This window comes from Symbiobacterium terraclitae (genome assembly GCF_017874315.1).
Classification (GTDB): Bacteria; Bacillota; Sulfobacillia; order Symbiobacteriales; family Symbiobacteriaceae; genus Symbiobacterium; species Symbiobacterium terraclitae.
In genome coordinates this window covers 1-57,671 of record NZ_JAGGLG010000005.1, presented here as the reverse complement: position 1 = coordinate 57,671, position 57,671 = coordinate 1, and the positions used below count along the sequence as shown (strand labels likewise).

At 69.7% G+C, this 57,671-nt stretch carries 47 protein-coding genes (1 of these 47 running past the window's edge); 24 read left to right on the top strand and 23 right to left on the bottom strand.

Features of this window, described 5'->3' with window-relative positions:
• Positions 1–976, bottom strand: partial view of a sigma-54 interaction domain-containing protein gene (locus J2Z79_RS04295; RefSeq protein ID WP_245302110.1) — the 5' portion only. Its footprint begins 815 nt before the window's first position; the window shows 976 of its 1,791 coding nt (coding positions 1–976); the start codon lies at positions 974–976; the stop codon falls past the left edge of the window.
• A 303-nt stretch (positions 977–1,279) separates the two neighbouring features.
• On the opposite strand from J2Z79_RS04295, the gene J2Z79_RS04290 reads away from it, so the two are divergent.
• From J2Z79_RS04290 to J2Z79_RS04265, 6 genes are all read left to right on the top strand, one after another.
• On the top strand, positions 1,280–2,512 hold the full coding sequence (locus J2Z79_RS04290; RefSeq protein WP_209465632.1) for a branched-chain amino acid ABC transporter substrate-binding protein: 1,233 nt from the start codon (positions 1,280–1,282) through the stop codon (positions 2,510–2,512).
• Positions 2,513–2,585: 73 nt separating this feature from the next.
• Positions 2,586–3,494: a branched-chain amino acid ABC transporter permease gene (locus J2Z79_RS04285; RefSeq protein WP_209465631.1), complete on the top strand. Its 909-nt coding sequence runs from the start codon at positions 2,586–2,588 to the stop codon at positions 3,492–3,494.
• Positions 3,495–3,496: 2 nt separating this feature from the next.
• Entirely contained in the window at positions 3,497–4,465 is a 969-nt protein-coding gene (locus tag J2Z79_RS04280) for a branched-chain amino acid ABC transporter permease (RefSeq protein WP_209465630.1), read from the top strand.
• A gap of 3 nt (positions 4,466–4,468) precedes the next feature.
• Positions 4,469–5,242: an ABC transporter ATP-binding protein gene (locus tag J2Z79_RS04275; protein ID WP_209465629.1), complete on the top strand. Its 774-nt coding sequence runs from the start codon at positions 4,469–4,471 to the stop codon at positions 5,240–5,242.
• Between the two features lie 8 nt (positions 5,243–5,250).
• The gene (locus J2Z79_RS04270; RefSeq protein ID WP_425353531.1) at positions 5,251–5,964 is read left to right on the top strand and encodes an ABC transporter ATP-binding protein; all 714 of its coding nucleotides are present in this window, start codon (positions 5,251–5,253) and stop codon (positions 5,962–5,964) included.
• A gap of 143 nt (positions 5,965–6,107) precedes the next feature.
• Positions 6,108–7,109, top strand: coding sequence for an ornithine cyclodeaminase family protein (locus tag J2Z79_RS04265; RefSeq protein WP_209465627.1), 1,002 nt, complete (start codon positions 6,108–6,110; stop codon positions 7,107–7,109).
• Here the strand turns inward: J2Z79_RS04265 and J2Z79_RS04260 are convergent.
• Positions 7,069–8,490 carry a sigma-54 interaction domain-containing protein gene (locus J2Z79_RS04260; protein WP_209465626.1) on the bottom strand — a complete coding sequence of 474 codons (1,422 nt, stop codon included), beginning with the start codon at positions 8,488–8,490 and terminating at the stop codon, positions 7,069–7,071. The two genes, J2Z79_RS04265 and J2Z79_RS04260, sit on opposite strands and share 41 nt — an antisense overlap.
• A gap of 258 nt (positions 8,491–8,748) precedes the next feature.
• On the opposite strand from J2Z79_RS04260, the gene J2Z79_RS04255 reads away from it, so the two are divergent.
• Together J2Z79_RS04255 and pruA are read left to right on the top strand one after the other, a co-directional pair.
• On the top strand, positions 8,749–9,666 hold the full coding sequence (locus J2Z79_RS04255) for a proline dehydrogenase family protein (protein ID WP_209465625.1): 918 nt from the start codon (positions 8,749–8,751) through the stop codon (positions 9,664–9,666).
• A gap of 11 nt (positions 9,667–9,677) precedes the next feature.
• Complete coding sequence (gene pruA, locus J2Z79_RS04250) at positions 9,678–11,219, top strand: L-glutamate gamma-semialdehyde dehydrogenase (RefSeq protein WP_209465624.1); 1,542 nt, start codon at positions 9,678–9,680, stop codon at positions 11,217–11,219.
• A gap of 95 nt (positions 11,220–11,314) precedes the next feature.
• Here pruA and J2Z79_RS04245 read toward each other — a convergent pair whose 3' ends face one another.
• The 4 genes from J2Z79_RS04245 to J2Z79_RS04230 all read right to left on the bottom strand — a co-directional run bounded on the left by J2Z79_RS04245 (position 11,315) and on the right by J2Z79_RS04230 (position 16,227).
• Positions 11,315–12,430, bottom strand: coding sequence for an ABC transporter permease (locus J2Z79_RS04245; RefSeq protein WP_209465623.1), 1,116 nt, complete (start codon positions 12,428–12,430; stop codon positions 11,315–11,317).
• Positions 12,430–13,353, bottom strand: a complete 924-nt coding sequence (locus J2Z79_RS04240) for an ABC transporter ATP-binding protein (protein WP_209465622.1) — start codon at positions 13,351–13,353, stop codon at positions 12,430–12,432. Before J2Z79_RS04240 ends, J2Z79_RS04245 begins: the two co-directional genes overlap by 1 nt.
• Positions 13,354–14,060: 707 nt before the next feature.
• Entirely contained in the window at positions 14,061–14,708 is a 648-nt protein-coding gene (locus J2Z79_RS04235; protein ID WP_209465621.1) for a response regulator, read from the bottom strand.
• 1 nt (position 14,709) lies between these two features.
• A complete protein-coding gene (locus J2Z79_RS04230; protein ID WP_209465620.1) occupies positions 14,710–16,227 on the bottom strand; it encodes a GAF domain-containing sensor histidine kinase in 1,518 nt (505 codons plus the stop codon).
• 143 nt (positions 16,228–16,370) lie between these two features.
• Here J2Z79_RS04230 and J2Z79_RS04225 point away from each other — a divergent pair, with 143 nt between their 5' ends.
• The 6 genes from J2Z79_RS04225 to J2Z79_RS04200 are packed head-to-tail and all read left to right on the top strand — an operon-like array spanning position 16,371 to position 21,461.
• Positions 16,371–17,606: an ABC transporter substrate-binding protein gene (locus J2Z79_RS04225; RefSeq protein ID WP_209465619.1), complete on the top strand. Its 1,236-nt coding sequence runs from the start codon at positions 16,371–16,373 to the stop codon at positions 17,604–17,606.
• Positions 17,599–18,630: a FecCD family ABC transporter permease gene (locus J2Z79_RS04220; RefSeq protein ID WP_209465618.1), complete on the top strand. Its 1,032-nt coding sequence runs from the start codon at positions 17,599–17,601 to the stop codon at positions 18,628–18,630. Before J2Z79_RS04225 ends, J2Z79_RS04220 begins: the two co-directional genes overlap by 8 nt.
• Positions 18,631–18,633: 3 nt before the next feature.
• Positions 18,634–19,407: an ABC transporter ATP-binding protein gene (locus J2Z79_RS04215; protein ID WP_209465617.1), complete on the top strand. Its 774-nt coding sequence runs from the start codon at positions 18,634–18,636 to the stop codon at positions 19,405–19,407.
• 5 nt (positions 19,408–19,412) lie between these two features.
• Positions 19,413–20,204 (top strand): Rossmann-like domain-containing protein, encoded by a 792-nt coding sequence (locus J2Z79_RS04210; protein WP_342589410.1) that lies wholly within the window; start codon positions 19,413–19,415, stop codon positions 20,202–20,204.
• 6 nt (positions 20,205–20,210) lie between these two features.
• Positions 20,211–20,966, top strand: coding sequence for a DUF364 domain-containing protein (locus tag J2Z79_RS04205; protein WP_209465616.1), 756 nt, complete (start codon positions 20,211–20,213; stop codon positions 20,964–20,966).
• A gap of 36 nt (positions 20,967–21,002) precedes the next feature.
• Complete coding sequence (locus tag J2Z79_RS04200) at positions 21,003–21,461, top strand: NUDIX hydrolase (RefSeq protein WP_209465615.1); 459 nt, start codon at positions 21,003–21,005, stop codon at positions 21,459–21,461.
• A 75-nt stretch (positions 21,462–21,536) separates the two neighbouring features.
• Here J2Z79_RS04200 and J2Z79_RS04195 read toward each other — a convergent pair whose 3' ends face one another.
• The 4 genes from J2Z79_RS04195 to J2Z79_RS04180 all read right to left on the bottom strand — a co-directional run bounded on the left by J2Z79_RS04195 (position 21,537) and on the right by J2Z79_RS04180 (position 28,367).
• On the bottom strand, positions 21,537–21,956 hold the full coding sequence (locus J2Z79_RS04195) for a PaaI family thioesterase (RefSeq protein WP_209465614.1): 420 nt from the start codon (positions 21,954–21,956) through the stop codon (positions 21,537–21,539).
• A 93-nt stretch (positions 21,957–22,049) separates the two neighbouring features.
• Entirely contained in the window at positions 22,050–23,045 is a 996-nt protein-coding gene (locus J2Z79_RS04190; protein ID WP_209465613.1) for a class I SAM-dependent methyltransferase, read from the bottom strand.
• A gap of 125 nt (positions 23,046–23,170) precedes the next feature.
• Positions 23,171–25,318, bottom strand: a complete 2,148-nt coding sequence (locus J2Z79_RS04185; protein ID WP_209465612.1) for an SWIM zinc finger family protein — start codon at positions 25,316–25,318, stop codon at positions 23,171–23,173.
• Between the two features lie 88 nt (positions 25,319–25,406).
• A complete protein-coding gene (locus tag J2Z79_RS04180) occupies positions 25,407–28,367 on the bottom strand; it encodes a DEAD/DEAH box helicase (protein ID WP_209465611.1) in 2,961 nt (986 codons plus the stop codon).
• A gap of 298 nt (positions 28,368–28,665) precedes the next feature.
• Between J2Z79_RS04180 and J2Z79_RS04175 the strand changes: the two genes are divergently transcribed.
• Positions 28,666–29,526 (top strand): aldo/keto reductase, encoded by an 861-nt coding sequence (locus J2Z79_RS04175; protein ID WP_209465610.1) that lies wholly within the window; start codon positions 28,666–28,668, stop codon positions 29,524–29,526.
• On the opposite strand, the gene J2Z79_RS04170 is transcribed toward J2Z79_RS04175, so the two are convergent.
• Complete coding sequence (locus tag J2Z79_RS04170) at positions 29,527–30,741, bottom strand: MFS transporter (protein WP_209465609.1); 1,215 nt, start codon at positions 30,739–30,741, stop codon at positions 29,527–29,529.
• A 725-nt stretch (positions 30,742–31,466) separates the two neighbouring features.
• On the opposite strand from J2Z79_RS04170, the gene J2Z79_RS04165 reads away from it, so the two are divergent.
• From J2Z79_RS04165 to tcmP, 3 genes are all read left to right on the top strand, one after another.
• Positions 31,467–35,141, top strand: coding sequence for a DNA polymerase III subunit alpha (locus tag J2Z79_RS04165; protein WP_209465608.1), 3,675 nt, complete (start codon positions 31,467–31,469; stop codon positions 35,139–35,141).
• A gap of 313 nt (positions 35,142–35,454) precedes the next feature.
• Positions 35,455–36,228: a DUF5131 family protein gene (locus J2Z79_RS04160; RefSeq protein WP_209465607.1), complete on the top strand. Its 774-nt coding sequence runs from the start codon at positions 35,455–35,457 to the stop codon at positions 36,226–36,228.
• 5 nt (positions 36,229–36,233) lie between these two features.
• Complete coding sequence (gene tcmP / locus J2Z79_RS04155) at positions 36,234–37,082, top strand: three-Cys-motif partner protein TcmP (protein WP_209465606.1); 849 nt, start codon at positions 36,234–36,236, stop codon at positions 37,080–37,082.
• 248 nt (positions 37,083–37,330) lie between these two features.
• On the opposite strand, the gene lpdD is transcribed toward tcmP, so the two are convergent.
• The 5 genes from lpdD to J2Z79_RS04130 form a co-directional block, all read right to left on the bottom strand.
• Positions 37,331–38,215 (bottom strand): prenylated flavin chaperone LpdD, encoded by an 885-nt coding sequence (gene lpdD / locus J2Z79_RS04150; protein ID WP_209465605.1) that lies wholly within the window; start codon positions 38,213–38,215, stop codon positions 37,331–37,333.
• A gap of 1 nt (position 38,216) precedes the next feature.
• On the bottom strand, positions 38,217–38,777 hold the full coding sequence (locus J2Z79_RS04145; RefSeq protein WP_209465604.1) for an ECF transporter S component: 561 nt from the start codon (positions 38,775–38,777) through the stop codon (positions 38,217–38,219).
• 139 nt (positions 38,778–38,916) lie between these two features.
• The gene (locus J2Z79_RS04140; protein WP_209465603.1) at positions 38,917–39,309 is read right to left on the bottom strand and encodes a response regulator; all 393 of its coding nucleotides are present in this window, start codon (positions 39,307–39,309) and stop codon (positions 38,917–38,919) included.
• A 13-nt stretch (positions 39,310–39,322) separates the two neighbouring features.
• Entirely contained in the window at positions 39,323–41,356 is a 2,034-nt protein-coding gene (locus J2Z79_RS04135; RefSeq protein WP_209465602.1) for an ATP-binding protein, read from the bottom strand.
• Positions 41,349–41,990, bottom strand: a complete 642-nt coding sequence (locus J2Z79_RS04130) for a response regulator transcription factor (RefSeq protein ID WP_209465601.1) — start codon at positions 41,988–41,990, stop codon at positions 41,349–41,351. The genes J2Z79_RS04135 and J2Z79_RS04130 overlap by 8 nt, the downstream gene beginning before the upstream one ends.
• 249 nt (positions 41,991–42,239) lie before the next feature.
• Between J2Z79_RS04130 and J2Z79_RS04125 the strand changes: the two genes are divergently transcribed.
• From J2Z79_RS04125 to J2Z79_RS04110, 4 genes are all read left to right on the top strand, one after another.
• Entirely contained in the window at positions 42,240–43,667 is a 1,428-nt protein-coding gene (locus J2Z79_RS04125; protein WP_209465600.1) for an SLC13 family permease, read from the top strand.
• Positions 43,668–43,697: 30 nt separating this feature from the next.
• Positions 43,698–45,116: a non-oxidative hydroxyarylic acid decarboxylases subunit C gene (locus J2Z79_RS04120; RefSeq protein WP_209465599.1), complete on the top strand. Its 1,419-nt coding sequence runs from the start codon at positions 43,698–43,700 to the stop codon at positions 45,114–45,116.
• Between the two features lie 17 nt (positions 45,117–45,133).
• Complete coding sequence (locus J2Z79_RS04115) at positions 45,134–45,358, top strand: non-oxidative hydroxyarylic acid decarboxylases subunit D (protein ID WP_245302107.1); 225 nt, start codon at positions 45,134–45,136, stop codon at positions 45,356–45,358.
• A 241-nt stretch (positions 45,359–45,599) separates the two neighbouring features.
• Positions 45,600–47,429, top strand: coding sequence for a methyl-accepting chemotaxis protein (locus J2Z79_RS04110; protein ID WP_342589409.1), 1,830 nt, complete (start codon positions 45,600–45,602; stop codon positions 47,427–47,429).
• A 291-nt stretch (positions 47,430–47,720) separates the two neighbouring features.
• On the opposite strand, the gene J2Z79_RS04105 is transcribed toward J2Z79_RS04110, so the two are convergent.
• The 7 genes from J2Z79_RS04105 to J2Z79_RS04075 form a co-directional block, all read right to left on the bottom strand.
• Entirely contained in the window at positions 47,721–48,467 is a 747-nt protein-coding gene (locus J2Z79_RS04105; RefSeq protein WP_209465596.1) for an SDR family NAD(P)-dependent oxidoreductase, read from the bottom strand.
• A gap of 237 nt (positions 48,468–48,704) precedes the next feature.
• The gene (locus J2Z79_RS04100) at positions 48,705–49,217 is read right to left on the bottom strand and encodes a hypothetical protein (protein ID WP_209465595.1); all 513 of its coding nucleotides are present in this window, start codon (positions 49,215–49,217) and stop codon (positions 48,705–48,707) included.
• 170 nt (positions 49,218–49,387) lie between these two features.
• On the bottom strand, positions 49,388–49,846 hold the full coding sequence (locus tag J2Z79_RS04095) for a DUF120 domain-containing protein (protein WP_209465594.1): 459 nt from the start codon (positions 49,844–49,846) through the stop codon (positions 49,388–49,390).
• 4 nt (positions 49,847–49,850) lie between these two features.
• The gene (locus J2Z79_RS04090; protein ID WP_209465593.1) at positions 49,851–50,411 is read right to left on the bottom strand and encodes an ECF transporter S component; all 561 of its coding nucleotides are present in this window, start codon (positions 50,409–50,411) and stop codon (positions 49,851–49,853) included.
• Between the two features lie 130 nt (positions 50,412–50,541).
• Positions 50,542–51,081, bottom strand: a complete 540-nt coding sequence (locus tag J2Z79_RS04085; protein ID WP_209465592.1) for an O-acetyl-ADP-ribose deacetylase — start codon at positions 51,079–51,081, stop codon at positions 50,542–50,544.
• 1,255 nt (positions 51,082–52,336) lie between these two features.
• Entirely contained in the window at positions 52,337–54,511 is a 2,175-nt protein-coding gene (locus tag J2Z79_RS04080; RefSeq protein ID WP_209465591.1) for an ABC transporter permease, read from the bottom strand.
• Positions 54,495–55,205, bottom strand: a complete 711-nt coding sequence (locus J2Z79_RS04075; protein ID WP_209465590.1) for an ABC transporter ATP-binding protein — start codon at positions 55,203–55,205, stop codon at positions 54,495–54,497. Before J2Z79_RS04075 ends, J2Z79_RS04080 begins: the two co-directional genes overlap by 17 nt.
• A 100-nt stretch (positions 55,206–55,305) precedes the next feature.
• Between J2Z79_RS04075 and J2Z79_RS04070 the strand changes: the two genes are divergently transcribed.
• Both J2Z79_RS04070 and J2Z79_RS04065 read left to right on the top strand, forming a co-directional pair.
• Positions 55,306–55,995 (top strand): response regulator transcription factor, encoded by a 690-nt coding sequence (locus J2Z79_RS04070; RefSeq protein ID WP_209465589.1) that lies wholly within the window; start codon positions 55,306–55,308, stop codon positions 55,993–55,995.
• The gene (locus J2Z79_RS04065; RefSeq protein ID WP_209465588.1) at positions 55,992–57,380 is read left to right on the top strand and encodes a sensor histidine kinase; all 1,389 of its coding nucleotides are present in this window, start codon (positions 55,992–55,994) and stop codon (positions 57,378–57,380) included. Before J2Z79_RS04070 ends, J2Z79_RS04065 begins: the two co-directional genes overlap by 4 nt.
• The last annotated feature ends 291 nt before the right edge of the window (positions 57,381–57,671 follow it).

The window sequence follows — 57,671 nt, the reverse complement described above, 5'->3', positions numbered from 1 at the left end:
GCGGGATGGCGCCGCAGTTGATGGCCACGAAGGGCTTGTCCCGGCGCTCGCTGGCGTCGTGGATCGCCCGGGCGAAGAGCTCCTTGCCCACGCCGCTCTCGCCGCGGATCAGCACGGTGGCGTCGGAAGCGGCCACCCGGCGGGCCAGGTTCACCGTCCGCTGGATCGCGTGCCCCCGCCCGGTGATGCGCTCGAAGGCGTCGCCGCGCTCGCGGATGCGGGAGATCTCCCCCTCCAGCGCCTTGTACGCGGAGGTCGTGCGGTCGAGCTGCTCGTGGAGCCGCACCACGCTGGTGACGTCCTGCTCCACGGCCAGCGCGCCGATGATCCGGTCTCCCAGCCGGATGGGGGCCGCATTGACGACCACCCACTTCTCGGGGTGCGGCTCGTGCAGCGTCCGGTGCGCCGTGGCGCCGGTGGCCAGCGCCCGCAGGCTGTACTGGTCCCGCCCCGGGAAGAAGTCGGCCAGCGGCCGGCCGGTGATCTCGCTGCTCCTGATGCCGAAGAGCCGCTCGGCAGCCGGGTTCCAGGCGATCACCCGCCCGTCCTCGTCCACCATGCAGACGCTCTCCTCCAGGGTGTTCAGCGTCGCCGTGAACTGCGCGTCGAGCCGCCGGTACGCCTCGTGGTAGTGCCGGGCGACGTCCGCCCAGCAGAGGACGCCGGCCGGCGTGCCGTCGGCGTGGGTCACCACGGTGAAGGCCGGCCCCGGCTCCAGGATGATGGCCGCCACCGGCAACGAGGCCGGCACGACCCGGACGGGCAGCCAGGGGAAGGACTCCGGCCCGGCCCCGGGGTGGCGGCCCAGGTAGTCGGCCAGCTGCGCGCAGGAGGCCGCGCCGCAGGGGCGGCCGCCGGCGGTGCGGATCACCACCAGGTCCGGCTCCGCCGGCAGCCCGCCGTTCCAGGTGCCCTCCTCAAGCGCCATGAACCTCTGGGACATCAGGGCAGAGGCGGTGAGCAGCGACGCGCCCATACGTCAGACCCTCCCGCGCGGGGGTTCGTGGACGTATCAGTCAGTAGGTGTGGCAATGTTAGCACATGAGGTGTACAACTTTCAACACAGTCTAGATGGATGTTTGTAGTACTTCCGTATTGGTCCTATGTTCTTTCCGGTTGGCACGATCATTGCAACATTGCATCGCTGTGACGTGGCAAAGCAGGGCGATGTCGCCCCTGCCCGGCAGTCTTGCCCGAGGTCCGGGGAAGCGCGGCCCGGCGCCCCCGGCCGAAGGCCTCGCCCAGAGATACAGAAGCTGGATCAAAGGAGATGAGAGCGATGGTGACCTCCCGGAACCTGCGTCGGTTCGCGAGTCTCTGTCTGGCCCTGTCCCTGGTGGTGCTCGCCGGCTGCTCCTCCGCGCCGCCCGCTCAGCAGTCCTCCGGACAGTCCGGCGGGACGCAGAGCCAGTCCGGCGGCACGCAGACCCAGTCCGGCAGCAGCTCCGCACCCGCTGCGTCCGAGGGCGACATCCTCATCGGCGCCGTCCTGCCCATCACCGGCGGCAGCGCCAAGATGGGCCAGGACATGCAGAACTCGATCCAGATGGCGTTCGACGAGATCAACGCCCAGGGCGGCGTCCTCGGCCGTAAGCTGAAGCTGGAGGTACAGGACGACGCCTGCGACCCGCAGTCCGCGGTGGCAGCGGCCAACAAGATCGTCAGCATGAACGTGGTGGCGGTTATCAGCGGCTACTGCAGCGGCGCCTTCCTGCCGACCGAGCCGATCTACCACAACGCCGGCATCGGCGTCGTCGTGCCCGCGGCCAACGCGGTGAGCCTGACCGAGCAGGGCTACGAGGAGATCAACCTCATCAACGCCACCAACCGGGACCAGGCGCGCACGGCGGCCGACTACATCGTGAACCAGTGGAACGCCCAGAAGGTCGCCCTCATCCACGACAACTCCGCCTTCGCCCTGGAACTGGCCGAGCTGACCCGGGAGTTCCTGCAGGGCCGGGCCGAGGTGGTCGCCTTTGAGGCCATCACTCCCGGCGAGAAGGACTTCAGCGCCGTCCTGACCAGCCTGAAGGGCAAGGGGCCCGACGCGATCTACTTCACCGGCTACTACGCCGAGGGCGGCCTCATCATCAACCAGGCCCGGGGCCTGGGCATCACCGCCCGGATCATGGTGGGCGACGGCGCCAACGACCCGACCCTGGTCGAGATCGCCGGCGCCGAGAACGCCGAGGGCGTGGCCATCACCACCAGCCCGGGCGCCTTCGACTTCACCGGCTCCAACGAGTGGGTCCCGCGGTACCGGGAGAAGTACGGCGAGCCCGGCCCCTACAGCGTCCATGCCTATGACGCCGCGAACGTGGTCGCGGAGGCCATCAAGCAGGCCGGCACCACCGACCGGGCGGCGGTGGCCAAGGCGATTCGCGGCATCAACATCGAAGGCATCAGCGGGCCCATCTCGTTCACCGAGACCGGCAACCGCAAGGACGGCTACTTCATCGTGCTGGAGGTCAAGGACGGCGAGTTCACCGTTGTGCAGCGCGCTCCCCGGTAAGCCGGGCGGCGCAGAGACGGGGCCCACGACCCGAGGCCGTGGGCCCCTGCCAACCCCATGAAAGGGTGCGAATATGTCACAGGTACTGGAACAACTGCTCAACGCACTGGTCATCGGCTCATTCTACGCGCTGGTCGCCCTGGGCTACAGCATGGTCTACGGCATCATCCGGCTGATCAACTTCGCCCACGGCGACCTGTACATGCTGGGCGCCTTCTTCGGCTACAGCGCCCTCCTGCTGCTGGGCAAGACCTTCCTGGGAACCGGCGTGACGGGGATCCTGGCGGCCATGCTGACCGCCATGGCGCTCACCGGCGGCCTGGGCGTGCTGGTGGAGCGGATCGCCTACCGGCCCCTGCGAGGCTCCCCCCGCATCATCCTGCTGATCACCGCCCTGGGGATGTCGCTCTTCCTCGAGAACGCCGTGATGGTGTTCAAGCCCTGGGGCGCGAGCTTCCGGGTCTACCCGGTGACCCTGGGCCGCGCCGGCTTCGACCTGTTCGGCGTGCACATCGGCTACGCCCACCTGGCGATCTTCGCCATGGCGCTCTTCCTCATGGCCGGGCTGCACCTCTTCGTGGAGAAGTCCGTCTGGGGCAAGGCGATGCGCGCGGTGGCCTTCGACCGGGAGGCGGCCCAGCTCATGGGCATCAACGCCAACCGGATGATCTCCATGGGGTTCTTCCTGGGCTCCATCATGGCGGCGGCCGCCGGCGTGATGGCCGGGCTCTACTACGGCCAGATCAACTTCCTCATGGGCTTCCTCGTGGGCCTCAAGGCGTTCACCGCCTCGGTGCTGGGCGGCATCGGCAACCTGCCCGGCGCGATGCTCGGCGGCATGCTGCTCGGGGTGCTGGAGGTCTTCGGCACCAGCGCCGTGGGCGGCCAGTGGAAGGACGTCTTCGCCTTCGGGGCCCTGATTTTGATCCTGGTCTTCAAGCCCACCGGCCTGCTGGGTGAGAGGACCGCAGGGAGGATGTAGCCATGAACACGGGAAACGTCCGCAGCGCGGGACCCGGCCGGGGCCGCCTCGCCCGGACCGCAGGCGTCGTCCTCCTGCTCGCGGCGGCGGTGGCGCTGCCCTTCGTCTCCTCGAGCCCCTACGTGCTGGACGTCGCCATTCTGATGCTGTTCTACATGTGCCTCGCCCTGGGCCTCAACGTGGTGGTGGGCTACGCCGGCCTGCTGGACCTGGGCTACGCCGCGTACTTCGCCGTGGGCGCCTACACCCTCGGCATCCTGACCAGGACCTTTCACGTGAACTTCTGGCAGGCCCTGGCGGCCGCCGGCCTGTTCGCCATGCTGCTGGGTCTCCTCATCGGCATGACGGTGCTGCGCCTGCGCAGCGACTACCTGACCATGGTGACCCTGGGCTTCGGCGAGATCATCCGCATCACCGCCAACAACCTGAAGATCACAGGCGGCCCCACCGGCATCTTCGGCATCATGGCCCCGAAGGTCTTCGGCCTGTCGCTGGGGCAGCCCCGCAACATGTACTTCGTCATGCTGGTTCTGGTGGTGCTCACCACCGTCGCGATGGCGCACCTCGGCAACTCCCGGGTGGGGCGGGCCTGGGCCTGCCTGCGGGAGGACCAGGACGCCGCGGAGGCGATGGGTATCAACACCCTGGGCTACAAGCTGCTGGCCTACATGACCGGCACCTTCTGGGGCGGGCTCACGGGGGCCTTCTTCGCCGTAAAGATGACCGCCGTCTCGCCCAACAGCTTCAGCTTCATGCAGTCGGTGACGGTGCTCATGGCCGTGGTCATGGGCGGCATGGGCAGCGTGCCCGGCGTGATCCTCGGCGGCGCCCTGGTCATCCTGCTGCCGGAGCTGCTCCGGAATGTTGCGGACTGGCGCTACCTGGTCTTCGGCGCCGCCCTGGTGCTGCTCATGCTCTTCCGGCCGGTGGGCCTCTGGCCCGCCCGGTCCGGCAGGGAACGGGAGGTGTAGCCGATGCCGCTCTTGCGCGTGGCCAATGTCACCCTGAAGTTCGGCGGCCTCACGGCCATCCGGGACCTCTCCTTCCACGTGGACGCGGGCGAGATCGTCAGCCTCATCGGGCCCAACGGCGCCGGGAAGACGTCGGTCTTCAACTGCATCACCGGCTTCTACCGGCCGGTCTCGGGCGAGATCGAGTTCGACGGCCGCTCCGTGCTGGGGCTGCGCCCTCACAGGCGGACCGTCCTCGGCATGGCGCGGACCTTCCAGAACCTGCGCCTCTTCCCCAACCTGACGGCCCTGGAGAACGTGATGGCGGGCACCCACTGCCGGACGAGCGCGGGCCTGTTCGCCAGCATGCTCCGCCTGCCCTCCCAGCGGGCGGAGGAGCGGCGGGTGCGGGAGCTGGCCCTCCACTGGCTGGAGTTCGTGGGGCTGAAGGACCAGGCGCACCGGCTGGCCAAGAACCTGCCCTACGGCGCCCAGCGCCGGCTGGAGATCGCCCGGGCGATGGCCTCCCAGCCCAAGCTCCTGCTGCTGGACGAGCCGGCGGCGGGCCTCAACCCCGCCGAGAAGGAGTCGCTGATGGAGCTGATCCACAAGATCTGCGGCAGCGGGGTCACCCCCCTGCTGATCGAGCACGACATGGGCCTGGTGATGCGGATCTCCTCCCGGCTGGTGGTGCTGGACCACGGGGAGAAGATCGCCGAAGGCGATCCCGAGTCCGTGCGGGACAACCCCCTGGTGATCGAGGCGTACCTCGGCCGGGAAGAGGAGGAGGGGGCGTAGCGATGGCCATGCTGGAACTCCACGACGTGCACACGTTCTACGGGTCCATCGAAGCCCTCAAGGGGATCAGCCTCACCGTGGAGGAGGGCGAGGTGGTGGCGCTGCTGGGCGGCAACGGCGCCGGCAAGTCCACCACGCTCAGGACCATCTCCGGCCTCCTCAGGCCCCGGCAGGGGGATGTGCGGTTCGGGGGGCGCTCCATCGTCGGCAGGCCGCCGGAGGAGATCGTGAAGCTGGGCATCGTCCAGGTGCCCGAAGGGCGGCGCATCTTCGGCCCGCTCACCGTGGAGGAGAACCTGGAGATGGGCGCCTTCCTGGCCCGGGGCCAGAAGGCCCGGATCCAGGAGGACATGGCCCGGGTCTACGACATGTTCCCCCGCCTGCGGGAGCGGCGGCACCAGCTGGCCGGGACCCTCTCGGGCGGCGAGCAGCAGATGCTGGCCGTGGGCCGGGCGCTGATGGCCCGCCCCCGGCTGCTGATGCTGGACGAGCCCTCCATGGGGCTGGCCCCCAACCTGGTCCAGTTCATCATGCAGACCGTGCGGGAGATCAACCGGCAGGGCGTGACCGTCCTGGTCGTGGAGCAGAACGCCCGCTCCGCCCTGCGGCTGGCCACCCGCGCCTACGTGATCGAGACCGGCAGCGTCACCCTGGAAGGGCCGGCGAATGAGCTCGCCCGGAACGACCAGGTGGTGGCGGCCTACCTGGGCGGACGCCGCTGAGCGGGCGCCGGCCCCGCCCAGCCGACGGCGGCCCCCGCCCTGGCGGTGCCTCCGCGGCGGCCGGGGGCCGGTTGCAGAAGCAGAACGGAGAGCGGGTCCGCGTCGAGGCGACAGCGGACCCGCCCGAGTCAGGAGGAAGTGCAGTGCGCATCCTTGGGGCTCGTGACCTGATGGGGATCCTGACCATGGAAGAGGCCATCGACGCCGTGGCCACCGCGCTGACCGAGTTCTCGGCCGGGCGGGCCGACGCGCCCACCCGCCTCGCCGTGCCCGTGCCCGAGAGCCATGGCACCAGCCTGTTCATGCCCGCCCTGGTGGCGCGGGCCGGAGGCCTGGGGGTGAAGTTCGTCTCGTTCTTCCCCCGGAACAAGGAGCTGGGCAGGCCCGCCGTCTCCGGGGTGCTGGTGCTGGCCGACGTGAGGACGGCGGAGCCCGTCGCCCTGCTGGAGGCCTCCTACCTGACCGCCCTGCGCACGGGCGCGGCCACCGGGCTGGCCACGCGGCTGCTGGCGCGGGAGGATGCCCACACGGTGGCGATCATCGGCACCGGCGGGCAGGCGCCCATGCAGCTCCGGGGGATCATGGCGGTGAGAGACATCCGGGAGGTGCGGCTCTACAACCGCAACCCGGACAAGGCCTACCGGTGCACCCGGGCCATCGCGGAGCAGCTCCCGCCCGGGCGGCAGCCCCGCCTGGTGGTCTGCCTCACCCCGGAGGACGTGGTGCGGGGGGCCGACATCGTGGTGACCGCCACGGACTCCCTGACGCCCGTCTTCCCCGCCGGCCTGGTGGAGCCGGGCATGCACCTGAACGCCATCGGCTCCTTCCGGCCTACCATGCAGGAGCTGCCGCCCGGCGTGATCAGCCCGGCGGCGAAGGTGGTGGTAGAGTCGCGCGCGGTCGCGCTGGAGGAGAGCGGCGACCTGGTGATCCCGGTGCGCAGCGGCCTCTTCCGGCCCGAGGACATCCACGCCGAGCTGGGGGAGATCGCGGCCGGCAAGAAGCCGGGGCGGGTGTCGCCCGACGAGATCACGGTCTTCAAGTCAGTGGGGCTGGCCGCCATGGACGTCGTGGTCGGCCGGATCATGTACGAGCGCGCCGTGGCTAGGGGGATTGGGCAGGAGTTGGATCTGGGCCTGTCATGAGCCCGAGCCGGCGCATGCGGTTGTAGAGGGTGCCCCGGGAGATGCCCAGGAGCCGCGCTGCGGCGCTGCGGTTATGCCGCGTCGCTGCCAGGGCGGACAGGATCTCCTCCCGCTCGCCGGGCGGGGCGGACAAGGCGGGCCCCGCGGGGGCAGGCGCTCCTGCCGCCGGCTCCTCCCTGCGGCCGGATCCCAGGATGGCCGGGAGGAGCTCCGGGCCGACGGCGCCGTCCGTGGCCAGGATCACCATGCGCTCGACGGCGTTGCGCAGCTCGCGCACGTTGCCCGGCCACGGGTGCTCCATCAGCGCCTGGATCACCGCCGGGTGCACATCCACCGGCTGCCGGTCGTAGCGCACGCAGAACTCGTGCAGGAAGCGCTGCACCAGCTCGGCGATGTCCTCCTTCCGCTCCCGGAGCGGCGGGATGTCGAGGGTGAAGACATTGAGCCGCCAGTAGAGGTCGTCCCGGTACCGCCCCTGGCGGACCAGGTCCTCCAGGTCGCGGTTGGTGGCGACCACCACCCGGACGTCGACGGAGATGGGCACCGAGCCGCCGACGCGGTAGAACTTCCGGTCCTCCAGGAACCGGAGAAGCTTCACCTGCGCCTCGGGGGGCAGCTCGCCCACCTCGTCCAGGAAGAGGGTACCCCCGTGGGCCAGCTCCAGCTTGCCGCCCTGGCCCTTGGGGCTGGCGCCGGTGAAGGCGCCCGGGGCGTAGCCGAAGAGCTCGCTCTCCAGGAGCGTCACGGGGATGGCGCCGCAGTTGAGCACCACGAAGGGGCCGTCGCGCCGCCGCGAGGCCTGGTGGATGGCCCGGGCGAACAGCTCCTTGCCGACGCCGCTCTCGCCCCGGATCAGCGTGGTGGCGTCCGTGGTGGCCACCAGCGAGGCCAGGTGGACCGCCTTGCGGATGGCGGGGTGGCGGCCCTTGATGGCGTGGAACGGGTCGGCGGCCGGCGGGGCCGGCACAGGCGGAGCCGAGAGCCGCTGCTCCAGGGCGGCCACCTGCCCCCGGGCCCGCGTCAGCTCGCCCGAGAGCTCCACCAGGTCGGTCACGTCCCGCTCCACCGCCATCGCACCGGCCATCTTCCCGTCCTGCAGCACCGGTGCGGCCGAGACCAGCACGAAGATGCCGGGCCGGGGCTGGTGGTAGGTCCACTCCACCCGCTGGCCGGTCTCCAGCACCCGGCGGACCATGAGCGACGCCGGGGTGAAGAAGCCGGTGATCTCCCGGCCGAGGATGTCACGGGCGGCGATGCCGTAGAGCCGCTCGGCGCGGGCGTTCCACGCCACGACCCGGCCCTCGGCGTCCACGATGGTGACGGCGAGGTCGATCAGATCCAGCAGCGGCCGCACGCTGGCGCTCAGAAGGTCCCTCCCCAATGGCTGCACCTCCGACAGCAGTGTCCAGACAGCTTGTACACCTGTTCAATCAATGTACAACTATCGGCCGCAGTTGAACAGTATGTTCTGCGCGGCTGCACACTTTTCGTTGACAATCTCGGGCGCGGTCGTGCGATCCCGCTGCTGCGCAGCCTGACGCAAGGGGCGCGGCGCCCGGTGTGCTCGCCGGGGCTGTCTGGCATGGTCGTTGCTTGTCATTCGGCATAAAGAAAATCATGGGGGAGGGGGCTGACTGACGTGTCAACGCTTGCTCGCAAGGCCATTCTCTCGATGGCCGGTAACCGCCTCATGACCGGCCTCATGACCCGGCACGGGCTGAAGCTGGGCGCCAGCCGCTTCGTGGCCGGCGTCACGCTCCAGGACGCCGTCGAGACTGCCCGCAAGCTCAACGAGCAGGGCCTGGCCGTCACGCTGGACCTGCTCGGCGAGGGCGTCACCACCCGCGAGGACGCCCGCACCATGGCCGAGGGCTGTGCCGCCATCCTGGAGGCGATCCATCGCGAGCGGCTGGACGCGAACCTCTCGGTGAAGCCGACCCAGCTCGGGCTGGCGATCGGCGCCGAGGCGGCGATGGAGAACCTGACGCAGCTGCAGGACATCGCGAAGCGCACCGGCAACTTCATCCGGATCGACATGGAGGCCAGCGATACCGTCGACGCGACCCTCGACGTGGTGAAGCGGCTGTATGCCCGTGAGCCCAACGTGGGCACGGTAATCCAGGCTTACCTGTACCGGAGCCCCAAGGACCTGCAGGAGCTGGCCGAACTGGGCATGAACGTCCGCCTGGTCAAGGGTGCCTACCTGGAGCCCCCGTCCGTGGCCTATCCGAAGAAGGCGGACACGGACGAGGCGTTCAAGCGGCTCATCGCCCAGCATCTGTCCGCAGGGTGCTACACGGCGGTGGCCACCCACGACGAGGCCATCATCGCCTTCACGAAGCGGTTTGTGGAGGAGCACGCCATCCCGCGGCACCAGTTCGAGTTCCAGATGCTCTACGGCATCCGCACCGAGCTGCAGCGGCAGCTGGCCGGCGAGGGCTACCGCACGCGCGTCTACGTCCCCTTCGGGACTTATTGGTATCCCTATTTCGTGCGGCGGCTGGCGGAGCGGCCGGCCAACGTCTGGTTCGTCCTCGCAAACTTGATGAAGCCCTAGGAGGTGCCTGGATGGTCCCCTATCGCCCTGAACCCTTGAGCGACTTCAGCAACCCGGCCGTGGCCGCCGAGTTCGAGCGGGCCCTGGCGTGCGTGAGCGCCCAGCTGGGCAAGCGCTATCCGATGATCATCGGCGGGCGGCGCGTCGACGCGCCCGAGTCCATCACGTCGGTCAACCCCTCCCGGCCCGACCAGGTGGTGGGCTACGCCGCCCGGGGCGGCCTGGCCGAGGCCGAGGTGGCGGTGGACGCCGCCCTCGAGGCCTTCCCGGCCTGGAGCCGGACCCCGGCCGAGGTCCGGGCGCGCATCCTCTTCAAGGCCGCCGCGGTGATGCGGCGCCGCAAGCACGAGCTGTCCGCCTGGCTGAGCCACGAGGTGGGCAAGAACTGGGTCGAGGCGGACGCCGACACCGCGGAGGCCATCGACTTCCTGGAGTACTACGGCCGGCAGATGCTGAAGCTGGCCGCCCCGCAGGAGCTCACCCGCATCCCCGGCGAGGAGAACCACCTCTACTACCGGCCCCTGGGCGTGGGGGTTGTGCACAGCCCGTTCAACTTCCCGCTGGCGATCCTGACGGGGATGACGGCCGCGGCGATCGTCACCGGCAACACGGTGGTGGTCAAGCCCTCCACCGAGGCGCCCGTCATCGCCGCCAAGCTCTTCGAGGTGCTGGAGGAGGCCGGGCTGCCCCCGGGCGTGGCCAACCTGCTCTACGCCGACCCGGTCGAGGTGGGCGACTACCTCACCACCCACCGGGAGGTCCGGTTCATCAACTTCACCGGCTCCCGCCACGTGGGCTGCCAGATCTACGAGAAGGCGGCCAAGGTGCAGCCGGGGCAGATCTTCCTGCGCCGCGTGATCGCGGAGATGGGCGGCAAGGACGCCATCATCGTGGACGGCACCGCCGACCTCGACGAGGCCGCGGCGGGCATCGTCACCTCGGCCTTCGGCTTCTCCGGCCAGAAGTGCTCCGCCTGCTCCCGGGCGATCGTGACGGCTGACGTCTACGACCAGCTGCTGGGGCGGGTGGTGGCCCGGACCCGGGCGCTGAAGGTCGGTCCGGCCACCGACCGGGAGACCGACGTCGGCCCCGTCGCCGCGGCCCGGTTCCAGCAGAAGATCCTGGAGTACATCGAGATCGGCAAGTCCGAGGGCCGGCTGGTGACCGGCGGCAACGCCCTGCCGGGCGGCTACTACGTGGAGCCCACGATCTTCGCCGACGTGGCGCCCACCGCCCGGATCGCCCAGGAGGAGATCTTCGGCCCGGTGCTGGCCTTCATCAAGGCGGACGACTTTGCCCACGCCCTCCGCATCGCCAACGGGACCGAGTACGGCCTGACCGGGGCGGTCTACACCCGCAGCCGGGAGAACCTGGAACTGGCCCGGCAGGAGTTCATGGTCGGGAACCTCTACTTCAACCGGAAGTGCACCGGCGCGATCGTCGGGGCCCAGCCCTTCGGCGGGTTCAACATGAGCGGCACCGACTCGAAGGCCGGCGGCCCGGACTACCTCTTGCTCTTCACCCAGGCGCAGACGGTGGTGGAGCGGCTGTAGAATCCGCGTATGGAAAGGGGCGGGTCACCCAAGCGGGTGCTCCGCCCCTTCGCGCTGAGGGGGTCCCCGGGCGGGGGAGCGCCGCCGCGCCTCCGTCAGACGGCGGCGGCGACGGTCCGGCGCAGCCGCCAAGCGGCCAGGCTGAGGCTCAGCGCCGCCGTGCCGGCCAGGACCCCCAGGTCTGGCAGGGCGGTGGCGAGCGACTGGCCCTTCATCGTGACCTGCTGGAGGGCGTGGGTCATATAGAAGCTGGGCATGACCCGCATGATCGCCTGCACGATCTCCGGGGCCTGATCCAGGGGCAGCATCGCGCCGCCCAGGAAGCTGAGTCCCATAGAGACGATGATCGAGACCGGCATGGCGGCCTCGCCGTTGCGGACGAAGGCGGCGATGGCCAGCCCGATGCCGATGCCCGCCGTGCTGCTCAGCAGCAGGATGAGGAGCGTGCCTGGCAAGTTGGCGGGCATGTGCACGTTGAACATCGCGATGCCCGCGCCCCAGAGCACAAACCACTGCAGGACCGCCATCAGTTGGATGCTGCCCACGGTTCCCAGCAGCCAGCTGCTCAGGGTCAGCGGCGTGCTGAACATGTGGCGCAGCGTTCCCGCCCGGCGCTGGAAGGAGATGGTGGGACCGACCGACATGATCCCGGCGTTGAGCACCATGTAGACCAGGAGGCCGGGCATGGTGAAGTCGAAGAAGCCCAGCCGCTCGGTGGAGTCGAGGCGCCGGTCGCGCACGGTGAACAGCGGCTCCCGGCCGAACGTCTCCAGGCTCTGAACCAGGTACTGCAGCCCACCCCTTGCAGCGACCGATGCGCTGGAGGTCGGGTCCCAGTGGAGGGTCAACTCGCTGGGGCCGGTGCCGGCAGCCACCCGCTCGCTCAGCCCGGGCGGCAGCACCAGGACGGCCCTGACCTTGCCGGCGTCCAGCCGCCTGATCAGCTCGGCCTCGTCGCCCACCTCCACCCGGAAGTGGCCCGACTCGCGCAGGCCGGTTTCGATCAGCCGGGCCACGGGCCCGCCGTCCTGATCCACCAGCCCCACCGCCACGGTGGCGACGGTGGTGATGTGGGTGCCGCCGTTGGCCGCACCGAAATAGAGGAGCATCAGCACGGGCATGATCAGGTTGAAGAAGAACGCGGTCCGGTTCCGCATCAGCTGCCGGAAGTTCAGCATTAGCACCTGCCGCACCTGGTTGGCTCTGCGCATCAGTCACGCAGCCTCCTTCCCGTGAGGGCCATGAACACGTCCTCCATCGTGGCCGAGCGCGTGCGCAGATCGGAGAGCGGGAGGCTGTGCTCCTGGGCGTAGTTGGCCAGCGCCATCAGGGTGGCCGGCGGGTTGGCGGTGTGCAGCAGCACCCGCCCGTCCTCTGACCGCACGCCGGTCACGGCGGGCAGCCGCGCCAGCGCGGCCAGGTCCACCGGGGCGCCGCCCGGGTCCAGCTCCACCGCGGCCTCCGGTCCGTACGCCCGGGCCAGCTGCCTCGGGCTCCCCTCGGCCAGGATGCGGCCGTGGTCCATCACCACCACCCGGTCGCACAGCCGCTCCGCCTCGTCCATGTAGTGGGTGGTCAGCAGGATCGCCCGCCCCTCCTCCCGCAGGCCCAGGATCACGTCCCAGAGGGCGTGGCGCGCCTGTGGGTCCAGCCCGGTGGTCGGCTCGTCCAAGAAGAGCACCGCCGGCCGGCCGATGAGGGCCACGGCCAGGGCCAGCCGCTGCCGCTGCCCGCCGGAGAGGTGGTTGCACTGGGTGCGGGCCTTCTCTTCCAGGCTGAACCGCCGGAGCAGGTCGCCCACCGGCAGCGGGTCTTCGTAGAAGCTGGCGTACAGCGTCAGCACCTCCAGCACGGTGGCGTACTCGGGCAGCCGTGCCCACTGCAGGGCGATGCCGATGCGGTGCCGGATCTCACGGCTCTGCCGCAGGCTGTCGAAGCCGCAGACGCGGCACTGGCCGGCATCCGGGACCCGCAGCCCTTCCATCATCTCAATCGCCGTGGTCTTGCCGGCGCCGTTGGGGCCCAGCAGGCCGACGATCTCGCCGGCGCGCACCTGCAGGCTGAATCCGTGGACGGCCACCACGTCGCCGTACCGCTTCGTCAGCCCCTGCGCGTCGATCAGAATCTGGTCCATGTTCACAGCCTCCCCCGGGCGTTGAGCACCGTGTGGTACGGCGGTCAGCCGGTGCGCCATCCGCGTTTCCCCCCTGCCCATTTGTCAGCGGGTGGTGTATCGCGGGCTGTTTCTCCCATGCGCGAACGCCGGATCTTCCGCGCATCCTTATCTGCAAGGCGATCGTACCGCACCCCGGGGTATCCCCACCATCGCCTGGCCGGGCGTTTTCGCCGGTTCCAGTCGGGGGAAGGGGCGGGTCACCCATTCGGGTGATCCGCCCCTTCTTCACTCGTGGGGAGCCGGCCGCAGCAGCGTCGACCGGTCCAGGAGAAGGCCGACAGGGTGCGCACGCTGCTCGTCCCGACCACCGAAAACGGGGCTCCTGGGAATATGGGGAGAATTTCCCTGTTTTTTTCACGAAGTGCAGGGAATCCGGCACCATATCGCGCCGCCCGGAGGGGTTCGCGGCACCGCAAGCCAGGCGATCCGGTTTCGCAGAAGGCGATTTCGACAGGGTACGACAGCGTTCGACCTGAAGTTCGCCGCCGCCAAGTTGACATAACAACAATACGGGGAGCCTTTCCCTTCATTTCGTGAAAAACAGGGGGAGGATTTCCCCATATTCCTCTGGCCACTGGAACACACTGGATCCGGCAGCGGGCGAGCGGCTGCCACGGTGCTTCTACGGCACGGGGGGCGGGGCACCCAGTCGGGTGCTCCGCCCCCTACAGCCTGAGCCAGCCGCGCGTGAGCGCACGGGTGACTGCCTCCGTACGGTCGCGCGCCCCCAGCTTCTGAAACAGGTTGGAGATATGGGTCTTCACCGTGTTCTCACTGATGCAGAGCGCGGCGGCAATCTCCTTGTTGGCCGCGCCCGAGGCGATGAGCCGCAGGATCTCGCTCTCGCGCTCCGTCAGCCCCTCCGCCGGCTCCTGCCGGGCCGCCGGCCCGCCCTGGCTGATCACCTGCACCAGCTTGGCCGCGATCTCCGGCGGGAGAAGCGACTGCCCCCGGGCAACCGTCTCGATTCCCCGCAGCAGATCCTGCGGCGGGGCGTCCTTCAGCAGGTAGCCCTTCGCCCCGGCCTGGAGGCCGCCCCAGATCAGCTCGTCGTCGTCGTAGGTGGTGAGCACCAGCACCTCGACGCCGGGGAAGCGGCTGCGAATCTGCCGGGTGGCCTCAACGCCGTCCATCACCGGCATCTGGATGTCCATCAGCACCACGTCGGGCTGGACGGCGGCCACCACCTCCAGGGCTTCCCGACCGTCGCCGGCCTCGCCCACCACCTCCAGGCCCGGCGACTGGCGCAGCAGGGCGACCAGGCCGGCCCGCACGACGCGGTGGTCGTCGACCACCACCAACCGAATCGCCATCTCACCCACCCTTTCGCAGGGGAACGCGGACCACCACGCGGCAACCGGCCCACGGTCTCGTATCCAGTTCCAGACTCCCACCCACCTGGCGCGCCCGCTCGGCCATCATGCCCAGCCCGAACCCGCCGCCGGCGGGCCGCGGCGGGCAGGCCGGATCGAAGCCCACGCCGTCGTCGGCCACCTGCAGGGTGACCTCGCCGCCGGCCTCCGCGAGGCGCACGTCGAGCCGGGTGGCCTGCGCGTACTTGACGGCGTTGCGCATCGCCTCCTGCGCGATGCGCAGCAGGGCCGCCTCGACGTGCGGCGCCAGGTCGTCGACCGCGCCCCGGGCCGTGAACTGCCCCGACAGCCCGACCTGCCGCTGCAGGGCGGCCAGCTCGGCGGCCAGCGCCTCCGACAGCCGCCGGTCCTCCAGCGGGCGGGGGCGCAGGTTCCAGACCGAGCGCCGGGCCTCCTGGAGCGACTCCTGCGCCAGCGTCAGCGCCGCCTCCCGGTGGAAGCGGGCGGTCTCCGGATCGGCCGCCGCCTCCATCGCCCGTAGCTGCATGATGATCCCCATGAACCCCTGCGCCAGGGTGTCGTGGATCTCCCGGGCCATCCGGTTGCGTTCCTCCACGACGGCCAGGCCCCGCAGCTGCCGCTCGGCCTCCAGCAGGCGGGCGTTCTCCAGGGCGACGGCCACCTGCCCGGCGATGGTCTGCACGGTGAAGTGGTCCTCCTCGTCGAAGGGGTCGGGGCTGAGGCTCTGCACCACCATCAGGCCCAGGGTGCGGTCGGCCAGCCGGATGGGAATGGCCATCTCGGCCTCGACGGCCATGTCCGGCAGCAGGGGCGTGGGTGCGGCGCTTTCCGGCGGGCTGTCGGCCCCGGCGGCGTCGGCCCGGGCTGGCCCGTCGTCGGGCGGCTGATCAGCCAGCGCCCGCGCGAGCGGAGACGGGTTGGGTCCCACCAGCGGGAAGGCGCGCCCCAGGGGCACCTCCTCACGCCCCCGGGCCGCGCAGGCGGCCAGCACCAGGTAGTCGCGGTGCTGTAGCAGCACGGCCACGACGTCGTAGCCGAACGTGCCTCGCATGACCCGCGTGACGAAGTGGAGCAGCACGTCCGGCTCCAGCACGGCCGCCACCTGCTGCCCCACCTGCCCCACCGCACGCAGCTGGTCCGCCTTGCGGGCGAGCGCCGCGGTGCGCGCCGCCACCTGCTCCTCCAGGCTCCAGGTCACCGTGTCGAGCTGCTCCGCCAGGTCGCTCAGGGTGCGGGCCAGCAGGAACCAGTCGGTCCCCGGCTGCAGCACCGCCCGGGCCCCCAGATCGCCCTCCCGCAGGCGGCGGGCCAGGGCCAGCACCTCGCCGATCGGCCGGGCGACGCGGAGCGCCAGCAGGTAGAGGAGGAGGGCCATCGGGAGCGCCGCCCACGCCAGGGGGCGAGGCGCGAGGCCGGACGCGGGCAGGATGAGCCAGGGCGCGAGCCCGACGCCCAGCAGAAGCAGGAAAAGCCGGTGTTGCGGCGGTAGGCGGGCCATTCCGACAATCACCCCGGTCTTGAGGGTTCTCACCCGGGACTCGCGATCCCTTCCATGCTTGACAGAACTTTGACGGAGTGCTTACCTGAGGGTGGATCGTTATGCAAGAATCGACATAACGGCGATGTCAAGGAGGAGACGACATGTCACGTCGCTCGCGGAAGGTCCGCATCGTCGCGCCGATCCTGGCGCTGCTCCTGGTGCTGCCGCTGATCAGCGCCTGCGGCGGCTCGAAGTCTGCCCAGACCGGCCACAACGAGCCCGCGTCGCCTGCGACCCAGACGGCTCCGTCCCCGGCCCCGACGACCACCCCCGAACCGACCACCAGCCCGGCCGCCAACCCCCAGCCGGCATCCAGCCCGGCTCCGGCGACCACCCCAGAGCCGGCGGCCAATCCCGAGCCGGCCAGCCCCGAGCCCGCGGCTGAGCCGCAATCGGCCACCCGCACCATCGTCGACCAGGCCGGCCGCACGGTGACCATCCCCGCCGAGGTGAACCGGGTCATCACCACCTGGCGGCCGTCCACCCTGCTGGTGATCTCGGCCGGCGGGCGCGACAAGATCGCCGGCGTGGACACCTCCTCGCAGAAGTCCGAGTTCCTGACGAAGGTCTTCCCCGGCATCACCGACCTGCCCGGCGTGGGCAACAAGAAGGGCCTCAACGTCGAGCAGATGGTGGCGGTGAAGCCCGACGTGGTCTTCATCTGGCACGGCGCCGACACCGAGCCCGTCATCCAGCAGCTGGAGTCGCAGGGCATCCCGGTGGTCGTGCTGATCCCCGAGAGCCTGGAGCAGATGAAGGAGGCCGTCACCCTGCTGGGCGAGATCATGGGCACGCAGGAGCAGGCCCGGAAGATGATCGCCTACTACGAAGACACCCTCGCCATGCTGAAGGAGAAGGTGGGTTCGATCCCTGAGGCGGAGAAGCTCCGGGTCTACATGGTCGGCTCCAGCGGCGTCTTCTCCACGGTGCCGGGTACGATGTACCAGCACTTCATCATCGAGTCGGCCGGCGGTATCAACGTCGGCGCCGAGCTGCAGGGCGGCTTCTCCGAGGTCTCCGCCGAGCAGGTGGTCGCCTGGAACCCCGACGTCATCGTGGCGGTGCAGTACTGCGACTGCACCACGGAGGAGATCCTGACCAACCCGCAGCTGCAGACCGTGAAGGCGGTGCAGGACGGCCGGGTCTACATGTTCCCGCACAGCATGGACCCGTGGGACTACCCGGAGCCCCGCTCGATCCTGGGCATGCTCTGGCTGGCCCACACGCTCTACCCCGAGCGGATGGCCGACGTGGACCTGCTGAAGGAAGTCGACACCTTCCACGAAACCTTCTTCGGCAAGAGCTTCACGGCGCTCGGTGGAACGCTGGATGAGTAACGGCGAAGCACGGCCCGCCCGCAGGTGGCGGGCCCTCATCCTATCGGGACTGTTCACGGCGGCCGTGGTGCTGCTCTCCTTCGGCATGGGCCGCTACGCCATCGCCCCGGGCGAGGTGCTGGGGATCCTGTGGCAGATCGCGACGCTCCAGTTCGACCCGCAGACGGCGGGGGAGGCGGCCCGGGTGCTCTACTACATCCGGCTGCCGCGCATCCTCCTGGCGGCGCTCACCGGCGTCGCCCTGGCCGGCGCCGGCACCCTGTTCCAGGGCATGTTCCGCAACCCGCTGGTCTCCCCTGATGTGCTCGGCGTCTCCTCGGGCGCGGCGCTGGGCGCGGCCATCGGCATCCTGCTGCCGGGCGGGGGCAGCATCCAGGCCTGGGCCTTCTGCTCCGGCGTGGCCGCCGTCGCGCTGACCTACGGCATCGCCCGGGCCGCCCGGGGGCAGTCCGTGGTGATGCTGGTGCTGGCAGGCATGGTGGTCTCGGCCTTCTTCGGGGCGGCGCTCTCCTTCCTGAAGTACGTGGCTGACCCCTACGAGCAGCTGCCCGCCATCGTGTTCTGGTTGATGGGCGGCTTCTACCGGGCGTCGTGGCCTGTCGTGCGCAGCCTGGTGCTGACCGTGCTGCCCGGGGCCGTCCTGCTCCTCCTGACCTCGTGGAAGTTGAACATCCTCTCCCTGGGCGACGAGGAGGCGCTCTCCCTGGGGGTGAACGTGCGGGTGATGCGCCCGCTCCTCATCGCGGCCGCCACGCTGATGGTGGCGGGGGCCGTCAGCGCCGCGGGCACGATCTCCTGGGTGGGCCTGGTGGTGCCCCACATCGCCCGCATGCTGGCCGGGGCCGACCACGACCGGTCCATGCCGGTGGCCATGCTCTTCGGCGCCGGGTTCATGCTGCTGATGGACGACCTGGCCCGCTCGCTCACCACCGCCGAGATCCCGGTGGGCATCCTCACCTCGGCCATCGGCGCGCCCTTCTTCGGCTACCTCCTGATCACCGGCAGAAGGGAGGCGTGGCGGTAGGCGATGGCCATCGAGATGGAAGCGGTCCGCTTCGGCTACCGGGGGGCGGAGGTGATCCGCGGCGCCAGCTTCGCCGTGCCGGAGGGGTCCATCACCTGCCTGCTCGGGCGCAACGGGTCGGGCAAGACCACTCTGATCCGGCTGGTGAACGGCATCCTGCGGCCGCAGGCCGGGTCGATCCGGGTGGACGGGCACGACGTGGCCCTCAGCCCCCGCCCGGCCGTGGCCCGGCGCATCGCCTTCGTGCCCCAGGAGCATCAAGGGGTTTTCCCGTATGGCGTAGAAGAACTGGTGGTGATGGGGCGCAACCCGCACCTGAGCCTGATCTCCCGGCCGGGCCGGCGGGACTTCGCCGCCGCCCGGGCCGCCATGGAGGCGGTGGGCATCGCCCACCTGGCGGGGCGCGACTACATGCAGATCAGCGGCGGGGAGCGGCAGCTGGTGCTGATCGCCCGGGCGCTGACGCAGGAGACGCCCTACCTCCTGATGGACGAGCCCACGTCGCACCTGGACTTCTCCAACCAGCACGCCATCATGGCGATCGTGCGGCGCATCACCCGGGAGCGGGGCGTGGGCGTCCTGGTGGCCATGCACGACCCGAACCTGGCCCTGGCCTTCGCCGACCGGGTGGTCATGCTGCGGGAGGGGCAGGTCTACCGGGCGGGGCCCGCGGCCGAGGTGATGACGCCGGAGCACCTGCAGGCGCTCTACCAGATGCCCATCGACGTGGTGGCGCTGCCGGACGGGCGCCGCATCATCGTGACGGAAGCGAGGTAGATGCAGTGCTGCTGGAACGGGTGCTGGAAGCCGCGTCGCCGGGTCTCTCGGGCCGGCGGGTGCGGGCGGTGCGGATCGGTCCGAAGATCGTCGGCGCGGTGCTGGATGACGGCCGGTTCGGCGCCGGCTACCACCTGCCGGGGGAGCGCCAGGGGGGCTCGCCGCCGGTGGAAGAGACCGCCGTCGGACTCGCCGCCCTGGCGGGGCGGCCCGCCCTGGCCGTGGCCCGGCGCTGCCTCCCGGGGCAGACCACCTTCGACCGGGCGCTGGGGCTCGCCCTCTGCAACGCGGTGGCCGAGCCCGACCCGTCCCGCTGCCTGGTCGACCCCGACGCAGCCGCGGCCGTGCCTGCCCGCGCCACCGACACGGTGGGGTTCGTGGGCTACGTCGGCACCGTGGTCCGGCGGGTCCAGGCGGAGGCTGCGCGCACGATCATCTTCGACCGGTCGCAGGAGGACCAGGAGGACGTCTACCCCGAGGAGCGGCAGCCGGAGCTAATGCCGCAGTGCGATCTGGTCTTCATCACCGGTTCCGCGCTGATCAACTGCACCCTGGAGCGGCTGCTCACCTACTGCACGCGGGCGCGGGAGATCGTGCTGATCGGCCCCAGCACGCCGCTGTATCCCGAGGCGTTCGCCGGCTCCGGGGTGACGGTGCTCGCCGGCTTCCGCTGGCAGGTCGCAGATCCCGACGAGGCCCTTGCGCAGATCGCCGCCGGGGCGCACTTCAAGCACCTGAAGGGGCGCACCAGCCTGACGCTGCGGGTGGAGGAGCCGCATACGCAGAAAGCGAGGTAGCCAACGATGCTGCTGGAACGTCTGTACGAGGCCGCCGCCCCGGACCTGGCGGGCAAGCGGGTGCAGGAGGTCAGGATCGGGAACCACCTGGTCGGCGTGCTGCTGGACAGCGGCGAGCTCGGCGCGGCCTACGCCCTGCCGGGGGAGCGGCGTGCGGTGCTGCCGGTCTTGCCGGATCCGTCCCGGTTCGTCGGGATGCCCGCGATCGAGCTGGCGGCCGGGCTGAAGGCGCCCGACCTGGTGTCGCGGGCGCTGGGGATGGCGGTCTGCAACGCCGTGGCGCAGCCCGACCCGGACCGCTGCCTGGCAGACCCCGATGCGATGACGACGGTGCCCGTCCGCCCCGGCGACACCGTGGGGCTCATCGGGTTCATCCGCTCGGTCCACCGCAAGGTGGCGGGGCGGGTGGCCCGGATCGTCGTCTTCGACCGGTCGCTGGAAGGCGAGCCCGGCATCTGCCCGGAGGAGCAGCAGCCGGAGCTGCTGCCGCTGTGTGACGTGGTCTTCGTCACCGGGTCTGCGGTGACCAACGGCACCCTGGAGAAGGTGCTGCCCTGGTGCACGAAGGCCCGGGACGTGGTGGTGATCGGGCCCAGCACGCCGCTCTACCCCGAGGCGTTCGCCGGCACGGGGGTGACGGTGATCGCCGGCGCCACGTGGCTGCCGGAGCACTACGAGGAAGCCCTGGCCGGCATCGCCGCGGGCAAGGGGTTTCACGAGATGGGCGACCTCACCCGCCGCTGGGCGCTGCGGGTGAAATAAGGCCAACTGCATGACTGCGTGTGGGGGGTACAGCCCGTGTCACGCGCCCAGGTCATCGTGCATCGCGGGTGTGAGGTCCTGATGGTCAAGCACCGGCAGGGAGGGGCGGAGTGGTGGTGCCTCCCCGGCGGCGCGATCCTGGACGGGGAGTCGCCGGCCGAGGCCGCCCTCAGGGAGCTGGCCGAGGAGTGCCATGTGGTCGGCAGGGTGGTCCGGCCCACCAGCGTGGTGACCTACGGCCCCGACGACCGGCACTATACGTTCCTCGTGGACATCGGCGACCAGGAGCCCCGGCTGGGGCGGGATCCCGAGTACGAAGGCGACCGACAGGTGCTGGTCGATGTGCGCTGGATGCGGCTGGATCAGCTCTCGGAGCGGGACCGGGCCTTCCTCTGGACGGCGGGTCTGCTGGGTGTGGGCCCGTTCGGGGAGATGGTGCTGGGGTGGGGGGATGCGGTCAGCTGTCCCGCCGACCCTGCTGATCAGGGCCGATGACGAAAACTGCCTGCCGGGCGGGTCATCCGCTCCGACAGGCAGCTTTTTCGCGCGGTGCGCGTCCATCCAGTCCGGTTACATGGGCCCCCGGTCCACCGGGGCGATCGTCCCCTGGGCCAGGGCACACAGCTTCTCCTCGCCGTTCTGCACCACGTAGACCTCACAGCGGCAGACCGCCTGCCGCCTGCCCACCGCCTTGGCGGTCGCCCGGGCGACCAGCGCCTCGCCCACCGCGGGCCTCACGTAGTTGATCTTGAACTCCTGCGTCACCACGCCCTGGCCGAACGCCGCCCCGCCGGCGAACGCCATTGCGTTGTCCGCCGCGTAGCTCACCACGCCGCCATGCAGGAACCCGTACTGCTGCTTGAGGTCGTCGCGCACGGGGATCACCAGCTCCGTCTGCTCCGGGGTCCATACCGTCAGCCTGGCGCCCATGAGCACGCTGAACGGCTGGCTGGCGAGAACCTGCTCTCCGAAGGCCAGCATCTCGGACATGTCCGTATCCTCCCCTCTGCCTGCTCAGGAGTTTGACATGCCTGCAAACATCCCTTCTCTGGTGGCATCCGGTGGCGGGCGGGGCTGACGCGGCTACTTGACGAACGTGATGGGCGCGTCCAGCTCAGGGGGCGCCTCAAGTTCCACACATGCCGTGACCAGCGGCCTCAGCAGCCGGTCGACGCCTTCCAGATCCGCCGGGCGGCCACCGGCAGGGATGGCATCGAACACCCTGCGAGCCGCGCGGCCGCCGGAATGCGTTGCCCGGGCGCATGTGAACCCGACCTCGCCCGCCCAGCGGAGCCACGTCCGGCAACTCGGATGTGCCAGTACCCAGTACACGGCGTCGGTCAGCCACGGGCGTGCGCGCTCCAGGCCCGCAACCGTGAGCGTGCCGGCGCCCGGCGCCGTGCCGCCGGTGAGGTGTCCGGCCAGCTCGCCGAGGGGCAGGCGGAACTGCAGGCCGTAGTAGGTGGCCTGCTCTTTCTCGATCGTGCGCTGGATGATGACCAACTGCGTAACGCCGGGCTCGCTCTCCCACGCGTCCACTTCGACCTCCTTCCCGCCCCGGTAGCGGGAGAGCCCCTCGTAGTGGAGGCGCAGCCGACCGCCCGGCTTCAGCACCCGGTGCAGCTCCCGGAGGGTCGCCCGGGGGTCGGGCGTCTGCTCGACCGAGCTGGCCGCCATGATCCCGTCGAAGCTGTTGTCGGGAAAGGGCAGCGGCCGGCCGGCCGGCACGTGGACGCAGCGGAAGTTGTCCACCCCGAGCCGGCGCGCGTTCGCCTCGCAGACGGCCACGCGCCTGGGCGCCGCGTCCACGCCCGTCACGTGCCGGGCGAAGGGGGCGACCAGCAGCGAGGGCCAGCCGTCGCCCGGTCCGAAGTCCAGGAGGTTGCCGCTCCCGGCTGTCGTCAGGAAGTCGAGGATGCACCCCCGGTCCAGCCAGTGGGCCGGGTTCGCCGCGTCGAAGGGCAGGTGGACGACGGGCAGCGAGAAGGCGGCCTGCGACTCCTGGCGCTGGAACAGGCCCTCGTCGGACGTCACGGCGCGGGGGTGGAACTCTTCGACTATGTACTCGAATACGTTCACTTGGGCCACTCCTTCCGCAACGCTGGTTCAGTTGTTCCCCGGCCGGGGCGGAGAAGCCTGCCAGCGCCCAGTGGACCGAACAACTCGACCCAAACGCGGTCAGACAGGCCGGCGGGGACGATGCGTCACAGGCTCAACTCCGGTCCCAGCCAGCGGAACCCCTCCATCTCCCACAACTGGAACTCCGGCGTGTGGAGCGGCGGCAGGGTCTCCAGCCGGTGGCGGAAGGGCTCCACCGCCTCGCAGGCGGCGAGGAAGGGGGCGTAGGCGGCCGCCATCGCCGGCGAGACCTGCACCAGGTAGCGGAACAGGAGGCGCATCGCCTGGAGGGTTCCCTCGGCGGAGAGCTTGGCCTGGCGAGCGATCACGGGCACGCGGTTCAGCAGGAAGTGGAGGAAGGCGCCGAGGGGCGGCGGTCGGAGCGGGTCGAGCGGGTTCCCCGGCCAGCGCTCCGCCCACGCCTCGGCGAGCACCGAGGCGGCGCGCTGCTCCCGGGGCGGGAACTCTGCGAGGAAGCGCGCGAAGCCGGCGGCGAGCTGACCGCCGTCCCGCCAATGGTCGTGCGTGATCCCCGGCTGCAGCGACGCCCGTCCCCAGTAGGAGGCCACCAGCCGCCGGTCCGGGCCCCAACGGAGCGCCTCGCCCACGGCCGGGAAGGGGAGCAGCCAGACCGGATCGGGCACACGGCCCGGCCGGTAGAAGCCCTCGGCGAGCAGCAGCTGGATCGCCTCGGCCTCCGACAGGCCCCGGTAGGGGTCGACGGAGACCTTGGTGGCCACGATGCGGGCTGCGGCCTGGTCGGCCGGCAGCGGGTCCAGCAGATCGCGCCCGGCCCGGCGGTGCAGCTGGACGGACAGCCTGAGGGGCTCGACCTGCACCACGGTGAGCCGCAGTTCGTCACCGACCTCGGGCCGGAGGGCCGCAAAGGCCGGGTCCGGGCGGGCGGGGTCGCCGAGGACGCCTGAACCGCCGGCTGCGCCCCCTGCCGCGCCCTCCGCCGCAAGGCGCGTTCTGTCGGCGGCTGCGCCGCCGACCGTGCGCGCGGCGTGCCCCCCATCCACCTCCACCGCAAACGGCGGCCGGCAGCCCGCCAGCGTCAGGGCCAGGAACCAGTCGCCCGACGGGCTGAGTCGCCGGGCCTGCCACTCCGGCCAGGTGATCACGTGCCGGAAGGTGGCGCCCGCCAGCAGCGTGTCCCGCCGGGCCGCGTAGTGGCCGGCCAGCAGCAGGTAGGGGTCGGGGAGGTGGGCCGCTGCGTCCTGCACGGTCTGGTAGGCCGTGTCGTCCGGCAGGGCCGCGGCGGTGGGGCAGGAGGTCAAGACCTCCTCCAGCTCGACGCAGCCCCCCCGCTCGTCCACCAGCGCCATGATCTCGCCGGCGATCCGCTCCCGCGGGGGCAGGCGCCTGCCCGGAAGCGGCTCATCCCGGTAGACGGGGGTGCGTTCGCCCCGGGCCAGCGCCGCTGCACCGGCGCTGATCGCGCTGTAGTAGCGGGCCAGGACCTGTTCCGCCGTCTCCTCCACCGCCTGGTGCACGTGGAAGGTGCTGCCCCAGCGGGTGACCCGCACGACCTCGTAGCGCCGGGTGCGGTTCAGATGCGGGTCCAGCGGCAGCGGGCCCAGCACCTTCAGGAGGGCGTCGGGCACCGCCGCGTCGCCCGGCCGCACGGGGATGCTGGACGGGTCGGTCTCCGTCTCCAGGAAGCGGTCGGGGTCCAGCAGGGGAGCCAGGGCCGCGGCCGGCATATGGCCTGCCGCCCTAGCCTGATCCGCGAGGTTGGCCCGTACCCCGGCCAGAAGCTCCTCCCGCCCCCGGCCCAGCACCTGGAGCCAGAGGAAGGGATTCGCGGCGAAGCTCTGGGCCGCCCGCACGGCCAGGACCCGCTGGTGCCGGCAGCCCCAGCGCTCGCCGCAGGTGCAGCGGAACTGTCGGCCGTGGCCCCGGGGGAAGAGGCTGAACCCCGCCTGGTTGACCAGGTCCTCCAGCTCAGGGCCCAGGCTGCCGCTCAGCAGCCGTCGGGCGGCCTCGGGGTCCCGGGCGATGGCCTCCTCGATGCGCCGCCACTCCCGCTGGCCCAGGGGCTTGAACCTCATGGTGGCGGTGGCCGTGGTGCCGGACCGGCCCACGCCCACCTGGGCCGTGATGGCGCCGCGCGCGAACTCAAGCCGGGCGTCGCCCCGCCCGGCGCTCTTCTGCTGGCCCGGGGTCATGGGCAGCAGGAGCAGCTCACGCTGCAGGTAGGTGAGCCACCGCTCGCTCAGCCAGTCCGCCATCGCGTACGCCTCCCTTCGCAGCCTGATCAGGGTTCGCTGCCCCGGGGCTGATGGCTCTCGCTCCAGGGCAAACCGGGGCCGCGCGTTCCTACATCTCGCGCTCCAGCGTGATCAGGGCCCGCAGTTCCTCGGTGGAGAGATTGCCCAGCCAGGCCTCCCCGCCGCCGATGACCTGCGCCGAGAGCGCACGCTTCTCGGCCAGCAGCCGGTCGATGCGCTCCTCCAGCGTGCCGGCGGTGACCAGCCGGTGGACCATCACCCGGCGGGTCTGGCCGATGCGGTAGGCCCGGTCGGTGGCCTGGTCCTCGACAGCCGGGTTCCACCAGCGGTCGACGTGGAAGACGTGGGTGGCGGCGGTGAGGTTGAGCCCGAGGCCGCCGGCCTTCAGCGACAGGAGGAAGAGCGGCGCCTCGCCGGCCTGGAAGCGGGCGATCAGCCGCTCCCGCTCCGGCTGCGGCGTCCCGCCGTGCAGGAAGAGCACCGTGCAGCCCAGCTTCTCGGCCAGGTAGGCCTGCAGCCGGCTCCCGAACCGGGCGAACTGGGTGAAGAGCAGCGCCTGCTCCCCGGCGGCCAGCACCTCCTCCAGCATCTCCACCAGCCGGTCGATCTTGCCGCTCCGGCCCACCAGCGGCCCGTCGCCGGTGATGGCGGCCGGGTGGTTGCAGACCTGCTTCAGCCGGGTGAGTCCCGCCAGGACGGCGCCGTGCCGCTGGATGCCCTCGGTCTGGGCGGCCCGTTCCAGGGTCTCCTGCACGATGGCCTCATAGAGCGCCGCCTGCTCCACCGAGAGGTTGACCAGTTCGGTTTTCTCCAGCTTCTCGGGCAGGTCCGGGGCGATGGCGGGGTCGTCCTTCTGGCGGCGGAGGATGAAGGGGCCCACCTGCCGGCGCAGGCGGCGGGTCGCCTCCTCGTCCTGGAACCGCTGGATCGGCAGGGCGTAGCGCCGCTGGAACTCCTCGTAGCTGCCCAGCAGGCCGGGGTTGAGGAACTGGAAGAGCGACCAGAGGTCGCCGAGGTGGTTCTCAATGGGCGTGCCGGTGAGGGCGACGCGGTAGCCCCCCGCGAGGCCGTGGAGCGCACGGGCGTGCAGCGTCGCCGGGTTCTTCAGGTTCTGCGCCTCGTCGGCCACGATGCCGTTCCAGCGGACCCGGCGCAGCAGGTCCGCCTCCCGGGCCACCAGCGAGTAGGTGGTGAGCACCACGTCGTGCCCGGCCGCCTCGCGGGCGAAGTCCTCCTCGCCGAGGCGGCCCGCCCCGTGGTGGACCAGCACCCTCAGCCCCGGGGCGAAGCGGGCCAGCTCCCGCCTCCAGTTGCCCAGCACCGACACGGGGCAGACCAGCAGCGTCGGCCCCGCGGCCAGGCCGCTCTCGCGCTCGTGCAGCAGCAGGGCGATCAGCTGGACCGTCTTGCCCAGGCCCATGTCGTCCGCCAGGCACGCGCCCAGGCCGAAGCGGCGCAGGAAGGCCAGCCAGGCCAGGCCGCGCTCCTGGTAGGGCCGGAGCGTCCCGCTGAAGCCCCTCGGCGTCGGCACCGGCTCCACCCGGGCGGGCTCGTGCAGCTTGGCCAGCAGGTCCGCAATCCAGCCGGTCGCGGTGGTCTCGTCCACCTCGGGGGCCAGGCGGAGCGCGGTGCCCAGTTCCACCTGCCGCCCGTGCTGCTCGATGCGCCGCAGCACCGCGGCCAGGGTGCGCTCGTCCACCCGCACCCACTGCCCGTGCATCTGCACCAGCGGCCGCTTCTGCCGGGCGAGCTGGCGCAGTTCGTCCAGGGTGAGCTCGGTGTCGCCCAGGGCGACGTCCCAGCGCACGTCCACGATCTGGTGCAGGCCGAAGAGGGAGGGGCCGGCCCCGGCCGGGCTGAGCCGCATGCCCACCCGCAGCGCGGCCGGCTTCACCAGGGCGGCCGGCAGCAGCACCGGGTGGCCCGCCTGCTGCAGCAGCAGGGCGCCCTCCTGGATCAAGGCGATCACGTCCTCGGTCGCGATGGCGATGCGGGCCGGGGCCGACTCGCGCAGCAGCGGCGCGAGCGGCGGGTAGAGGCGGGCCATCGCCGGCAGGTCGGAGAGCAGCCGCTGCTCGGCGTGGCGGTACCGCTGTCCGCCGATCTCCACCTCCTGCCCGAGGCTGGCCCAGACCGCCTCGGCGGTGAGCGGGAGAGCGCCCTCGTCAGGCGCGTGCAGCGTCAGCTCCAGCTGCCAGTCGCCGCCGGTCTCCGGACCGGGCGGGTTCAGGCGCAGGCCGGTGCGGAGGGCGGCGTGGCCCAGCACGCCGGTGGCGGGCGCGCTCCAGCGGTCCAGGGCGGCGAAGAGCGCCTTCTCGCCGGGCAGGCCCGGCGGCAGGTCGCGGGGCGCCGCCCCGGCCAGGGCGGCCAGCCAGTGGCGCAGGGCGGTGTCCTGCAGCGACTGGGCCTCGGGCAGGGGAACGCCGTCCAGGAGGAGCCGCACCACCCCAGCGGCGGACGTGCGCATGAACTGGTGCAGGAGGGCGTCTGCGGAGGGCAGGGCGTACGACCTGTGGTCCCGGTCCGGCGGCACCAGGGCGCGGCAGGCCTCCGGCAGGCCCGCGGCCAGCCGGGTGATGCGCCGGACGTCCTCCGGGTCCGCCAGGTGGAGCGACCAGCCGGCGGCCAGCACCCCGGCCTCCGCCTGCAGCACCGGCAGCATCCGGCCCCGGGCCAGCAGCTCCAGCAGCAGCTTGGCGGCGATGCTCCAGAGCCGCAGGCTGTGCCCCGGCTTCAGGGAGGTGCCGCCGAAGTGCTGCTCCAGGTCCAGCAGCCACTGAACCGCGTTGGGCAGCGACAGGGCAACCCCCGGCAGCCGTACGGGCCGGGCGCCGTCATGATCGGGCTGCCACTGCACCAGGGTGAGGGCGCTCAGGTAGGGCAGGCCCCGCAGGGCCGGGTAGAGCGCCTCGGGCGCCGCCGCCGCCGGATGGACAGGGATCGCCCGGCCCCGCCGTTCGGGAGGGGCCTCCGCCCCGGGGTCGAGGCCCCAGAGGAAGAAGAGGCCGGCCGCGCCGGCCGGGACGAAGCTGCCGTGAATCGCAACCATCCAGACGCCTCGCAATCAGGTGGTGGTAACCATACCTAGTTCGGCCACGGGGGCGGGGCCTCCTGCCCCAAGGGCAGTGCGCACCGTGCGCGGGGCCGCAGCCCGCCGGCCGACCCTGGCGCCTGTCTTTGCCGGCGCCCGCTCGGGCCGCTGCGCGCGGGCTCACGCCGTGGCCCGATCCCGCCCCTGCCCCTGCCCCATGGGCAGGCGTGCGCTCCCGGCGGATGCACGCCGTCGCGCCGGCAGGCCCGTCTATGGTAGGATGATCCTGAACACGCCTGCAGCGAGGAGGTACCCCATGACACGGCAGGATCCCGTAGGGCCGGTGCCGCGGCTTGCCCTTCCCTCCGGTGAGACCGTCCCGATCCTCGGCCAGGGCACCTGGATGATGGGCGAGGGAACCCGCACCCGGCGGGAGGAGGTTGCCGCCCTTCGCCTGGGCCTCGACCTGGGAATGACCCTGATCGACACCGCAGAGATGTACGCCGGCGGGGGCGCCGAGGAGGTGGTGGCCGAGGCCGTCGCCGGACGGCGGGACGAGGTCTTCCTGGTCAGCAAGGTGCTGCCCCAGAACGCAAGCAGGCAGGGGACCATCGCGGCCTGCGAGCGCTCGCTGCGGCGCCTGCGCACGGACCGGATCGACCTCTACCTGCTTCACTGGTGCGGACGGGTGCCCCTGGCGGAGACCCTGGAGGCCTTCGACCAGCTGGTCAGGGCCGGCAAGATCCGCTACTGGGGCGTGAGCAACTTCGACACGGACGACATGGAGGAGCTCGTGCAGCTCGCGGGCGGCGCTCAGGTGGCGACCAACCAGGTGCTCTACAACCTCACCCGGCGGGGGATCGAGTTCGACCTCCTGCCCTGGTGTCGCGAACGGCGCATCCCGATCATGGCCTACTCGCCCATCGAGCAGGGCCGGATGCTGGGCAACCCTGCGCTGCGGCGGGTGGCGGAGCGCCACGGCGCCACGGCGGCGCAGGTCGCCCTGGCGTGGCTCCTCAGGCAGCGGGACGTCATGGTCATCCCCAAGGCCGCCCGGCCCGAGCACGTGCGCGAGAACCGGGCGGCGCTGGACCTGCAGCTGACCGCGGAGGACCTGGCCGAGCTGAACCGGGCGTTCCCGGCGCCGACCCGGAAGGTGCCGCTGGAAGTGTTGTAGTCAGGCGGCCGGCTCGCCTGCGGCCACCAGCTCCCGGCTGCCCACGAGGCAGAGGGAGATGAGGAGGATGACGGCGCCGGTGCCCACCAGGAGCAGTTCGATGGAGACCACATCTGCCACCGGGCCGAAGACGAGCATGCCCAGGGGCATCATGGAGCTGGAGATCATCCCGAAGACCCCGAACACCCGGCCCAGGAGGTCGGGTTCTACCTTCTCCTGCAGAAGCACCATGGCCGGCGTGTTGAGGAAGGGCATGGCGACGCCGAAGAGGCCCATCAGGGCGAGGTAGATCCAGAAGTTGGGCACCACGCCGAGGCCCAGCGTGCAGGCGCCCATGGTGACGCACGCGAGGGCCATGGTGTGGATGCGGTTGCGGAAGCCGCCCCAGGCCGCGATGAGCCCGCCGCCCAGCAGCATGCCGACGGAGAAGATGACCTCGATGGCGGTCAGCCGCCAGACGTCCTCGCCGAAGGAGCGGGCGACCTGCAGCGGCGTGAGGAACGCGGCCGGCGCGATCAGGATGAAGAGGGCCGCGCAGAAGGCGAAGAACCGCTTCACGTACGCATGGCCGCCGATGTAGGCGAAGCCCTGCCGCATGTCCGCGAAGTAGCTCACCGACTGGGCCTGCTGCGCCTTGGCGTGTACCTTCACCCGCACCAGGGCCAGCAGCGTGAAGATGGCCACCGCGGCCGTGACGACGTCGATGAAGAAGATGGCCTCGATCGATGCCACGGAGAGCAGCGCGCCCGCGACCATGGGGGAGACGAGGGTGACCAGCGACTGGATGCTCCCGTTGGTCGCGTTCACCCGGGTGAGCTGCTCCACGGGCACGATATCCGGGAGGATGGCGCCCACCGCGGGCTGCTGCACGCCCCCGCCGATGGCGCGGATGGCCGACATGGCGAAGAGCAGCCAGAGGGAGCCGTGCCCGGCCAGGAAGAGCAGGGCCATGATCAGGGTCGCGGCCGCGATCAGCGCGTCCGCCAGGGCGATGAGCAGCTTGCGGTTGTACCGGTCGGCCCAGACGCCGGCGAATGGCGAGAGGAAGAAGGTCGGCAGGAAGCCGCAGACGATGGCGATGGTCATCATGGCGCCGGACTGGGTCGTCAGGGTGATGTGCCACGTGATGGCGTACTGAACCAGCGCCGAGCCGAAGAGCGAGATGGTCTGGCTGCTCAGGAACAGGACGATGTTGCGCTTCCAGTCTTCCTTCATCCAGCTAACCCCTCCCCTTGTGACGGCGCCACAGGGTTCGATTATACCAGAGGCGGCGGGGTTGCTCCAACAGGGACGACGAGACGCACCCGCTGCCTCTGCCGGGCGCGGGTGCGCGTTTCCAGTTGGGCCTGCCTGGCGGCAGGGCGGTGGGCCACGCCAGTATCGTCGAGCAGATGCAGGAACTGGCTGGAGGGGAGGTTGACCGGTCTGGGCCCCCTTGTCGGAGACCTGGCCGGGTCGGCTGCCGGTGGTTGAAGGGTAAAGTGAAACTCCATGAGCCAGGGCGAGACCGTGGGTGGCTCATGGAGTTACAGTTGCGGCGGGGCGGTGGGCCACGCCAGTATCGTCGAGCAGATGCGGGTGCTGGCCTGAGGGGAGATTTCCCGGTCTGGGCCCCCTTGTCGGAGACCTGGCCGGGTCGGCTACCCCGCTCGAGGCGGTGGTTGAAGGGCGAAGTGAAACTCCATGAGCCAGGGCAAGACCGTGGGTGGCTCATGGAGTTACAGCTGCTGCGGGGCTGAGGCCATCGGCCACGTGCCCGAGTAGTGCACACGTTCAGCTGATCAGACACAAAACAGCGCTGCCCCAGCAGAGCGATCTGCTCTTGGGACAGCCCTACTTCTGAATCTACCCCCCTGAGGCACCGGCCAGACTACGTACGAATGCAGGTTCGGTAGGGGTGCGCGGCGAATCATTGCCGCGACGAGCGAGGTGACGGGAAGATGGGCCGCCCGGAGTTCGTGCACCTGCACCTGCACACCGAGTACTCGCTGCTGGACGGGGCGAACCGCATCGCGCCCCTGGCGAAGCGCGCCGCCGAACTGGGCATGCGGGCGATGGCCATTACGGACCACGGGGTGCTCTTCGGCGTCATCCCCTTCTACAAGGCGATGCGCCAGCACGGTGTGAAGCCGATCATCGGCTGCGAGCTCTACGTCGCACCCGGCTCCCGCCACGTGAAGACGGGCGGCGAGAAGCCGTACCACCTCACCGTGCTGGCCGAGAGCTACACCGGGTACAAGAACCTGATCAAGCTGGTCTCCGCCGGCTACACCGAGGGCTTCTACTACAAGCCCCGGGTGGACCTGGAGCTCTTGAACGAGCACCGGGAGGGGCTGATCGCCCTTTCCGGCTGCCTGGCGGGCGAGGTGTCGCAGAAGTTCCTCTCGGGCCAGCCTGAAGAGGCCCGCCGGGCCATCGGCCGCTACCGGGAGATCTTCGGCCCGGACCACTACTTCCTGGAGCTGCAGGACCTGGGCCTGCCCGAACAGCAGGGGCTGAACCGGTTCCTGCTGGAGCAGAACCTGCCGGTGGTGGCCACCAACGACGCGCACTACCTGGGCCCCCAGGACGCCCGCATCCAGGACGTGCTCATCTGCATCGGCACCAACAAGACGGTCGACGACCCGGGCCGGCTGAAGATCGGGTCCAACGAGCTCTACGTGAAGTCGGCCGAGGAGATGTACTGGCGGTTCGGCCACGTGCCCGGGGCGCTGGAGAACACGCTGGCCATCGCCGAGCGCTGCAACGTGGAGATCCCCTTCGGGCAGATCCACCTGCCCCACTACGCCCTGCCCGCGGGTTACGACGCGGCCGGTTACCTGCGCAAGCTCTGCTACGACCGCATCGGGCCCCGCTACGGCGGCAGCCCGCCCCCCGGGGCGATGGAGCGGCTGGAGCACGAACTGAACGTCATCACCAGCATGGGCTTTCCCGGCTACTTCCTCATCGTCTGGGACTTCGTGGAGTACGCCCGCTCCCGGGGGATCCCCGTGGGGCCGGGGCGGGGCTCCGGCGCGTCCTCGCTGGTGGCCTACGTGCTGGGCATCACGGATGTGGACCCGCTGCGCTACGGCCTGCTGTTCGAGCGCTTCCTGAACCCGGAGCGGGTGGACATGCCCGACTTCGACATCGACTTCTGCTACGAGCGGCGGGGCGAGGTGATCGAGTACGTCCACAACAAGTACGGGGCGGAGTGCGTCGCCCAGGTGATCACCTTCAACACGATGGCTGCCCGGGCCGCGGTCCGGGACGTCGGCCGCGCCCTCGGCATGTCCTACGGCGAGGTGGACCGGGTGGCCAAGCTCCTGCCCTGGGGCCAGAGCCTGGACGCCGCGCTGGAGAAGGTGGAGGACCTGCGGGCCCTCTACCAGGAGCGGGAGGAGATCCGGGCGCTCATCGACACCGCCCGGGCGGTGGAGGGCATGCCCCGCAACCCATCCGTCCACGCCGCCGGGGTGGTGATCACCGCCGACCCCCTGGTCGAGCACGTGCCGCTCTACAAGATGGGCGACGACTCGATCGTCACCCAGTTCGACATGGACCAGCTGAAGGAGATCGGCCTCCTGAAGATGGACTTCCTGGGTCTCCGGACCCTGACGGTGATCGACCACGCCGTGAAGTTCGTGCGCCGGGAGCAGCCGGACTTCGACATCGAGAAGGTGCCCCTGGACGACCCGGAGACCTACGCCATGATCGCCCGGGGCGAGACGATGGGGCTCTTCCAGATCGAGGCGGGCTGGGTGGCCGACGTGCTCCGGCAGATGAAGCCCACCCGGTTCGAGGACATCATCGCCACGATCTCCCTCTGCCGGCCGGGGCCGATGGAGCACATCCCCGACTACATCGCCGGCAAGCAGAACCCGGCGGCCGTGACGTACCTGCACCCCGACCTGGAGCCGATCCTGGGCGAGACCTACGGGGTGATGGTCTACCAGGAGCAGATCATCCAGATCGCCCACCGGCTGGCCGGGCTCTCGCTGGGCGAGGCGGACCTGCTGCGCCGGGCCATCGCTAAGAAGAAGCGGGAGGACATGGAGAAGTACGGCCGCCGCTTCATGGCGGCCCTGGAGGAGCGGGGCTACAGCCGCGAGGTGGCCACCGCCCTCTACGACCAGATGATCCGCTTCGCTAACTACGGCTTCAACAAGTGCCACGCCACCCCGTACGCCAAGGTGGCCTACCAGACCGCCTACCTGAAGCGGCACCACCCGGTGGCCTTCATGGCCGCGCTGATGAACTCGGTGCTGGGCTGGGAGGCGAAGCTGGCGCTCTACATGGAAGAGTGCCGCCGGCTGGGGATCCCGGTGCTGCCGCCGGACGTCAACACCTCCTACGCCCGGTTCGTGCCGGACGGCGGGACGATCCGCTTCGGCCTCGGGGCGGTGAAGAACATCGGCTGGAACGCGGTGGACGCGATCGTGGCCGCCCGGGAGGAAGGGGGGCCCTTCACCAGCCTCCGGGACTTCTGCGAGCGGGTGGACCTGCGTCCGCTGAACCGGCGGGCGCTGGAGTCGCTGATCATGGCCGGCGCCTTCGACCGGGTGGCGCCGCCGGGCGGCCAGCCCGCCCGCCGGTCGCAGATGCTGGAGGCCCTCGACCGGATTCTGGAGGACGCGCAGAAGCTGCAGCGGCACCGGCAGGCGGGGCAGATCTCGCTCTTCGACCTGGGCGTCTCGGCGGCCAGCGGCGGCGGCGAGGAGGAGGCGCTGCCCGACATCCCCGAGTTCCCGCCGCAGCGGCTGCTGGCGATGGAGAAGGAGGTCCTGGGCTTCTACGTCTCGGGCCACCCGCTGCGCCAGTACCAGGCGGCGCTGGCCGTGCACGGCTGCCTGCCGGTGGCGGCGCTGCCCGAGCAGCGGGACGGCGCGAAGGTGGCGGTGGGCGGCATCCTGGCCGGGCTGAAGCAGGTGACCACCCGCGCCGGCGCCAACATGGCCTTCCTCACGCTGGAGGACCAGACGGGCCAGGTGGAGGTGGTGGTCTTCCCGCGGGTGCTGCAGGCCTGCGCCCGGCTACTCAGGGACGAGCAGCCGCTGCTCGTCCGCGGCCGGCTGCAGGTGCAGGAGGAGGACGTGAAGTTGCTGGCCGACGATGTCGTGCCGCTGCGGGAAGACGACAGGCCCCGGCGGCCGAAGCCGCCGGAGCCGGGGGAGGCTGTGGGGGAGGCGCCGGCTGCGCGGCAGCCTGCTGCGCGGTATCCGGATGAGGCTGTGAGGAAACCGAATCCGGCCGCGGTGCGTGGAACCGCGGGCGAGGTCATGCGGGGGGCGGCGCCTCCGGTGGCGAAGGCCGCAAGGGAGATGCCGACGCAGCGAGCAGACAGGGTACGGGAAGCTGAGGTTTCGCACGCCGCGGGCGCCGTGCGCGAGGCGCCGGCGACTTCGCAGCCGCAGTTCGTCTACCTGCGGGTACCCGCGCGAGACGAGGGTTCGCCGATGATGCGCAAGGTGGAGCTGGTACTGCGGGCCCACCCGGGGCCGACCCGGGTGCGGATCAAGATGGAGCCCGAGGGCCGCTGGATCGAGGTGCACGAGCACCTCAGGGTGACGGTCACGCCGTCGCTGGTGAATGCGCTTGTTCGGGTGCTGGGGGAGCAGTCTGTGGTGGTGAAGTGAGGGGGAGGGCGCAGCCGTAGGGCGCAGGCAGGTGGTCTGGGTCAGCGCTCTTCTCACGTCCGACAGAGCCTGCACTACCTAACTGCCTCAAGGCCTCGGAGACACAGGTTGCTTGGTGCCTGTGACCTGCTTGGCCCTGCCGAAAGCGTGTGGGACCCTGCCAACTGTCCATGATTGCGGGATCTGCGAGTCGGACCTGCACCGAGTGACTGGCTTTTCCACGAGTGACTTCAGGACTCAGTTTCTGTGGATTGGGTGCAGACATCCTGGTTCCAGATCCGCCCGTTGGATCATCTGCAGGAGGGCAACTGTTATGGGACAACGGACCGGCATCGAGTGGACGCACGCAACCTGGAACCCCGTCACCGGGTGTACACGCATTTCTTCGGGTTGCGACAACTGCTATGCAGCAACTCTGGCTCACAGGCTACTTAAGGACACTTACCTTTCTCGCCCACCAGTCGTTGACTCTCCACAGAACAGGGAAGATCCCTTCGCCGTACGGTTGTGGCCCGAACGGCTGGCGCAACCCCTGCAGTGGCGAAAACCCCGCATGATATTCGTCAACAGCATGAGTGACATATTCCATGCACATGTCCCGGAGGCTTACACCCGCCAGGTGTTTGAAGTGATGCTTGAAGCTTCTTGGCACACGTACCAGGTACTGACGAAAAGACCCTCTCAAGCACTTCGGTTCTGGGAGAGAAACAAGGATCTCTTCGATGGGGGGGCGATTCCGCCTCACATTTGGGTCGGAACTTCAGTTGAGAACCAGCAAGCGGTGTATCGAGTTGACCTCTTAAGGCGAGTGCCTGCTGCCTTGAGGTTCATCTCGTGTGAACCGCTAATCGGACCGGTCGAGGTCGACCTTGAGGGTATCCACTGGGTGATCGTGGGTGGCGAAAGTGGCCTGGGACACAGACCCGTTCGACCGGAGTGGGTGACAGCTCTTCGAGATCGATGCATTGAACGTGGCGTACCGTTTTTCTTCAAGCAATGGGGTGGTCGGACACCCAAGGCGGGAGGTCGGGTTCTTGAAGGTTTGACCTGGGACGAGTTCCCGAACGCAAACTATCGAACGAGGTGAGACTGGTGAAGGCATACGAACCCCAGAGGTGCCTTGCAGACGACCATCTCTACACACCGCGGATCAAGCAGCATTCGTTAGAAAAAATACGTCTTCATAACTACTATGTCAGTCTTTTCACAAGATCAATGAAACATCATTGGCCTCAGCTAGCCTACCTTGGGCTCTACTCCGGTGCGGGGCGCGCAGTGGTGGAGGAGTCCGGCGAGATCGTCGAGACCTCAGCGCTATCAGCAGTTCGCATTGACAGTCCCTTTACCAAGTACATCTTTGTTGACAAGGACCCCCGCTGCATAGAGGCGTTGTCGGCTCGCATCGCGGCAGTTCCGGGCCAACATGATGTGACCTTGATCAACAAGGATGTCGTTGAAGCAGTATCGGACATCAAGACAGCGATGCCGCGTTACGACAAGAATCGTGGCCTGTTGTCGTTCTGTTTTGTGGATCCCTTTTCTGCGGCGTTGGACTTTGAGGTCATCAGGGCACTGGGTTCACGATACAAGATGGACTTTCTGGTCCTGCTGATGTTGGGTCGGGATGTTCGGACAAACTTCAAGCGATACTTCTTGGACCCCAGTGACACGCGTATCGCGCGACTGATTGATGACCCACACTGGCGCGATGAATGGATGTCGTTGGGTCGTCCGAACAGGATTGTGAAGTACGTGTGCGAGAAGTTCCATGCCGCTATGGCACGACTTGGGTACCAGTCTGGAGATCCCCACCCGGTGTATAATGGGAAAAACGCGTTGCTATACTTTTTAGTCTTCTATAGTAAACACCCGTTGGGCCTTCGTTTTTGGGCTGAAGCCAGAAAGGGCATCAGCGCGCAGTTGACATTTGACTTTCACTAGAGTCAGCTCTGGGGCCACCCCACTCGCCCCGGTGCGTGTACGCGAACGCAACTTCATCTGTCGCAATTTCGCAAGGCACTGACTTGATGGCCCTGTGCATGGCGGAGAAACCTGGGGTTCGGCACGGTCGTGCACGTGGCAGTCGATCGGCTGCTGGTCCTCATGGCGCTGGTCAAACCCTGACTGCGACTCCCAGGCCAGCAGCAACCCCGGCGCGGGAGCTGTGCGCTTCCCCGCCGGGGCTTCTTCTATACGGATTCCAGGCCCACGGCCATCCTGATGACCTCGTCCATCCGTCCCACGATGCTCATGATGCGCTTCAGATCCTCGACCGACAGGTCGTACACCCCCTCGGGGCCGGCATGAACCCCGGCGGTGACCGACACCACCCGGTTCAGGCCGACGGCCAGCGACTCAGCCAGGAGGCGGGCCAGCACGTCGTCCTTGTGGCCGGTGACGGTCAGCACCGAGGAGGTGGCGCTGGCCTGCGTCGGATCCTTCAGGCTCGGGCGGGGGATCGCCAGGGCGGTGGCGCCGACGTGGGGGATGCCGCCGAAGAGCGAGACCGAGATCCCCTGTTCGGTGATCGCCCAGAACGCTTTGCAGTGGAGCGGCCCCGTCGAGAGGTCGACGGTGATGTCCGCCTGCCCGGTCTGCAGTCCGGCCATGGCAGGTGCGGGCGGCTGCGCCCCATCCGAAGGGGCCGCGCCGAGCCACTTCTGCGCAGGCGGGTTGGCCTCGGCGGTGACGGTCACCAGGTCGCCGTCCCGCAGGTCCAGCGCATCCCGCAAGCGCACCGGCGCCAGCAGCTCCAGCTGGGCCGGGTTGTAACCCTGCACCAGGGGCCGGAAGAGGACCGCCGGCTCGGTCCGGCCAGCCGTCTCGATGCGGGCCGGCAGCAGCAGCGAGCAGCAGAGGTCCGGCGTGGGCGGCACCAGCACGGTGCCGGCGGTCAGCAGCAGCCGGTCGGCGGGACGCCAGTCTCCCTCCACGATGACGTTCAGCGTGCCCGCCCGCGGTGTGAAGCCCCACAGCCGCCGCATCGCTGTGCGGAACCAGTCCAGCGAGGTCGCCGGCCCGGCGGCGCCCAGTCCGGTGGCGACACGGCCGAGAAGGCGCACTGGTCTGCCCATATCACTGCGCACCCTTTTCCCGGGCGAGGGCGCTGACGCCCGTGTCGATCAGGAGCGCCGCTGCGCCGTTGATTCCGCCCTTCAGAAGGTTGAACGGCACCACGACCGGCAGGATCATCGCCAGGGCCATGCGCATGTCGCCGAAGAACAACGGCCCGAGGATGACCGTGAGGGCGACCTCAGCCAGTGTGTAGACCAGCACGCCTGTGAGCACGCTGATCAGCTTGCTCCGGGCCCGGCCCGCCAGGCGCCGGTAGACCACCGCCGCTGTGAGCGCCAGCGCCGCGCTGCCCACGAAGCGGCTGACCGCGCCGATCGCGCCGCCACTGCCCACCAGCGCCATCGCCAAAGCCACCACGCCGGACATGCCGGCCACCCACCAGGGCGAGAGCCGGAAGGATCCCAGGAGGAGCGGGAGATCGCTGGGTTCGTAGAGCAGGAACGGGGCCGCAGGCAGCAGTGGGAAGCGCACGGTGACGGCCAGCACCACCGCCAGGGCGGACAGGACGCCCGAGGTGGTGATCTGCCGCACGCCCTTGAGCGAATCGGTGGTTGTCGACATGAGGGCCCGGCCTCCTTTCTGATCGCCTGGGCTCAGGCTACCATGACGGCCGCCCGAAACCTACTGGCCGTTGGACGGAAAGGCCGTGCCCGGGGCGCCCGGTCAGCCGATGGGACTAGGCCAGGAGAAGGAAGGGGCGTCAGTCGTCGCCGGCACGGGTCCCCAGGAAGTTCTGCACGATCAGCACCAGTTCGGTCGTGTCCACCGGCTTACTGAGCACCACGTTCACACCCGAGCGGTAGGCCCGCAGCCGGTTCTGCTGGTCGGTGTACGCGCTGACCACCACGATGGGCACCCGGGCCGTGCGCGGGTTGCGGCGGATGGCCTCTGCGACCACGAAGCCGGTCTGTTCGGGCAGGCGGAGGTCGAGGATGACCAGGTCAACCGGGTGCTCCTCGATGCGCTGCGTGGCGGCCCGGCCGCTCTCCGCCGTCAGGATCCGATAGCCGTGCGCCGTCAGCAGGTCCATGATCAGCATGGCGCTGTTCTTGTCGTCTTCCACAATCAGAACGGTCGGCGTCTTGTCCTCCATCGTTGAATCTCCTCTACTCCTTCGGTTCCGAATCTGCTGTCTGCAGGGGCAGGTGGATCGTCACCGTGGTACCTTCCCCAAGGCGACTCCGGAGCTCGATGTGGCCGCCGTGCGCCTCCACCAGCTTCTTCGACAGCGGCAGCCCCAGCCCGACGCCGCGCTGACCCGTCAGCGAGCGGTTCTCGGCTTGGTAGAACTCGTCGAACACGTGGTAGAGGTCGGGCTCGGGGATGCCGATCCCCGTGTCCGCCACCGACAGCCGGACCTCCCGGGGGGTGAAGCAAGTCTCGATGGTGATTACCCCGCCTGCAGGGGTATACCGTACAGCATTAGACAACACGTTGTACAGTACTTGCTTGAGTCGGGTCGGGTCGGCGGTGATGGGGCGGGGGTGCTCATCGAGCTTCAGCGCCAGCAGGATGGCCTTCTGTTCGCACTGCTGCCGGGCGATGACCGCCACGGAGTCAATGACCAGGTGCAGGTCGGTTTCCTGCAGGTCCAACTGCAGCTTGCCCTGCGCCAGCACAGCCATGTCCAGCAGGTCGTTGATCAGCTGCAGGAGGTAGCCTGCGCTCTCCCGGATGATGCGGACCCGGGCCTGCTGCTGTTCGGTCAGCTCCCCGTAAATGCCGCTCAGCAGGGTGTCGGAGAACCCGAGGATCGAGTTGAGCGGAGTGCGCAGCTCGTGGCTGGTATTGGCCAGGAACCGGTCCTTCAGCTTGTTGGACTCCATCAGGTCCAGCATGGCCACCCGCAGCTCCAGGGTCTTCTCCTCCACCTTCGCCTCCAGCGTCTCGTTGAGGTGCTGCAGGCGCTGGGTCAGCTGCTGCAGGCGCGTGCGGTCCTCCTCGCTGCGCTTCAGATAGCCCATGATCTCCCGGTTCTTCTGGTAGAGGGCGATGGTGGCCTGCGTGAAGTAGGTCTGAAGATAGCCGATCTCAGCTGTCCTGGGCTCCGGCAGCCCGTTCAGCATCTGGACGTGCGCCATCTGGACCTCCTCCGCCTCCGAAAGGCGGTGGGCCACGTTGCCGAGCCGGACGATGGGCATGGAGAGCCGCTGGGAGACGAATGCGCTGACGATGACCGCGGCCGTCAGCGAGAGGAGCGCCGAGAGCAAGATGTACACGGACGAGTCACGCTTCAGCGTGGCCAGGCCCTGGGACGGGTGGCCGGTGGTCAGGGCGCCGATGACTTCGCCCTGCCCGTTGCGGATGGGGTCGGAGACGACCAGGTGCACCAGATCGTCGGTCAGGGCCACCCGCCCGCTGTAGCGCTCGCCCCGCTGGATGGTGGCGGTCAGTTCGGCTGGCTGCCGCCGGCCGATGCCGCGATAGGTCGGCGCCTCCCCGATCTCGAGGTTGCCGGCGATGCGGAGCCCACCGGTGCTGATGGTGGAGAAGGAGTCCGGGATGGCGCTGCGGACCTGCCGGGCGACGCTGCAGTCGTTGTTGAGCAGGTGGGCGGCGGCCAGGACGCCGCGCCCGGTGCCCTCCGCATCGCCGTAGGGCACCGCCACCACCTGGAACAGTGCGCCGTACCCCGTGGCCGGTTCGTCCGCTGTCACGACTGCCCGGGCGGCCAGGGCCCGGCTGTGCGCCGCCAGCTCATCCAGCGGGACCAGTTCGAACACACCCAGGCGCGCCCCCGAGGAAAGGCTGGACATTGCGACGGCCACAAGCTGCGGCGGGACAGATCCCCCGGCCAGGTTCGACCGGCGGATCTGCCCCGCCTCGTCGGTCACAAACCAGATGTCCATCTCCTCCTGGTGATCCAGGGCGCGGGCAAGCGCGCTCAGGTCATCTGCCGCCCCCGCCGCGGCCAGGGACGCGAGCGCGCTTTCGCCGGCTACGAAGAACCGGTCCATCGCCTGCCAGGAGATCGTCTGGGTCCGCTCCAGCAGTGACTCGATGTTCCGATCCAGCCTGGTGAAGATGATGCTGATGTCGAAGGCGATGAACAGGCCGAAGAAGAGCACCATGAGCAGGATCTGCGTCCGGAGCCACAGCGAGGAGAAGGAGTCCGCACCGGTGCGCCAGCGCCTAGACATCTTCCGCCTCCAGGCTGATGCCGTTCTTCAGGGCATAGACGCTGGCCTCGGTACGGTTGGTGAGGCCCAGCTTCTTGAACACGCTGCTGATGTGCGACTTGACCGTGCTCTGGCTGATGCACATGCGCTGGGCGATCTCCTTGTTGGGGAGGCCTGCGGCCAGGCAGGCCAGCACTTTCCGCTCCTGCGCAGTCAGCAAGGGGTCGGCGTCGGGCACAGCCCGCGTCGACCCCTTGCGCGCAGACACGGGCACGGCGAAGGGCAGGGTGTAAATCTCCCGCAGGAGCGGCAGCTCCGCGGCGACCTGCTCGGGACGGGCGGTGCGGCCCACGTGCAGGTAGAGATCGCCCTCGCTGGACTGGAGGGACGTGAACAGGGCCGTCCAGTACAGGCCGAAGGGGCATCGGGCGATGACGGGCTCGCCCTGGGCGGGAGGCGACTGCATGCAGGCAGGCCGCTTCGCCGTACACTCGCGGCGGTTGCAGGCCAGCGGCATACCGGAAGGCAGCGTGGCCTCCCCGCCGCGCCTGTCGACGAGGACCAGACAGAAGCCGAGGCGTTCAGAGAGCTCATCCTGCACGGTCTGCAGCCGGGCGAACACGTCTGCGTACTGCATCTTTCCGGCGCCGCTCATGTTCATCATCCCTCACACATCGAAATGCGGACTGATGAGATGGCCCCTTGCTGAGATGGTAAGCCATGACTAGTCCCCGTGACCAGTCGCCAGATGACCTAGTCCCTTCGCCCGAAGACAGTGTGAGATCTGTACTTTTTCGACCATTTGCCCAATAGGTCCCGCCCCGGTCCGATGCTACGCTGAAGCCGGTTCCCATCGCCGCGGCGCGTGCTCCGTTTGCTCCGACCCACGAAAGGAGGACAGTTCATGGCAGCAACTGCTACGGCCAAGCCGTCTGGCGCCAAGGGCTTCAGCCTGCCGCACAAGCGCGTGATCGGCGCCGTGCTGGGGATCGTGGTCCTGTTGGCCATCATGTTCAGCCCGATCCCCGGTCTGAGCGTGGAGGGCCGGCGGGCACTGGCCATCAGCCTCTTCGGCGTCGTCTGGTGGGCCCTCGGCGTCCTGCAGCCCGGCTACACGTCGGTCCTGATGCTGGTCGCATGGGTCGTGCTCGACGTGGCTCCGCCCGCCACCGTCTTCTCCCTGTGGACCACGCCGCTGGTCTACCTGGTGGTCGGCGGATACCTGATCGCCACCGCCGTCCAGGAGTCGGGCCTCGGCAAGCGGATCTCCTACCTCTTTATCCTCAAGTTCGTGAACTCCTTCACCAGCATCGTGGTCTCGGCCTACGTGCTCGGCGCCCTGCTCAGCTTCCTGATCCCGCACCCCTGGCCGCGGTCGTTCCTCATCATGTCGGTCATGGCGGTGCTGATCAAGAGCACCGGGATGCCCAAGAAGGACGCGGCCATCATCGGCCTGGCAGTCTTCGCCGGCTCTGCGGCCAACTCGATGATCCTCCTGACCGGCGACAGCGTGCTCAACATGGTCGGTGCCACCGCCGGCGACATCACGCTCACCTGGCTGGAGTGGGCCAAGTACATGGCCGTTCCGGGCATCGTCGCCACGGTCCTCACCTGTCTCGTGCAGCTCTGGCTCTTCAAGCCCAGCCAGAGGTTTGAGGTGAACAAGGAGGACATCCGCAGAGAGCTGCAGTCCCTCGGCGGACTGACCGGCGTGGAGAAGCGGACGCTCTTCTGGGTCGCCCTGGCCGTCATCCTGTGGGCCACCGACTCGCTGCACGGGATTCACCCCGGCTGGATCGCCGCCCTGATGGCCATCGGCCTCGCCCTGCCCAAGGTCGGCGACGTGCTGAAGCCCACCTCCTGGAGCGCCGTCCCCATCGGCACGCTCTTCTTCCTGACGGCCGCCCAGGCCATCGGCAAGGTCGGCGGTGTGACCGGAATGAACGAGTGGGTGGCCTCGGTGGTCCTGCCGTCCACGATTCCCAGCAACGTCTTCGTCTTCGCCGCCATCGCCACCGCGGTCACCATGGTCATCCACATGGTGCTCGGCAGCGCCCTGGCCGTCATCGGCATCGCCGCCCCGGCGCTCATGCTTTTCGCAGAGGCTGCCGGCATCAACCCCATGGTGGCCTCGCTGCTGGTCTACACCACGGTCTCCATGCACTTCATCCTGCCCTTCCACCACATGAACGTGCTGGTAGGTGCGAACGACTCGGCCGGCATGTACGGCGACGCGGAGACCATCAAGCTCGGCATCCCGCTCACCGTGTTGACCTTCGTGGTGACCCTGCTGGTCCAGGTTCCGTGGTGGAAGCTGACCGGCCTGCTGTAGTCCCCAAACATGCGTCTGGAGGTGTCTGGATTGGCGTACAAGGATCTGCGTGAGTTTCTCCGGAAGCTCGAAGAAGAAGGCCAGCTCGTACGCGTGAAGGACGAAGTCATGCCCGAGCCGCACATCGGCGCGGCAGGCCGGGCCGCAGCCAACCTGAAGAACGGACCTGCCGTCCTGTTCGAGAAGGTGGCGGGCTACCGCAACCAGGTGGTCACCAACGTTCACGGCTCCTGGGCCAACCACGCCCTGATGATGGGCATGCCCAAGGACACGCCCGTGAAGGAGCAGTTCCACGAACTCAACCGTCGCTGGGATCTCTACCCCGTGCCGGCGAAGCATGTCTCCACCGGACCCTGCAAGGAAGTCAAGATCACCAAGAACATCAACCTTTTCGAGATTCTGCCCCTGTACCGGATCAACACGTGGGACGGCGGCTTCTTCATCTCGAAGGCCAGCGTCGTCTCCCGCGACCCCGAGTTCCCCGATGACTACAACAAGCAGAACGTGGGCACCTACCGCATCCAGGTGAAGGGCAAGGACCGCATCGGCATCCAGGCCCTGGCCTTCCACGACATCGCCATCCACCTGCGCAAGGCGGAGGAGATGAACAAGCCCCTGCGGGTAGCCATCGCCCTCGGCGTCGACCCCATCATCACCTTCATGGCCAGCACGCCCATCCTGTACGACCAGTCGGAATACGACTTCGCCGGTGCCCTGCGCGGCGGCGAGCCCGTGGAACTGGTGAAGGCCGAGACCGCCAACCTCGACGTGCCGGCCGGCGCTGAGGTGGTCCTGGAAGGCGAGATCATCCCGCGCCTCCGCACCTGTGAGGGCCCCTTCGGCGAGTTCCCCGGCAGCTACTCCGGCGTCCGGGCCCAGTGCGAGATCAAGATCGACACCATCACCCACCGCGAGAATCCGATCTTCGAGAACCTCTACCTGGGCATGCCCTGGTCAGAGATCGACTACCTGATGGCTCTGAACACCTCGGTGCCGCTCTACAAGCAGCTCAAGGAGACGTTCCCCGAGGTCCAGGCGGTCAACGCCATGTACACCCACGGGATCGGCGCCATCATCAGCACCAAGGTCCGCTTCGGCGGCTTCGGCAAGGCGGTCGCCATGCGGCTGCTCTCCACGCCGCACGGCATGCCGTACTCCAAGGTGATCATCGTGGTGGATGAGTTCGTCGACCCGTTCAACCTGGAGCAGGTCATGTGGGCCCTTACCACCCGCGTGAAGCCCGACAAGGATGTCTCGCTCATCCAGAACTGCCCGGGCATGCCGCTGGATCCGTCCTCGTTCCCGCCCGGCATGCACACCAAGCTGATCATCGACGCGACCACTCCCGTGGCGCCCGAGCCCAACCCGCGCACCGTTGAGCTGGTGAAGGATCCGGATCAGACGGCACAGTGGGAGGAGAAGATCCGCCAGCTCCTGGCCGGCAAGTAAGATCGGAGGTGCACAGCATGATCTGCCCGCGCTGCGATAGCAAGAACACCGACGTCATGGTCGAGTCTCCTGTCGGGAAAGTCTGGACGGTATACATCTGCAACGACTGCAACTTCTCCTGGCGCAACACAGAGAGTGAAGAGATCACCAACCCGGAGAAGTACTCCAAGCAGTGGAAGCTGAACGCGGAGAAGCTTGCTAACCTGCAGGTCATCCCGCCTATCCCGCCGCTGAAGAAGTAAGCACCTGGAAGGGGCTGCCCCGAACGCGGCAGCCCCTTCCCATATTGCGGTGACTGCAGGTCGACCTGACCAGCGCCCGCCGCGACGGGGCGGACTGAAAAAACCCTTGCGCATGCCCGGAACCGCACCATTCCAGCGCCTCATCGCCCCGCCTGCGCCCGGCACCGGACGTCAGGCCGACCGGCCGTGACGTCAGTCACCCATGCGTGTTTCACAACGTGTCAGGCGAAGGAGGCTGCCTGTGACAATCAGAGTTCGGACCAAGTTGGTGATAAGCTTCCTGGCGATCCTCATCCTGCTGGTGGGGGTCGTTGTAACGGGCCAGGTCGGGATGAATAACATCAGGACCAGTTACGAAGATGTGAGCCGCATGCAGCGGGTGCAGCTCCTGGGGAGTACGATGCAGTCGGCGATGACCGAGATGGCGCGGGCGGCATCGATGTACCTGACGGAGCAGAACCCGACGTACGAGGAAGACTTCGCCGCGGCGGCAGACCGGATGGCGGCGGCCCTGGCGAGTGCATGGGAGGCGGCGAAGTCGGCCGAGGGTAGGGCGATGCTCCAGCAGATTGACGAGAACGTCAAGGCCTATCGGTCTCAGGCCGCGGGGTTCTTCAAGGGGGAGAATGTGGACCGGGCAGGAGTAGAGGCGCTGCGCCGGGACACGATGAACATCCTGGACGAGTTTGTGGAGATCGGCAACGGGCAGGCCGACCGCGTCAGGGAGGCGGCTGCCCGCTCGGCCACACGGGCCCGGGCGATCACGTGGGGCGTAGCCGCACTGGCGATGGCCGTGGGGCTGGGCATCGGAACCTACCTGGGCCGGCAGATCTCTGCGCCTGTGACCGCCATCGCACTCCTGGCGTCGCGGGTTGCGGAGGGCGACCTCACGGTGGAGCCCCTGGCGGTGCGGAACCGCGACGAACTGGGGGCCATGGCCGCCGCGTTCAACCAGATGCTCGCCAACACGCGCAGCATGCTGCAGCGGGTGAGCGCCAGCACCGAGAGCTTGTTGGGCTCCTCGCAGGGGCTCCGCGACGGTGCGGAGGCTTCCGCCCGGGCCTCCGGCGGCGCTGCACAGGCGATCGCGCAGGTGGCCGGCGGAACGGCGGACCAGGCCGGGGCCACCCGGGAGGTCAACGCGACCATGGAGCAACTGAAGGAGGCGCTCCAGCAGATCGCCGAAGGCGCCACGAAGTCGGCGGGGGAGGCGCAGAAGGCTTCCACGCTGCTGCACGGGATGGCGAACCGCCTCGACGAGGTGGTGGCCGAGGCCACGGCAACGGCCGGCCGGGCCAGTCAGGGCGTGGAGCGAGCGGCAGCCGGAGCCGACATCCTCCAGCGGACCCTCAAGGAGATCGAACGAATCGGCGACGCCGCGGTGCAGACGGCCGAGCGCATGGCCGAGCTGGAGCGGCATTCGGACCAGATCGGCGCGATCACAGAGGCCATTGCGAACATCGCCGACCAGACCAACCTGCTGGCGCTGAACGCCGCCATCGAGGCCGCACGGGCCGGGGAGCACGGGCGCGGCTTTGCGGTGGTGGCCGAGGAGGTGCGCAAGCTGGCGGAGCAATCCGCAACCTCCACCCAGCAGATCACCGAGCTGGTGCGGCAGATTCAGGTGGCTACGGCCGAGGCCGTGAAGGCCACAGAGCAGGGCACCGCCCGTGCCCGGTCCGGAAACGAACTGGCGGCGGAGGCGGGCGAGGCGCTGACGGAGATCATGGGGGTCCTGCAGCAGGCGGCCGATTCGGTATCCACCGTCGCCCGGTCGGCGGCACAGGTCAAGGAGGACTCGACGAAGGTGCTGCAGGCCTTCAATGACCTCGCGGCCATGACGGAGGAGAACACGGCGGCCGCGGAGGAGATGGCTGCCGGGGCCAGCGAGGTCACCCGGGCGGTGGCACGCATCACAGAGGCCGCGCAGGGGAACGCCGCTGCCGCGGAGGAGGTGTCGGCCGCGGTGGAGGAGCTGACGGCCTCGTCCGAACATGTGGCGGCAACGGCGCAGAGCCTCCTGGCGACGGCGCAGGAGCTGCAGGCGCAGGTTCAGCGGTTCCGGCTCTAGCGGTGCCGACAGCGCACGAACGGGGAGGGCGGATGCCCTCCCCGTGATCGTGTCTGCCCGACGCGGGCGTCAAGCGAGCTGGGCGTTCGCTCCATGGCTGTGGGGGCGGACCGATGCCTCAGTCGATGTCGCTGAACTCGTCTACGGTGTCCCTACGCGCGGGGGTGAAGAGGAAGCGCGTGTGTATCGCTGGATGCACGCCCGACGTGGGGATCCGGCGGTGATGTCATACGTAGCGCAGGTGTTCCGAGCCCTTCGGGACCACGCAGGAGTGACGACCGGCGCGCAGCGCTACAGCGTAAACCCCCCATCCACCACCAGCGACGCCCCTGTGACGTACGCCGCGTCGTCCGACGCCAGGAAGAGTACCGCCTTCGCCACGTCCTCCGGCTGCCCCGCCCGCCGCAGCGGGATGCGGCCGATGATCCGCTCCCGCACCGCCGGGTCCGTCACCCAGTTGAGCGGGGTGTCGATGAACCCGGGCAGGATCGCGTTGACCCGGATCCCCTTCGGCCCCACCTGCGCGGCGAGGCTCCGCACGAGCCCCACCACGCCGGCCTTGGCGGCGCCGTACGGCACGGAGTGATCGGCGCCCCAGATGGGGCCCGAGATCGAGGCGTTGAGGATGATGCTGCCGCCGCCTCCCCCGGCCGCCATGTGCGGGACGACCGCCTTGCAGAGCGCGAACTGCGCCCGCAGGTCGATGGTGGTGATCAGGTCCCAGTCGTCCATGCTGGTCTCCGTGATGTCCCCCAGGTGTGGGTTGATGCCGGCGTTGCCGAAAAAGACGTCGATCCGTCCGAGGCTCCCCACCGCCTCGCGCACGATCGCCTCTGCATCCGCCACCGCCAGGTCGGCCTGGAGGAAGAGGGCCCTGCCGCCCGCTTCCTGGATGGCAGAGGCGACCTCGCTCCCGCCGGCGGACCGGTCCACCAGCGCCACGGCGGCGCCCTCCGATGCCATGAGCAGGGCCGTTGCCCGGCCGATTCCCGATGCGGCTCCGGTGACCAGCGCGACCTTACCTTCAAGCCCCTTCATACGCTCACCCCTCGGATCATCAGCGTTGCGCGCGGCCAGAGATGTCTGCCCGCCTCCGTGTGTTTGACCGGGCTGCCCCAGGCGATGGTTCTCCGGGCCCTCGGTTTCGGCGGTGGCGAGCGCTCCCACCCGTTCCCGCACCCTGCGCGCAGAAGCCCATGGCAACAGCAATCCCCGCAGGGAAGTGTGGCATCCCGCCGGGGTGCACCTGGGCCTGGTTCACCACGGACCCCAGTCTCACTCAGCCGCCGATGCCGAGGACGGCTCCTCGTCGGGCCGCTTGCCGTAAGCCTGCTGCAGTTCAGCCATCAGGTCAGCCAGCGCATAGGCATCCATTCCGTACGTGTCTGGCAGCGCTGCTTCGACTCCGATCAAGTTGTCGTTGACGATACGCAGCGTGAGTTGGTGCGCGTAGTGCGGGGCATAGTGCCAGCCCACCAGTTTGTGGCCGTTTCCCCTGTGTTCGAGTACGTAGAACTCGGTCACGTCGCTCCAGGCGACGGTGTGGCTCCGGAACAGGCTGCAGAAGGTGAAACCCTCGGGGGTGAGGCGGAGGTACGAGGCGTTGGGCAGCACCTGAACGGCGGCCGCGAGCGCCCCGAGCAGTCCGAAAACCACCGCGACAGAGGCGGGGAGCGGCTCTTCGTGCCACAACCAGAGTCCTCCTGCGGCCATGGCGGCCATCAGTACCATCACGAAAATCCACTTCATGGGATTGGGTCTGAGGGTCAGGGGCAGCTGGATCTGCACGGTCGTTCGCCTCCTCCGGCATCGCTGTTCTACGGTCTGCCACGGGCGGTGGAGATCGATCTTTCCGTTAGTTCACTGGATTTCGCCGGACCGAGCGGGGGTCCTCCCGGGCAATCCGCAGGCAAGAAGGGAGCCCTGGCCTCACCGCGGAGGCCAGGGCTCATCGCACCTCATTCCGGCTGAATCCCGTCAGCGGCCGCCGCGGCGAACCACTTCCGCACCGGAGGGGCGTCCTGCAGGGTGGCGGTGACCAGGTCGCCGTCCTGCAGCTCCAGCGCGTCCCGCAGCCGCACCGGCGCCAGGAACTCCAGCTGCGCGGGGTTGTAACCGTGGATCAGCGGCCGGAACAACACCACGGGGACCTCACGTCCGGCCCGACCGATGCGGGCCGGGACCATCAGCGAGCAGCAGACGTCCAGCGAGGGGGGAACCAGCAGCGTTCCGGCGGAGAGCAGCAGCCGGTCGACTTGCCGCCAGTCGCCCTCGACGATGACGTTGAGCGTGCCGGCCACCGGCTCGAAGCCCCACAGCTCGCGCACCGATGCCCGGAACCAGGCGAGCGACGTGGCCGGTCCGGCGAAGCCCCGGCCCGACGTGACGCGCCCGTCGACGTGGACGTGATCGCTCATGTGGCTACTGCCCACCCCTTGCCCGCGCGACGGCGCCCACCGCCGAGTCCACGAGCAGCGCGGCCGCACCGTTGATCGTCCCTTTGAGTACGTTGAAGGGCACGACCACGGGCAGGATCACCGCCAGCGCCGACTGGAGGTCGCCGAAGAACAGCGGCCCGAGGACGAAGGTCAGCGCCACCTCGGCCAGCGTGTAGACGAGGATTCCGACCACGACGCTGATCAGCTTGCTGCGGGCCCGCCCGGCGAGCCACCGGTAGACCCACGCGGCCGTGAGCGCCAACGAGGCGCTGCCGACGAAGCGGCTGATCGCGCCGATCACGCCGCCGTCGCCCGTCAGCCACATCACCAGGGTCACCGCGCCGGACATGGCGGTCACCCACAAGGGGGAGAGCCGGAATGCCCCGAGGAGGAGGGGCACGTCGCTGGGTTCGTAGGTGAGGTACGGGGCCGCCGGGAGGAGCGGGAACCGCACCGCGAAGGCCAGGACCACCGCCAGCGCAGACAGGACGCCGGAGGTGGCGACCTGCCGGGTCACCTTCAGTGAGTCGGTGGTTGCCGCCATGGGGGCCGGGCCTCCTTTCCGTTCGTGCCGCCGAGCCGGGTCCCGTGGGGTGAGGACCCCTCCGATGACTGACTCGCCGCTGCTAACATACTCAAACATGATGTATAGTACTTGCTCGCCTCTAGTTAGGTCAAGTACGCGGCTGCAGCAGCTCCCGCGCCACCTCTTCATACACCCGGGTGTCGCCCGGGCTGAAGCAGCAGAAGATCACGTGCAGCGGGGCCCGGCTGGACTCCAGGTAGTCCCGCACCGTCTGCTGCGCGATGCGGGCCGCCTGCTGGATCGGGTACCCGTACGCGCCGGTGGAGATGGACGGGAAGGCGATGGTCCGGTAGCCGTGGGCCTCGGTCAGTTCCAATGCCCGCCGGTAGCAGGAGGCCAGGGTCTCCGCCTCGCCGTGGTCGCCGCCCCGCCAGATTGGCCCCACGGCGTGGGCCACGGCCTTCGCGGGCAGCCGGTATCCCCGGGTCATCTTGACCTCGCCGGGCCGGGCGCCGCCCAGGGTGCGGCACTCCTCCAGCAGCTCAGGCCCCGCCGCACGGTGGATGGCCCCGTCCACGCCGCCCCCGCCCAGCAGGCTCGGGTTGGCGGCATTCACGATCACGTCGACCGCAAGCGTGGTGATGTCCGCCGTGATGATCTCCACCCGTCTGTCGAGCCACGTGCTCACGAGTGATCCCTCCCGCCGGCGCAGCCGCGCCGTACTGCATCATCCACCCTGTAATTGTAGCAGGAACTGAGCGGGCACGTACGGTCGGGGTTCTGGCGCCGCACAGAACATCGTGGCCTCACGGAACGTCCCTTCTCTGAACAGGCCGTGTAGAGGGATGCGGCGGTAGCCCGCGGGCGTGCCCGTCGCCCGTGCCCACCGGCACCCACGGCCCGAATGGAGGTACGCACCGTGCGGGGAGCGAGGCTTCGTCTCCTGGCAGCTGTCGTCCTGGCAGCGGTGGCCGCGTGGGTCGGAGGGATCTACGCGCACCCCCCTCTGTACAGTCCTTGCATGGTCGCGCGCCACGATGGGCAGGCGTCGATGCTTGCATATGCGATCGACCTCGTCAACGGGGGGCGGCGGCCGCTGACGCTGACCGCCGTGATGGTCAACGGCGAGGAAGTCCCGTATCCCCGGTCCATGGTCGTGTGGACCTGCGCGAACGTGCTGCGGGTCAGCAGCTTAGCCATCAGGAGAGCGGTTCACGGGCCCAGACTTGACACAGGCCCTGCGCGGGGGTGGAAGCTGTTGCCGCACGAGTCCCAGGGGTGCTTGTACGCGCTCCTCGTGGACTGGGAGGGACTGCCCTCCCCCCGCGGAGAGATCGTCGTGTCCTACCGATATCTTGGACTGTCGATGCGGTACTCCGTTCCGTAGACGTGCCGTTGAGGACGGCAAGGGCCGGGGCAGAGGTGTGCCCCGGCCCAAGTCTGCCGTTGCGGCCGGCCGCTCGAGCGCCCCTTGCGTCCATTTGCCCGCGCCGGCGTGCGCACTCCGCTCAACCTACGGTCCGAAAATGGGCTCCCGGAAATATGGGGAGAACTTCCCTGCAGTTTTCACGAAATGAAGGGAAACCGGCACCATATCGCGCCGTGTGCGGGGGTTGTTGGAACCGCGAGCCAGGTGGTCGGGCGCTTGGGGAAGCGAGTTCGACTGAATGCGACGGGGATCGACCCAGAGTTCGCTCCGACCAAGTTTACATAACCAGAATATGGGGACCGGCTCCCTGTATTTCATGAAAAATGCGGGGAGGATTTCCCCCTATTCCTGCGGCCCGCAGGAACCAAGCAGATCCGGAAGCCGGCGAGCCGCGGGGACGGAGACCGGCACTGGAACGCCAGACGGCACGGCGCAGAAGGCGCCCCAGCCCTCCGGTCGCCAGGACCTTGTCTGCATCCCGAGGCCGGGGCGAGGTGTGCCCCGGCCTTGTGTTCTACTCCCCCACGGCAGCTCGCAGCAGCGCTTCGAGGCTCGTCCCCTGCATCGCGGCCGGCCGCCAGCCGGGGCTGAGCCGGTCCAGCACCAGCGCCTGGGCCGCCCCGAGCCGGTAGACCCGGTTGCGGACAGGGCCGCTCTCCACCGGCGATGCGAGCTCCTCCATCAGGGCTTCGAGCCCGGCCTCCTCCACGTGGGCTTGTACGTACCGGGCAAGACCCTCGAGCCACTCGTAGAGCCGCTCCACCTCCAAGAGCGGGTCGGCCGCGGCCGGTCCCAGCCGGGCCCGCCAGTAGGCGGCCCGCTCGGCGCGCACCGCGAGGAAGCCTGCCGCCGCCGCCCGCACCGCCTCCACGTCGGCGGACGCGTCAGTCGCTGCCACGCCGGCGGACGCGTCAGTCGCTGCCACGCCGGCGCCGGCGTCTGTGTGTACCGCCCCGAGGCCTGCGCTTGACCCTGCGCTCATCGCTCCGACGCCCGCGCCTGAGCCTGCACCCACCGCCCCGACGCCGGTGCTCGAGTCTGCGCCCACTGCTCCGACGCCCGCACCTGAGCTTGCACCCACCGCCCCAACGCCGGTGCCCGAGCCTGTGCCTACGGCCCCGGCGCCGGCGCCCGCGCCCACCGCCCCGACGCTCGAGCCCGAGCCTGCGCCCGACCGCGCCGCCTCGACACCTTCGTCTGACCCCGCCGTCCCGACGCCAGCCGCGGCCCGGACGGCTTCCAGCAGGTACGCCGCCTCCCGGTTCTGCAGGCGGTTGTTCTCTGGATCGCGGTAGACCTCGCCCCAGAGCCGCTCCTGGGCATGGGCCTCGCCCCACCCGGCCGTCCAGCGCTCCAGCACGGGAATCTGGTACACGTGGAAGGCCTCGTGCACCACGGCCCCGATGTAGGCCTCGTCGGTCAGCGCCTGCCCGTCGCCGGTGCGCAGCAGCCCCTTCAGCAACTCGGCTTCACCGCCTCCCGGTCCCGCCCCGGGCTCCAGGGCGCCGGCCAGGGCGGCGCCCGCCTCCAGGCCGCCCAGCGCACGCTCCAGCTGCCTCCGGCCGGCCACCAGGGCCACCGGACGGCCGTTCACCTGCACGACCCCGTTGGCCACCACCGGCACCTCCGGCCGGTCCAGGCGGACCACCCGGAGCGTCCCGGCGTCCACCGGCCGGCCGGGCGGAGTTGCGGCGTGCGCGGGGAAGTTGACCAGGTAGTTGACCGGCCCCTTCGTGAGCAGGATCGGCGTCTCCTGCGGCGCCCAGCCGGGGAAGAGGTCCGCCGCCCGCTCGCTCCGGCGGAGCGCGGCCTCGAGCAACGCCGTGTCCTCGGCCGTCCAGCCCCGGGGGTCCGGGGCCGCCGCGAGCGCGGCGGTCAGCACCAGCCCGGCGCCGAGGAAGAGCAGCGCCGCCCGGCGCGACACCTCCCGCCAGCCGAACCAGGCCGCCGTCACGCCGGCCGACGCCCACAGGTAGAGCAGCCCGCCCAGCAGTGGCCGGGGATCCACCAGGCCGCCGGGGGCGAAGCGCTGCAGCACCGAGGCGGACACCGCCCCCGTCGGCGGCACCAGCGCGAGCGCCGTCCGGGCCAGCGGCGCCCACCAGGCGTCGGTGAGGGCCAGCAGCGCGGCCAGCTCCGGGCCGAAGGCGCCGAGGACGTACGCCAGGAGCCCGAGGAAGCCCGCCGCCGGACCGGGCAGCCAGACCGAGAGCACGGTCGTCACGGCGGCGGTCAGGGCGACGTTCAGCAGCAGCCCGGGCAGGGCCAGCAGGAGGTCCGGCAGCTGGTCACCGCCGCCCCGCACCGTCAGGGCCGGGAAGAGCGGGACCACCAGCGCCAGGAGAAAGAGCCACCCGCTGAGAATATTGCCTACGAGGAAGCCTGCGCCGATCCGCCAGCGGGGCAGAGGGCGCACCAGCAGCAGCTCGGCGGTCCCCCGCTCGAACTCCCGGGGGATGGTGTTCATGCTCAGCACCACCGCCACCAGCGCGCCGAGGAAGCCCGCCAGGGCGAAGCCCACCCGCATGGCGCCGGCGGCGTCGGCCAGGAGGTCGTTGCCCGCGGCGTCCCGCACCGTGCCGCCCGAGCTGACCAACAGCAGGAACATCAGGAGGAGCCCGACGCCGGCCAGGAGGTAGAGCGAGCGGTTCCGCAGCCCCTCGCGCACGACGTTAAGCACCAACGCCATCGGTCTCACCCCCTTCCATCAGGGAAAGGAACCGCGCCTCCAGGTCGCCTGCCGGCGGCTCCACCGCGACCACCCGGCCCGCCTTCATGATGGCCACCCGGTCGGCGACCTGCGCGACGTCGCTCACGATGTGGGTGTTCAGGAAGATCGTCCTGCCCGACTCCTTCAGGCGCCGGATGAGGCCCCGCATGGCCACCCGCCCGGACGGGTCCAGGCCGGAGCTGGGCTCGTCCAGGAACAGCACCTCCGGGTCGCCCACCAGGGCCGCAGCCACCGCCAGCCGCTGGACCATCCCCTTGCTGAAGCCGCCCACCCGCTGCCGGGCCGCGCCGGCGAGGCCCACCAGCGCCAGGATGCCGTCCAGGTCCGCCTGGCCGGGCCTCAGCCCGCTCAGCTTCCGGAAGAAGTCCAGCGTCTCCCGGGCGGTGAGGAAGGGGTAGAAGTGGGGCGTCTCCGGCGAGTATCCTACCCGGGCGCGCACCGCCGGGTGGCCCGCCGGCCGGCCGAAGAGCAGCGCCTGCCCCGCCGTCGGCCGGATCAGCCCCAGCAGGAGCCGGATCGTGGTGCTCTTGCCGGCGCCGTTGTGCCCCAGGAGGCCCAGGCACTCGCCCCGGCGGACGGCCAGGTCGACCCCCCGCACGGCCTCCACCCGCCCGAAGCGGCGGCGGAGCCCCTGTGCGACGATCACCTCCATGGATCAACCACCTCCGCGTCCACTATGCCAGGCCGATGTCACATCCCCGGCGGACGCAGGTCAACGGCAGATAAACAGTGCGTAAACAGGAGGGAGCGCCGTGCAGCAGCCGCAGATCCTCGTGGCCGACGACGAGCCTGAACTCATCGAGATCCTTACCGACTACCTCGAGGCCGAGGGGTACGGGGTCGTCGGCGTGGAGACCGGGGAGGAGGCGGTGGCCCGGGTGCAGGCCGGCGCGTTCGACTGCGTGGTGCTGGACGTGATGCTGCCCGGCATGAGCGGCTTCGAGGTCTGCCGGCGGATCCGGTCCGTGAGCGACGTGCCGATCCTCTTCCTCAGCGCCCGCAGCGAGGACGCCGACAAGATCCGCGGCCTCGGCCTGGGCGGCGACGACTACGTCACCAAGCCCTTCAGCCCCCCGGAGGTGGTGGCCCGTGTGAAGGCGCTGCTGCGCCGCTACCGGAGGGAGCCCGCCGCCGAGCAGGGGGTCCTGACCTTCGGGCCCCTGCGCATCGACGCCCGCGGCTACCGGGTCTGGCGGGACGGCCGGGAGGTGGCGATGACGGCGAAGGAGCTGGAGCTCTTGCTCTTCCTGGCCCGTCACCCCGGGCAGGTCTTCAGCCGGGAGCAGCTCTACGACCGGGTGTGGGGCGACTTCGGCGACCCCCGCACGGTGACGGTGCACATCAACCGGATCCGGGAGAAGATCGAGCCCGACCCGGCCCGGCCGCGGTTCATCCAGACGGTGCGGGGCATCGGATACCGGTTCGAGGGGGAGCCGCAATGAGGCGGACCTACAGCCTGCGGACCCTGGCGCTGGCGGCCGCCCTGGCCATGCTGCTCCTGCCGCTCCTGGCGCTGGGAGGCGGCCTGGCCGGCACCATGGTGGCCAACATGTCGGCGATCACGATGGCGTCGGAGGAGGTGGCTGCCGTTGAGGAGGCCGTCGCCCGGCTGGTGACGGAGCGGTGGGACGAGCTGGACGGCGACCGGTTCGCGGGCGAGCTGGACCGGCTGCACGAGCGCTGGAACTTCGCCGTCGAGGTGCGCGGCCTGGACGACCGGGTCCGCTACGCCAGCCCGACGGTGGCGGACGGCGAGCTGGCGCTCTCCGGGTTCACCGTCCAGCCCAGCCAGCGGACCCGGATGCTGCAGCGGGACGGCCGGCCGCTGGGCGTGCTGCTGCTCTGGGTCTGGCCGACGGCCGCGCTCTCGGGGCTCTCCGCCGCCGCGAAGGTGGGGCTGGGCGCCGGCTTCGGCACGCTCCTGGTGCTCCTGCTGGGGGTGCTCTGGTGGATCGGGCGGGCGATGCTGCGCCCGCTCAAGGAGCTGGAGGCGGCCACCGCCGCCGTGGCGGAGGGGGGCGACCTGAACTTCCGCCCGCCCCGGTCGCAGGTGCGGGAGCTGGACGCCCTGGGGCTCTCCTTCGCGACGATGCAGGAGCGGCTGCGGGCCGCCCTCGAGCGGCAGGCGGCGCTGCAGGAGGAGCGGCGGCAGCTGATCGCCGCCATCGGCCACGACCTGCGCACGCCGCTGGCGTCGGTGCGCGCCTTTGCCGAGGGGCTGCGGGACGGCATCGCCCGGGAGCCGGAGAAGGCCGCCCACTACGGCGAGGTGATCCTCCGCAAGACCGCCGAGGTGGAGCGGCTGGTGGAGGACCTCTTCCAGTTCGCCCGGCTGGAGCTGCCCGAGACCCGGGTGGCCCGGCAGGAGGTGGACCTGGCCGAGTTCCTCACGGCGGCCCTGGGCGCGTTCGGCGCGCAGGCGGACGAGAAGGGGGTGGCGCTGCGGGCCGAGGGCCCGCCGCTGTCGGCCCGGCTCGACCCCGACCTGATGGGCCGGGCCGTTGGCAACCTGCTCGCCAACGCCCTGCGCCACACCCCGTCCGGGGGCGAGATCCGGCTGTCCTGGCGCAGTACCGCCGATGCGCTGGAGATCGCCGTGGCCGACACCGGCGAGGGCATTCCGCCCGAGCAGCTGCCGCACCTCTTCACCCCGATGCACCGGACCGACACCTCCCGCTCCCGGAGGAGCGGCGGCGCCGGGCTGGGGCTGGCCATCGTGGCGCGCATCGCCGCGCTGCACGGCGGGCGCGTCACCTGCGAGAGCCGGGTGGGCGAGGGCAGCACGTTTACGATCACGCTGCCCATGGCCGGGCCTCAGGAGAACTGAGGGCAGGTCCGTCGGGCCCATCGCCGCTCGTCTCGCCTGACCAGGACCGGGGGCGGTTGCGCCGGACCCACTGCCGTTAGCGGACAGTCGGAGCCGGCAGGGACACGGGGCGAGTCTGTCGGACCCACTGCCGGATGTTGGGCCGGACCAGGCCCGGGTCCGGTTCTGCCCGTCAGCGGCGTGGCGGAAATGACCCGGGGCCGTCCCAAAAGCAGGTTGCTCTGCTGGGACGGCCCCGTTCCTTTTCGTTCGAATTGGGTTTTTCAGGTAGTCAATCGACCATCTTGCGAG

What these genes read in the sequence shown, in the direction of transcription:
- J2Z79_RS04170 (WP_209465609.1), bottom strand. Translation starts at nt 30,741, where the DNA reads ATGAAGGAAGACTGGAAGCGCAACATCGTCCTGTTCCTGAGCAGCCAG.
- J2Z79_RS04280 (WP_209465630.1), top strand. Translation starts at nt 3,497, where the DNA reads ATGAACACGGGAAACGTCCGCAGCGCGGGACCCGGCCGGGGCCGCCTC.
- J2Z79_RS04235 (WP_209465621.1), bottom strand. Translation starts at nt 14,708, where the DNA reads ATGGCGATTCGGTTGGTGGTGGTCGACGACCACCGCGTCGTGCGGGCC.
- J2Z79_RS04205 (WP_209465616.1), top strand. Translation starts at nt 20,211, where the DNA reads ATGCTGCTGGAACGTCTGTACGAGGCCGCCGCCCCGGACCTGGCGGGC.
- J2Z79_RS04105 (WP_209465596.1), bottom strand. Translation starts at nt 48,467, where the DNA reads ATGAAGGGGCTTGAAGGTAAGGTCGCGCTGGTCACCGGAGCCGCATCG.
- J2Z79_RS04245 (WP_209465623.1), bottom strand. Translation starts at nt 12,430, where the DNA reads ATGCGCAGAGCCAACCAGGTGCGGCAGGTGCTAATGCTGAACTTCCGG.
- J2Z79_RS04230 (WP_209465620.1), bottom strand. Translation starts at nt 16,227, where the DNA reads ATGGCCCGCCTACCGCCGCAACACCGGCTTTTCCTGCTTCTGCTGGGC.
- J2Z79_RS04215 (WP_209465617.1), top strand. Translation starts at nt 18,634, where the DNA reads ATGGCCATCGAGATGGAAGCGGTCCGCTTCGGCTACCGGGGGGCGGAG.
- J2Z79_RS04095 (WP_209465594.1), bottom strand. Translation starts at nt 49,846, where the DNA reads ATGAGCGATCACGTCCACGTCGACGGGCGCGTCACGTCGGGCCGGGGC.
- J2Z79_RS04180 (WP_209465611.1), bottom strand. Translation starts at nt 28,367, where the DNA reads ATGGTTGCGATTCACGGCAGCTTCGTCCCGGCCGGCGCGGCCGGCCTC.
- J2Z79_RS04080 (WP_209465591.1), bottom strand. Translation starts at nt 54,511, where the DNA reads ATGGCGTTGGTGCTTAACGTCGTGCGCGAGGGGCTGCGGAACCGCTCG.
- J2Z79_RS04240 (WP_209465622.1), bottom strand. Translation starts at nt 13,353, where the DNA reads ATGGACCAGATTCTGATCGACGCGCAGGGGCTGACGAAGCGGTACGGC.
- J2Z79_RS04175 (WP_209465610.1), top strand. Translation starts at nt 28,666, where the DNA reads ATGACACGGCAGGATCCCGTAGGGCCGGTGCCGCGGCTTGCCCTTCCC.
- J2Z79_RS04125 (WP_209465600.1), top strand. Translation starts at nt 42,240, where the DNA reads ATGGCAGCAACTGCTACGGCCAAGCCGTCTGGCGCCAAGGGCTTCAGC.
- J2Z79_RS04130 (WP_209465601.1), bottom strand. Translation starts at nt 41,990, where the DNA reads ATGAGCGGCGCCGGAAAGATGCAGTACGCAGACGTGTTCGCCCGGCTG.
- J2Z79_RS04065 (WP_209465588.1), top strand. Translation starts at nt 55,992, where the DNA reads ATGAGGCGGACCTACAGCCTGCGGACCCTGGCGCTGGCGGCCGCCCTG.
- J2Z79_RS04225 (WP_209465619.1), top strand. Translation starts at nt 16,371, where the DNA reads ATGTCACGTCGCTCGCGGAAGGTCCGCATCGTCGCGCCGATCCTGGCG.
- J2Z79_RS04185 (WP_209465612.1), bottom strand. Translation starts at nt 25,318, where the DNA reads ATGGCGGACTGGCTGAGCGAGCGGTGGCTCACCTACCTGCAGCGTGAG.
- J2Z79_RS04135 (WP_209465602.1), bottom strand. Translation starts at nt 41,356, where the DNA reads ATGTCTAGGCGCTGGCGCACCGGTGCGGACTCCTTCTCCTCGCTGTGG.
- pruA (WP_209465624.1), top strand. Translation starts at nt 9,678, where the DNA reads ATGGTCCCCTATCGCCCTGAACCCTTGAGCGACTTCAGCAACCCGGCC.
- J2Z79_RS04275 (WP_209465629.1), top strand. Translation starts at nt 4,469, where the DNA reads ATGCCGCTCTTGCGCGTGGCCAATGTCACCCTGAAGTTCGGCGGCCTC.
- J2Z79_RS04165 (WP_209465608.1), top strand. Translation starts at nt 31,467, where the DNA reads ATGGGCCGCCCGGAGTTCGTGCACCTGCACCTGCACACCGAGTACTCG.
- J2Z79_RS04090 (WP_209465593.1), bottom strand. Translation starts at nt 50,411, where the DNA reads ATGGCGGCAACCACCGACTCACTGAAGGTGACCCGGCAGGTCGCCACC.
- J2Z79_RS04220 (WP_209465618.1), top strand. Translation starts at nt 17,599, where the DNA reads ATGAGTAACGGCGAAGCACGGCCCGCCCGCAGGTGGCGGGCCCTCATC.
- lpdD (WP_209465605.1), bottom strand. Translation starts at nt 38,215, where the DNA reads ATGGGCAGACCAGTGCGCCTTCTCGGCCGTGTCGCCACCGGACTGGGC.
- J2Z79_RS04145 (WP_209465604.1), bottom strand. Translation starts at nt 38,777, where the DNA reads ATGTCGACAACCACCGATTCGCTCAAGGGCGTGCGGCAGATCACCACC.
- J2Z79_RS04140 (WP_209465603.1), bottom strand. Translation starts at nt 39,309, where the DNA reads ATGGAGGACAAGACGCCGACCGTTCTGATTGTGGAAGACGACAAGAAC.
- J2Z79_RS04290 (WP_209465632.1), top strand. Translation starts at nt 1,280, where the DNA reads ATGGTGACCTCCCGGAACCTGCGTCGGTTCGCGAGTCTCTGTCTGGCC.
- J2Z79_RS04195 (WP_209465614.1), bottom strand. Translation starts at nt 21,956, where the DNA reads ATGTCCGAGATGCTGGCCTTCGGAGAGCAGGTTCTCGCCAGCCAGCCG.
- J2Z79_RS04285 (WP_209465631.1), top strand. Translation starts at nt 2,586, where the DNA reads ATGTCACAGGTACTGGAACAACTGCTCAACGCACTGGTCATCGGCTCA.
- J2Z79_RS04270 (WP_425353531.1), top strand. Translation starts at nt 5,251, where the DNA reads ATGCTGGAACTCCACGACGTGCACACGTTCTACGGGTCCATCGAAGCC.
- J2Z79_RS04160 (WP_209465607.1), top strand. Translation starts at nt 35,455, where the DNA reads ATGGGACAACGGACCGGCATCGAGTGGACGCACGCAACCTGGAACCCC.
- J2Z79_RS04075 (WP_209465590.1), bottom strand. Translation starts at nt 55,205, where the DNA reads ATGGAGGTGATCGTCGCACAGGGGCTCCGCCGCCGCTTCGGGCGGGTG.
- J2Z79_RS04115 (WP_245302107.1), top strand. Translation starts at nt 45,134, where the DNA reads ATGATCTGCCCGCGCTGCGATAGCAAGAACACCGACGTCATGGTCGAG.